This is a genomic window from Streptomyces sp. HNM0645 (assembly GCF_030056615.1).
GTDB classification, from domain to species: Bacteria; Actinomycetota; Actinomycetes; order Streptomycetales; family Streptomycetaceae; genus Streptomyces; species Streptomyces marianii.
This window is the reverse complement of the sequence record NZ_JASHLT010000062.1, coordinates 57,672-98,231: the sequence shown is the minus strand read 5'-3', so window position 1 is coordinate 98,231 and position 40,560 is coordinate 57,672. Positions and strand designations below refer to the sequence as shown.

Here is a 40,560-nt window from a genome sequence, read left to right as displayed (position 1 = left end):
CCCACCCCGTTTCCCCCACCTCCCACCCCGTTTCCCCCACCGGAAAGCCGTCCGTCTCCCTCGACCTCGGCGGCCGTACCGCACGGGTCACCGGCGCCGGGGGCGGTATCGGGCGCGCCTGCGCCCTGCGGCTCGCGGCGGCCGGAGCCAAGGTCGGGGCCGTCGACCGGGACGCGGCGGGCCTCGACGCGTTCGTCGGACGTGCCCAGGACCTCGGTCTCGCGGGCGTCGGGGAACCGATCGCCCTGGACCTGACCGACCTCGACGCCGCGGAGGACGCCGCCGCCGGCACCGACGTGCTCGTGAACAACGCGGGCCTGCAACTCGTCCGCCCCATCGAGGAGTTCCCGCCGGACGTCTTCCGGACCGTGCTCACCGTGATGCTGGAGGCGCCTTTCCGGCTGATCAGAGGAGCGCTCCCACAGATGTACGCCAAGGGATGGGGGCGCATCGTCAACCTGTCCAAGGACGAACTGCACGTCCATGTGAACACGGTCGCCCAGCGGCTGGAACGCGTCGGCAGGCTCCTCGGCGAGGACTGGCAGTCGCCGGCCCGTGCTCTGGAGATCCAGATGGCGCTGCGGCTGTTCCCCGGCACCGGGCCCTTCTGGCTCGTTGGTGTCACGCGAGCACTCGGGTAGATGTGATAGACGGGAGCAATGTGCATGATGACCGCAATCCGTACGGTGCAGTCGGCCGCCAGGCACGGTGGTAGGGGGTGTCAGGCACAGGCGCGTGGCGTCTCCTGCTGCAGATGGCTGTCGCCGTGGGAGACGGGTGGCTCACGGTGAGCGGGCCGGTGGTGGTCGGGGTGGACGGCTCGCCGTCGAGTCTGGACGCGGTCTCGGTGGCGGCCGGCGAAGCGCGGTTGCGTGGGTGCGGACTGAAGGTGGTGCACGCGTTCATCTGGCCGGCGATGCACGTGCCGCTCGGTCCGTCGCCGCTCGGGCCTGCTGAGGGCGGGTTGCGGAACATGGTGGGACGGCTGATCGCGGAGGCGGTGGAGCGTGCGCGTTCCGTGGCGCCTGAGGTGGAGGTCAGCAATGCGGTGGTGACGGGTGAGGCGCTGACGGTGATGGAGGCCCAGTCGCGCACGGCATCCCTGGTGGTGGTCGGAAGCCGGGGCATGGGCGGGTTCGTGGGTCTGCTGCTGGGCTCGACGGCGGTGCACCTGGCCGCACATGGCCGCTGCCCAGTCATGGTGGTGCGGGGCGACTCGGACCGGACCGGCCCCGTCCTGCTGGGGGCGGACGGTTCACCGGCGGGCGAGGGGGCGGTTGGGTACGCCTTCGAGGAAGCCGGCCTCCGGGGCACGGGGATCGTGGCCCTGCACGCGTGGACGCCGTGGAGCGTGGCCGTCACCCCGCCGCACGATCCGTCGATGCCCTATGCGCTGGAGAGGGGCATGCTCACGGCCGGGGAGGAGCGTCTGCTGGCCGAGGCTGTTGCCGGCCAGCGGGAGCGGTACCCGGATGTCGCGGTCGAGCACACCTTGGTACGGGGCGGTGCCCGGGAGGCGCTGATCGAGGCGAGCAGGAACGCGGGGCTGATCGTTGTCGGTGCCCGGGGCCGCGGCGGGTTCACCGGTCTGCTCCTCGGATCGGTCAGCCAGGCCCTTCTCCATCACGCGCGCTGCCCGGTCGTCGTCGTACGGGGATCCGATGCCTGGCGGTGAGGAGGCCAGAGCGCCCGGAGGAGACGGCGGTTCCACGGGCGACGCGCATCACGGGCTGAGTGCCCATGAGGTCGTACTGCTGCTGGAGAGCGATGCCGATCGCGGCCTCAGCGGGGAGGAGGCCGCACGACGGCTCGAGCTGTTCGGCCCCAACGTTCTCCCCGTGACGGTGGGCGGCGGTCTGCTGCGGCGGGTGGTGCGGCAGTTCCACCACCCGCTGATCTACGTCCTGCTGGTCGCGGGCGCCATCACCTCGGCGCTGGGTGAGTACGTCGACTCCGCGGTGATCTTCGGTGTGGTGCTGGTGAACGCGGTGGTCGGGTTCGTGCAGGAGTCGAAGGCCGAGGCCGCGCTGGAGGGACTGCGGGCGATGGTCCGTACGACTGCCACGGTCGTACGCGCTGGCCGCAGACGAGAAGTTCCCTCCTCCGAGCTGGTGCCCGGGGACCTGGTGCTGGTGGAGGCGGGCGAGAAGGTGCCGGCCGATGTCCGGCTGCTTCGGGAGACGGAGCTGCGCGTGGACGAGTCGGCGCTGACGGGGGAGTCCGTCCCGGTACCGAAGGACGAGGTGGTGCTGGATGCGCGGACCCCGGTCGCCGACCGGCGCAACATACTGCACTCCGGGACGCTGGTGACGGCCGGGCAGGGGGCGGGGATCGCTGTGGCGACCGGTGCGGAGACCGAACTCGGGGCGATCCACCGTCTGGTGGGGGCCGCCCAGACGCTGGCGACACCGCTGACCGCCAAGCTCGCCGCGTTCAGCAAGATCCTGACCGTGGTGATCCTGGCGCTGGCGGCGGTGACCTTCGCGATGGGCGTGGTCCGCGGGCAGGGGGCGGTGCAGACGTTCACCGCTGCGGTCGCCCTGGCGGTGGGAGCGATCCCCGAGGGCCTTCCGGCCGCCGTCACCATCACCCTGGCCATCGGCGTCGGCCGGATGGCGCGGCGCCAGGCGGTGATCCGCAGGATGCCCGCCGTGGAAGCGCTCGGCAGCACCACGGTCATCTGCTCGGACAAGACCGGCACGCTGACCGAGAACCAGATGACGGTGCGGACGGTGTGGACACCCGGTGGCACCTTCGACGTGACCGGCTCCGGTTACGACCCCGACGGTGTCCTGCACGACGCGGGCGGTGCGGTGGTCACCGCCGAAGCGGACCGCGCCCTGTGGTGGTGCCTGCTGGCGGGCGCCGCCTGCAACGACGCTGCCCTCGTCCGCAGGGACGGCCGATGGGACCTGCTGGGTGACCCGACAGAGGGGGCCATGCGGGTCGTGGCCGGCAAGGGGGGCCTGAACGTGGCGGACGTGGTCGAACGCTGTCCACGGGTCGAGGCGATCCCCTTCAGTTCCGAGCGGCAGTACATGGCCACCCTCCACCGCGACACCGCCACCGGCAGCCACCTGGTCTTGGCCAAGGGCGCCACCGAACGGATCCTCGCCCTGTGCGCTGGTCAGATGACCTCCGACGGCAGTATCCGGCCGCTGGACTCCGCCACCGTCCTGACAGCCGCCGAGCACCTGGCCGCCGGCGGACTGCGGGTCTTGGCCACCGCCGCGCTGCCGTCCGCAGACCCTGACATGCTCATCGAGCAGCACCTGCCCGGCACCCTGGTCCTCACCGGGCTGCAGGCCATGCTCGACCCGCCCCGTCCGGCCGCCACCGCAGCCGTCAGCGCCTGCCACACCGCTGGCATCACCGTCAAAATGATCACAGGCGACCACGCGGTCACCGCCTCCGCCATCGCCGGCCGCATCGGACTGCTGACCGCGCCCAGCCCTCGCGAGGGGGATGTCCTCACCGGAGCCGATCTGGCGGCGCTGCCCGACCGGGACTACCCCGATGCGGTCGACCGGGCCCGCGTCTTCGCCCGGGTCTCGCCCGAGCAGAAGCTCCGACTGGTCCAGGCCCTGCAGGAGCGCGGGCAGGTGGTGGCCATGACCGGCGACGGCGTCAACGACGCCCCGGCCCTGCGCCAGGCCAACATCGGCGTCGCCATGGGACGCGGCGGCACCGAGGTAGCCAAAGACGCCGCCGACATGGTCCTCACCGACGACGACTTCGCCACCATCGAAGCCGCCGTCGAAGAGGGCCGCGGCGTCTTCGACAACCTCACCAAGTTCATCGTCTGGACCCTGCCCACCAACATGGGCGAGGGCCTGGTCATCCTTGTGGCCATCCTGCTCGGTGCCACGCTGCCGATCCTGCCCACCCAGATCCTGTGGATCAACATGACCACCGCCGTCGCACTCGGGCTGATGCTCGCCTTCGAACCCAAAGAGGCCGGCATCATGACCCGGCCGCCCCGCGACCCGGCCCGCCCCCTGCTCACCGGCGCCCTCGCCGTCCGTATCCTGCTGGTCTCCGCCCTCCTCGTCGCCGGCTCCTGGTGGCTGTTCACCTGGGAACGCGACACCGGCGCCACCCTGGCCGAGGCACGCACCGCAGCCGTGAACCTTTTCGTCACCGTCGAAGCGTTCTACCTCTTCAGCTGCCGCTCCCTGAACCGCTCCGCCTGGCACCTCGGCCTGCTCAGCAACCGGTGGATCATCGGCGGCCTCCTCGCCCAGACCGCCGGACAGCTCGCCCTCACCTACCTCCCGGCCATGAACCACCTCTTCCACACCGCCCCCATCAGCGGCCCCGCATGGCTGAGGATCCTCGCGCTTGCCGCACTCGCCTCCCTCGTCGTCGCCATCGACAAGCGCTTACGACACCACCTCATGTGACCTCGGACCTCCCCGTCGCCCGGGGCCCGCCGTCCACCACCCGGGGAACACCCCCAGCCGCCCCCGTACACAGGGTTCCAAACCCCGGCCACTCCGACTCCGAACCACCGCGGCAGCCGTCACGTCCCGCGCGACCTGCCGCCCTCCCGCCCCCCCAAACCACGTGGACCTGCCATGAGTAATCTCGCACTCGCCCTCACCGCTCTGGGCGCCTGGATCGCCATCGGCCTCGCCACCGCCTGGTGGATGGCCCGCAAGGGCTACCGCCACTGGGGATGGCCGCTCATGGGCATCGTCTTCGGGCCGATCCTGGCCCTCGCCGCCGGCGAGCGTACCCAGCTGCACCGCCTCGGACCGCTCGCCCGGACAGAAGTGGGTCCGCCCGGCCCAGGCAGCCTGCGCGTACTGGTGGGTGTGGACGGCTCCCCGCAATCCCTAGCCGCGCTGGACCGGGCCGCCGAACTCCTGGGGCCGTACGTGCAAACCCTCGTCGCCGTCGAGGTGGTCGCGTACGACGCGGCCGACAACGAGACGGACCCAAGCATCACCGCGGCGAGAAACCATCTGAGAACCATCACCGAGCACGCCGCCGGGCGGGTGACGGAATGCGACATCATCTCCGGGCCACCGGCGCAGGCACTGATGAGCTACGCCAGGGAACAGGACATCGACCTCATCGTCATCGGCACACACGGACGCGGCCTGTCTCGCCGACTACTCGGCAACGTCGCCCAGCAACTGATGCGTCAGCACACCGTGCCCGTTCTCGTCGTCGGTGACCACCGACACGCACCCCGATGAAGCCCAGGAGGGAAGCGCACTCCCGCCCCCTCCACACAGCAGACACGCACAAGCGCGCACCTCGCCATCACCACACTCACCGCAGCGCGCCTCCACCGACAAACACCTGCGCCGCCGGCTGGTCTGACCGCGCCCGTCATCGCCCCGCCATGTCACCGCCGGTGCGCGCCCCCTCCCCGTCCCCGCGCTGACCGCCGGGCGAGTCCCAGCGAAACGGGTGAGCACCGGACCGGCTACGGCGAGCAGCAGGACGCAGGCGGCGACCAAAGCGCCGAGCCGGTCCTGCCGGACCCCGGCCAGCCCAATCATGACGAGGGAGACCTCGCCGCGTGCGATGAGCGCGGTACCGGCCCGCAGCCGGCCCCGGGACTCCGCGCCCTCCGTCGTGCGGCGTGCCAGTCGGCCGCCATTTTCGTCAGCGCCGTGACCACCCCCAGGTCTTCGGGGTCGTGGGCGGTGACGTCAACGCCGAGGTCACCGGCGCCGCCGACCCGGCGGGGACCCAGAAACCCGTCACGGGCCAGGAGATCGGTGCATGCCTGCTCAAACCCCGTGGCGCTCATCGAGGAGAGCTGCTTCATCTTGAAAGTCAACACGTCCGGGCCGGGATCACCGTCTGATGGTGCGACGAACGCGTCGTCCGGGCCGACGTAGTTGTGGGTGCCGAAGACGAACGACAGGAGCTTGCCGACCAGTATGAGCACGGCCAGTGCGCCGACCGCGATCAGCCCGGTCCACCATGGGTGATCTGCGATCAGGTTCCACAGGTCTACCGTGATCCACCGGCTGACGTCTTCAGCGAGCCGCTGCCACAACATCTTGCCGATGGCCAGCGCGAGGACCGCGTACAGCAGGAATTTCAGCGTTGGGTCGAGTGACCCGTCTTCGTCGAACACCACACCCCCAGACGTATCGGACGGCGGTCGGCGAGCCGGTTGGTCAGGCCGCGCGCTTGAATCGGCTCGCGCGGGAGCGCGCGGACAACCCGAGGAGTTCATGCAGGGCGGCGCCGCTTTCAGCCCAGCGCCGGAGCCTTTCCCGGTCGACCCAATGGACACCGTGCCGGTCGCCCCACGCCTTGGCGTCGCGGGTGAAGGACCCGTTGGTGACGACGACTGCGTGATCGGCTTTATGGGCCGGGCCGGCTGTCCCTTTCACCGCGTACATCACCGACGACCCCACCTTCCCGCCGACGCGAGTGTGCTTCGCCTGTACGACGACCCGACCTCGCTGGCGATGGTCGCCCATGACGTCGGCGGCCTGGTCACCGCCACCGCCCACGCGGCGGGCCGGCCAGCCGTCGCGGACCAGGAGGTCTCGTAACGCGTGCTCGAACTGCCGGTCGTCCATGGAGTCAAGTTCCGCCAGGGTGATCCGCAACGTGGCCAGCCGTTCGGCATCGCGTCGGTGCCGACGCACGCGCCGCACGATCCGGCAGGCCCCAAGAGCGGACGCCAGCAGGGTGACGGCCACTACGAACGGCCACGCGTCCTCGAGCGTTCCGGCGGTCGCAGCGGCCATCCGGATGGCCAGTACCACGACGGCCAGGGCCACGACCAGCGCCGAGAGGACCTCCGCGGCGCCGCGCGGGCGGCGCACCTGCCACCGCTTGCGTGTCATCAGCGGCTGGCCGGAGTGGAGGTGGCGGGCCGCGGCTGTGCGGGCGGCGTTGTGGAGGCCGCCTCGCCGAACCCGAACACCTGCCCCCATAACCAGACGCCGGCCAGCAGCCCGGCGATCATCCAGCCGCTCATCCGCTTCGCGCTGCGCGGCTTCGGGTTACGGCGGATGTGTCCGCGCACGTAATGGAACCCGTCCGGAGTGTTCGGCATGCTGTTCCCTCCCGTCGGTGAGCCACTGGCGCGGCCCTCAGTTGGTGTAGCAGCGGCCACTGACAGGAGTTGATGGATCATCACGGTGCTGACCTTGGCCAGACTGCCTTCAAGCCACGTGTGTCACTCGGTCTCGCGGCCCGCGGGTCTCGGAGCCTGAGCTGCTGACCTCGACGGACAGGCTCCTCAGATGCTGTGCCGTCCGCGCCGCAGCGCCTAGACCTGACGAGCTACAGCAATCTAGGCAGCTCTCACCTGCGGAAATACTGCCGGACTCACCAGACGGGAGTCCTGGGAACGAATGGCGAAAAGCCGCGGGAGCGCAAGCTTGCCGCAAATGCGCCGGAGCCGCCCCTGAGCCACTTCTCCTCGGTGCCCAAGTACGGATTCGGAGGGTGTGTGGTCGCGGCGGTCGTGGCGCACCGGGCGGCGAGGGCCGCCGCGTGAGCTGGGCAACGCGCCGACGGCGCGCGATCGTCTCGGTCATTCTGCGGTGGGCCGGGCTCACGCTGACGCTGTGGTTGCTGAGCCGGGCTGCAGGCAGCCCACGGCCCTTGCGCGGTGCGCAGCATCGGCGGTGCTGCTGGTTGCGGTGGGAGAGGCCGGCGACTGGCTGCGCCGCCGGTGGAGTGCGCACCGCCGGAGTCGGTCGACGCGCCTGCCACCCGCATGACGGTCCGGCAGCCGGAGCCGAGACGGGAGGAGCCGGACCGGTCAAAGGCGCGCATGGCGGCGTTCTTGTCCAGGCCCGCGACGCCGACGACGTTCGCCTTGCCCTGCTGGTCGGCGGCGACCTTGGCGGTTGCGGCGGCCTGGCCCTTGCACGTGGGGCACCAGGGAGCCCAGAACCACAGCATGGTGGGCTTTCCCGCGAGCGTCTTCGCGTCGAACGGCTTGCCGTCCACCGTGGTCGCGGAGAAGTTCAGCGCCTCGGGGACCTTTGCACCCCGTGACCCGCTGCCGATGTCGTGCGAGCTAGCGGGCGACTGCGCGGGGGAAGACGCCTTCGAGGGGGAGGCACCCGCGTCGCCGGCGGACGCGGAGCCGTCGCCCGAGCCGCATGCGGTCAAAGCGACAAGGGCGGCCGGGAGGAGGATACGGGCACGCAAGGAGAACTCCTGAAGGGGTCGGGACCGGTGGCGAGCGGAGTTCGTGGCGGCTCGAGCGGGCAGTGGCCGGAGCCTTACGGATCGGTGACGTCAGCCGGCGGCGTCCTTGAGCCGTTCGGAGTCGAGGACGGTGATGCGCCCGCGGGCCAGGCGGAGCAGGCCGTGGTCGGCGTAGCCGCGCAAGACCTTGGTGCAGGTTTCGCGGGAGGTGCCGGCGAGGGCGGCGAGCTGTTCGTGGGTGAGGGCGATCTGCGGGTGGCGTCCGACCGGCCGCAGGGGGCCTGCCGGGGGCTGGGCGCTGGTCAGGGTGGTCAGCGTGGTGGCGATGCGCTGGGCGACGGTTTTGAACACGCTGTCGGACAGACGCTGTTCGAGGTCGGCCAGGCGGCGGCCGAGGATCGCGGTGATCCGTGCGGCGATCCGCGCGTCGGCCAGCAGTAGCCGATGGACGTCCGTACGGCTCATCACGCACACGACGGTGTCGTCGAGGGCTTCGGCATAGTTGTCGTACATGTGCTGCCCGAGCAGGACCATCTCGCCGAAGATGGTGCCCGGGGAGATGATCGCGGTGGTCAGCGCCCGGCCGTCGGCGGAGACCCTAAAGACGCGGACCCGGCCCTGCTTGAGGATGAACAGCACCTCCGAAGGCTGGGTGGGCGAGTACAGGATCTCGCCGGTGTGGTAGGTCTTCATCGGCGCCGCGGCGGCGATGGCTTCCATCTCCTGCTCGGACAGGTCGCAGAAGATGTCGACTTCGGCCAGGCACCAGGTCCGCTCCGCTTCCTCGTGGCCTGCTGCGGCGTCGGTCATGGTGTGTGTCTCCTCGCGTCGTCCAGGGGCCCACGGTGGTGGTGCGGCGCCCCACGCCGGGCTGGCCAGCGCCTCGGCGCTGCTGGCCAGACAGTAGGGCACCGCGCCGTCTACCGGGCCCATGCGGTGCGGCGCCGCGCCCTGCGGAGGGACCGTGGAGCCGGGACTTGACGCGGGAGCCTCGCTGCTCATCGAGCCGGGCCGGTGCGCTTGCCCATCGCCTGGGCGATGCCCGCGAACGTGGCGCCGGCAAGCAGGCCGAACACGAGGTGGGCGCCGAGGCTGGAGGAGGTCACGTCGTTCCACTCGAAGACCGGCATGCCCATGTTGGCGGGCATGATCCACAGCGCGCCGATGGTCCACCACACGGCGCCGTAGGCCAGACCGAGGGCGACGGCGGGTGCGAGGCGCTGTGCGAGGGGGCCGAGCACAATACCGAAGGTGGCGCCGGCGAACAGCGCGATGGCGAGATGGATCAGCCAGCCGGCGAAGGCGTTGGTGGTGCCCAGCAGCCCGGCCACCATCGTGATCATCGCGGTGTCCATGACGGGACGGGAGACCGACATCCAGAAGCCCATGCCGACGCCGCCGACGAGGCCAGCCGCGGCGCCCCGGACGGCGTACAGCGGGATCGAGGCGATCTTGGGGGAGACGTGCGCTGCCGTGGTCATGGTGATCGTCCCATCGGTTGTTCTCTCGCTTTCGCCGCCGACGCTAGATCGGGTGGCGGGGCAGGTCTGTGACCGCGCTTACCTACGCACCGGTAGACAGTCGTGGCGTCCGGTTGCCGCCGACCGTCGGGGGGTGGGTCTATGGAACTCTCACCGGGAAGCGGGGCATCGGATGGGTATCGACGAGAGCGTGGATCGGATGATTCCGCTGCCGTGTGAGCAGGTGGCGGCGTACGCGATGGACTGGCGCCACGATGCCGAGTGGACCCAGGGCATCCGGACGGCGCAGCTGACCCGCGAGGCCGCTGCGGGCGGTTTCGGGGTCGGGGCGGAGGTGACGCGGACCGCGTACTTCCTGGGCAAGCGGATCGACTACGTACTGCGGGTCGCTGCCTACGAGCCGCCGTGGCTGCTGGACATGGTCTCGGTCGCCGGCCCGCTGCCGATGCACGTGACGTACACCTTCGGCCCGGTCCCAGACGGCGGCACGCTCGCCCGGATCCGCGTGCGCGGCGACGCCTCTGGCCTGTACCGGCTGGCCGGACCGATGATGGGGCGCAAGGTGCGCTCGTCGCTGGTCAAGGACCTCCAGGATCTGGAGCGGCAGGTGAGCCGGCGAGCGGGAGGGTGAGGGCGGTCATGGCGTTCGACGAAGGACTGGCGGAGCGCATCCGGGCCCGGCTGGGTCCGGATCCGGGCATTACGGAGAAGCGGATGTTCGGCGGGCTGGCGTTCCTGTACGAGGGCAACATGGCGGTCGGGGTGATCGGGGACGAGCTGATGGTCCGCGTCGGCCCGGACGCCACCGAGGCCGCCCTGGCACGGCCCGGGACTCGGCCCTTCGACTTCACCGGACGCCCGATGCGCGGCTGGGTCGTCGTGGCCGCGTCCGCGCTGTCCGAGGACGAGGCCCTGGCCGACTGGATCGGCCAGGGGCACGACTTCGCGGCGAGCCTGCCGCCCAAATGACGTGGTGGCAGGAGTCGCAGCTGCCCTCGGCCGGATTTAGCGTGGAAGGAGGGGTGTCGGTTTCGCGAGGCTGAGAGGAGTGGTGGCCATGGCGGGCCGCACGCGGAGCGAGGTCGAGGCAGAGATCGAGGAGACCCTTGGCCTCGTGCCTCACTTCTTCTCCCGCATCCCCGATGACCTGCTGGATCACGAGTGGGAGATCTTCAAGAAGATCGAGCTCGGCGAGACGCTGATCCCTAACAAGTACAAGGAACTGATCGGGATCGCGTTGCACTCGGAGACGAAGTGCCGTTACTGCACGCTCTTCCACACCGAGGCGGCGAAGCTGTTCGGGGCCACGGACGAGGAGATCCAGGAAGCCGTCCACTACGCGAAGAACAGCCTTGGCTGGAGCGGCTACCTCAACGGCATCCGTGAGGACTACGACGACTTCGAGAAGGAACTCGGGCAGATCAAGGACTACCTGGGATCGAAGGGCTGACCATGCACCTTGAGTGGGCCCGGCCCGGCATCCTGCGCGCGACCGCTCACCCCTTCGAGTTCGCGGCGCTCGTGGCCGCCGCCCGCTTCGTGGCCGAGTCCGCTCCCTCCGACATCCCGGGGGAGTCGCTGGAACAGCTAAGACACATCCTGCGCGACTACGACGCCCAGGCACGCCGTCTGCATGACACGCCTGCCCCAGACGGGCCCTGAAGGCCCCGCCCGCCCAGGGCGGGCGAGGAGCCGTTCGATCAGACGCCCCGAGGGTCCTTTTCAACAAGCAGCAAGGCGTACCCCAACACTTCGCCCCCCACCGCCGCGCGGGCCGCCTCCAGGACGGCGGGAGCCGCCGTGAGATCCACGCCGGCATCGGTGAGGTGGGCCGCGGCGGTGATGCGCAGCAGGTTCAGCCGGGCCTCGATCTGGTCGATCATCCGCAGCATCGCCTGGTCGTGGCGCTCGGTACGGAGCGTGCGCAGTCCCGCGCCGGCCAGGATCCCGGTGTACTCCTCAAGCGGGCGGCCGTCGGCGATGCAGGCGATCCGGGCGCCGAGGCCGGTGAGCCCGGGCGGAAGCCGGGTGGTGTCGACCGTGACGTCGGTGATGCCGAGGCGGCCGCCGGGCCGCAGGGCAGATGCGGGCCGCACCGGGGTCTGGGGCGTCGGTGACGTCACCGGACAGGGCCCGTGCACGCATGTCGCGATGTACCAGGCCGAGATCGCCGTACGCGACATCCTCGGCCGGCCCGGACCGGACGCGGACTACCGGGCGATGCCCCGGGTCACCTTCACCGACCCCGAGGTCGGCTCCGTCGGGCTGACCGAACACGCCGCCCACGAGCGGGGCCTGCGAGCACGCACCGGCACCGCGCGAGTGCCCTCGTCCGCACGGGGCTGGATCCACAAGGCCGGCAACGACGGCCTGATCAAACTTGTCGAGGACGCCGACCGCGGCGTCCTGATCGGGGCAACCTCCGTCGGCCCGGCAGGCGGTGAGGTCCTCTACGGCCTGGCTGTGGCCATCCAGACGGAGATCCCGGTCGACCGGCTGCGGCACATGATGTTCGCCTACCCCACCTTCCACCGCGCCGTGGAAGACGCCCTCGCCGACCTCGGCCGTGCCGACTGACCCCCAGGGGCACAAGTTTCGCAACAGCGGGGCGGCCGACTCCGCGCCCGGCCGGTCAACGGTGAGGAGGAGGCAGCCAGCAGAACACCGCCCGCGTGAGCGCCCTGGTCAGCCAGTCGCCCACTCGATCACGCACCCGCACCGGACCCCGGGCACCGCGGGAGGCGGCCAGCCCCTCAGGCGCAGGCGCGCCGCCCGGCGCCGGCCTCAACTCACGCTGCGTCCCGGCCCGCCGGGCCAGCCCGCTCGGACGCGCCACCATGTCCCATCGCCGCCTTCCCTCTCGGTGCGAACAGACACGCCGCCCGCACTCCACCGCGTCCGTCGGCCCGCCCTGCGGTACCGGCGAGCCGCTCACCGCAGACCCGAGCGCCGCTCCGCCTCTTGTCGGACCGCGGCCAGGGAGGCGGCGACGGTCGCTTCCCACCGTGGGGCGACCATGCTGCCCCACCACTGGCCGGCCTGCCACAGGTCCGTGGCGAGCTCTCCCTCGTAGGCCAGCCGCGTACCGGACCCGTGCTCGGTGAGGGTGAACGATTCGGTGACCGCCGGGACGGGCCCGCGCACCAGGCGGAAGCCGACGTTATCCGGACGGGTGAACCGCACCGTCTCCACCGTCGTCGCCGTCAGCCGCCCGCCCGCGACCGGGGTGCGATGGGCGGCGAGCACCATGTCGCTGCCCTGCTCCAGCACCGTGACCTTCTCGCGCATCGCTCGGGTGGCCCGCCCCNGTCTCCACCGTCGTCGCCGTCAGCCGCCCGCCCGCGACCGGGGTGCGATGGGCGGCGAGCACCATGTCGCTGCCCTGCTCCAGCACCGTGACCTTCTCGCGCATCGCTCGGGTGGCCCGCCCCAGATACGGCTGGGCGATGACGTCGAACACCACCTCACGCGGCGCCGCGATGTCGACGGTCTGCGGCCCCAGCGGCCGTGTGCGCCGCCCGATCCCCACATCCAGCGGCAGTGCCCCCGTCACCAGCCCCACATACCCACCCGCCACACCCACGCCCGCTACGGTCACCGCACCCAGAGCACCGATCCACGCCATTGCCCGACCTCTCCACGCGTCCGTCCCCGTCTCACCTACGACGCTAGGCCGGGCATGTACGCCGATCAGTGAGCGCGCTCACCTTCCTCCCGGCGCGTCGGCCCCTACCCTGAGCGCCACCCCCGAGTGGTGGAGGATCCAGAAGCATGGAGCCCGTATCCGCTGTGGCCGACAGCCGCGCCGCGACGAATGCGCTGCTGGCCGAGCTGCGAGAAGACCGCCTCGCCCCGGAAGCCGTCGTGCGCTTCGTCGGCCAGGCCGCACACCGGTCGCTGCGCCAGGCCGCCCGCCGCCCCCNATCCGCTGTGGCCGACAGCCGCGCCGCGACGAATGCGCTGCTGGCCGAGCTGCGAGAAGACCGCCTCGCCCCGGAAGCCGTCGTGCGCTTCGTCGGCCAGGCCGCACACCGGTCGCTGCGCCAGGCCGCCCGCCGCCCCCGTGCCCTGGCCGAGCTCACCGCCCTGCACGCCGTCCTGTACACGCTGGCGGCCGGCAGGCGGCCCGGACCGGGCTGGGTGGCCGCCAGCTGGGTCCTCGCCGCCTCGCACCTGGGGCTGCTGGAACACCGCACCCGCCTGACCGCCGCAGACATCCTGACGCTGCTGCGCGGCAACCTCCCCGCCCTGCCCGGCGGAACCGGCCGCGCCTCCGGGGTGCTGGCGGTCGGCCTCGATCTCGCCGACGGGCGCCTTGCCCGCCACCAGGGCACGACCTCTCCCTTCGGTGACTACGCCGATACCTTCGCCGACGCCGCGTTCTGGATGTGGCTCACCCTGCGTCACGATCCCAACCCCGCCGTACGGGCGGCGGCCATCGCCGCCTGGGCACTGCCCGTCGTCACCGTCACCGGCCTCGCCCTGCGCCGAGGCGCCATGCCCGAGCGGCCCCGACCCGTCCTGCTGCGCCCGGCCGCCGCCCTTCAGGCCGTCGTCGCCCTCCGGCACCTGACCCGCCGCTGACCCGCATCGGTCACTGCCCGCCGTCTGCCGACGCCTCCGGCGTGCCCTCCACCCGTACGCCCTGCCAGAACGCCACATGGTCCTTGATCTTCCGGGCCAGGGGGCTGGGCTTGGGGTAGTACCAGGCGGCATCCGGATTCGTCAGCCCGTCGACCTCGAGACTGTAGTAGCGGGCTACTCCCTTCCAGAAGCACAGCGACCTGGTCCTGCTCGGCGTGAGGTACTGCCGGTGCAGAGACTCGGGCGGAAAATAGTGGTTGCCCTCGACGATCACCGTGCGCGGGGTCTCCGCGATCACCGTTCCGTTCCACACCGCACGCAGCATGGGCTTGCTCCTCACCGTGAACCAGGACGGTATGTCCTGGGAGCCTTCACGCTAGGCGGGCCCGGCCGGCCAGTTCAGTGAGGACGCTCACCATCCGCGCTGCCCGCCCCGGTGAGGATGCGGCACACCTCAGCGTCGGTGCAGTCGGCGGGATCGGTCGCGGCGGCCCGCTCCGCAAGCCCCCGCAGCACCCCCCTGGTGGCACGCAGCTCGGCCAGATGCCGGTCGATGTCCTGAAGATGCGCCTCGACGAGTGCCGTGACGTGGGTGCAGGGAGAGGCGCCGGCATCGCGCAGAGCGAGCACGGAGCGGATCTCGGCCAGGCTCAGCCCCGCGCCCTGAGCGTCACGGATGAACGACAGCCGCTGCACCGTCTGCTGCGGATAGTCGCGATAGCCGCCCGCGGTACGGGGCGGGGCGGGCAGCAGCCCGGCCTGCTCGTAGAACCGGAGGGTCTTCGCCGTCACCCCGCTGACGGCGGCGAGGTCACCGATGCGCATGGCTCCAGGCTAGCCCTTGACCTTCCAGCGCACTGGAAGGTCTACCGTCCACACGCAGAGCAGGAAGAACCACGCCAGGAAGGGGTCCGCCATGAACCACTCCGAGACTGAGACGGCGCGCGTCACGGTGCTGACCATGCCCGACTGCCCGAACGCCCCGCTCATCCGCGAGCGCCTCACCGAAGCTCTCCAAGACCGGGCCGTGCCGGTGGAATGGATCGAGGTCCATGACGCGGACGAGGCTTGCAGGCTGGGGATGTCGGGCTCGCCCACCCTCCTGCTGGACGGAGCCGACCCGTTCGCAGCGGAGGGCCTCCAAGCGGGCCTGTCCTGCCGGCTCTACCGCCATGCCGACGGCACGACCGAGGGGGCACCGGCCACTGCGGACCTGCACCGAGTCCTGACTGAGAGCGGTGTGCTGCGCTGACCGCAGTCCCGGCACACCGGGGCATATGGCCCATCGCGATGACCGGGATCCGTGCATACGGCCCGGAGTTCAGCTACATGACCCGAAGGGGGCGGATCCTCGTTGAGCCCGGGGAAGTGCCCGGAGATTCGACGGTGCGGTCAGGGCCTCCCGAAGCCGTTGAATCTCCATCTGCTGCGCGGCGATTTGGGACAGCGCTCGCTGCTTGAACTCACCGAGCTCGGCGAGTTGCTCATGCCGCTCGGCGAGCCGGTCCCTCAACCCGGCACCTGACTCTTGAGGCGTTCGACCTGGGCGGCTCGTGGGTCGCTCGTGGCGCCGGCCTCGCGCAGTGCGGGCCAGGCGGCGCTCGAACTCCTCGGCCAGGTGCTGGTACGGACCGGGCCGCGGTGAGCCGTCGCGGTTCTTCTTGGGATAGAAGCCGGTGCGGGTGACCCCGGCCTGGGTCGCGAGGGTCTTGATGTCGCACTTGCCGCCCGGGGGAACGCCACCGGCCAGGAGTTGTTCCATGACCTGCCGAATGGCCCTCTCGTTGTTCCGCCGGGTCTCGTCGCTGATGCGGACCATGTCAGGCCCCCGTTCCGCAGCGGGCGTCGATCTCGGCCAGCACCCGTTCATCGCGGGCGAGTTCCCCACTCAGCCGCATCTTCTCCGTCCGCTGTGCGCGTCCGATGGTGGCGATGAAGACCTTCTTACGCTCGGCGCTGGCCGCCCATACCGGGCGGTGCCCGGCACGGTGGGTGGCCTGGGGGCACCGCGCGGAATCGCACATGCCGATCAAAGGCTCTGTCGCCCCACGGGCGTGGGCCCCTGCGAGCTTGAGGCACAGCGCCTTGGACGGATCGAGGAACCAGCAGTGGTTCGCCGGCCCCAGATGCAGGGACTTGGTCCGCTTGGCGAGGAGATTCGTCAGTGGGCGGCGCAGTGCTGCTGGGTTACCTCCCCGAGAGGGTCGACGCACCCCCGTTCGGTGAGCCAGTTGAGCCAGGCGGTCTGGCCGGTCAGGTAACGCCGGAAGTCGCGGTGCTGCCACAACGGACGTGACCACGACGTGCGCGTGCCGGGCGCGGAGGAGGACTCAGTACAAGGAGGTCACGGAGCACCTCCTCGGCGTCCTCTAGGCCCGCCCACAGCACGTCCGCGGCCTCGTGACGAGCCCGCCCATACGCTTCCAGCGTCGGGGTGACCGCGGCCGGGTCGTCCAGCGGCTCGGACAGGAGGCCGGGGGAGGCCTCTCGAAGGAGCGGGTGGTCCTGTCCCCCGTGCCGGCAGCTCGGCCGGAGCCTCGCCGAGTGAGTTGCCCGCCGGGCCGGCGGAATCGCGCGACAGCGTCGGCCGACCGCCCGACGCCTACGCCGCCGAGCCGCCGTCGATGTCCCGACACCGACACCGACACCTATGAACCGGCGCCGATGCCGAGTCGGCCCTCGGTCACGGTCACGCCGGTACCGGCAGACTCGGGTCCGTGAGCGGGACGTTCGGGAAGCTGAGCGTCCGGTAGACGGCCACGCCGCCCGCCAGTTCCGTGCAGGCATGCGCCGCGGCGTTGGCGCGGTGCGGGCATGCGGGGTCCGCGGCGTCGAGCAGCACTCCCAGTGTCGTCCCGCTGTGGCCCACGGCGACGCCCAGTCCGCCGACCTCCCGGCAGATCTCACACATACGCTCCAGGGACCACTTGTGCTTGAGCGTCTGGTTCATCAACGCGCTGCGCGTCGCGACCCTGCCCACCTCCGCGAGGTCGCGGGAGCGTACGGCGCCTGCCAGCCGGTCCAGCAGTCGCGCGTACTCGTGCCGCTCGGTCGCGGTGAACGGCTTGGGGATGCGGTTGAAGTCGACCGTGTCGACCGCCCCGCCCTCGTCGATCCCCACCACGGTCATGGCGGGCAGTGGTCCCAGGACCGCGCGCAGGCGGACCGTGCGATGGTGGAAGGCGACGATGCCCGGGTAGAGCACACCGTCGGTGGGCTCGATGCGTGCCAGCAGGCGCTCGATCCGGGAGGCGGGCATCGCGAGGCCGAGCGCCTGCCCCACCGCGCGCGCGGTCGCGACCAGATCGGCCGAGGAACTGGCCAGCCCCTTGCCCTCCGGGATGACGCTGTTGACGGTCAGCACTCCGCCGGTCGGCCGCGGCGCCTCCTCGACGATCATGCGGGCCAGACGCCGGGCCTTCTGCTTCCGGTGCGGCAGGACCACCACCTCGCCCATGTCCGGGTCCGGTCGGAAGGCCGCCCTCGTCCACCGGGCGACGGGAAGGGTGACCAGGAAGTCCCCGTTCTCCTCCGGCAGTACGCCTTGGAGCAGCTCGCCGAAGGTCCCGAAGGCGGTGCCCACTCCGGTTCCCGCCGGGGTCCCCGGCAGCAGACAGCGCCGAGGCGCGGTCTCCTGGGGCTGTGTCACGGATCTCCTCCCGTTGGAGCGTCAGATGAAACTGATAATCATTCTTATATGGATCGAGAGTTCGAGGTCAAGCCGCCGTCCTCGCGTTATCGAAGTTGACAATCATTTTCATTTAATGTGATGCTCTCGGCTCGATCCCGTCGGCATCAGCACGAGGAGGGCGCATGGGTGAGCGGAATCGGGGCCGCACGGCGGCCGGTTCAGGCATCCAGGACGAGAGGGGCGGCACGGCGCCGGGGCGACGCGGCCGGACTGCGGGTACCGAGCGGACCTGCCGGGCCGGACCGGCAGGGGACTCGGGTGCCCGGCGGGGGGACGGCATTTACGCGCACGTGGCGGAAGCGGTCAAGAGGCCCGATCTCATATCCCTGCAGCCGGACGTGGTCTGCCTGCGGTTCGAGACGATGAAGATCTACTCGGCCCTGGGCGCGGTCCGCCATCTCCTCGAGTCCGGTGCCGTCAAGCCCGGTGACACGCTCGTCGACAGCTCCAGCGGCATCTACGCGCAGGCACTGGCACTCGCCTGCCACCGCTACGGGATGAAGTGCCACATCGTGGGGTCCACCACGGTGGACCGCACCCTCCGCGTCCAACTGGAGATCCTCGGCGTCACGTTGGAGCAGGTCCGGCCGTCGAGGAACCTGCGTCTGGACCAGGAGCTCCGGGTGAGGCGCATCGCCGAGATCCTGGAGGAGAACCCCTCGTACCACTGGATGCGGCAGTACCACGACGGGATCCACTACCACGGCTACCGGGACGTGGCCGACACGATCGCCCGTGAGGTGCCCGACGGGCCCTTGGCGCTGGTGGGCGGAGTGGGCTCGGGCGCCTCGACAGGTGCCCTCGCCACCTATCTGCGCGAGACGGGCCGCGAGGTGTCGCTCGTCGGGGTGCAGCCCTTCGGCAGCGTCACCTTCGGTTCGGAGCACGTGCCGGACCCGGACATGATCATCGCCGGGATAGGCAGTGCCATCGAGTTCCGGAACGTCCGGCACGAGCTCTACGACAGGATCCACTGGGTCGACTTCGAATGCGCGCTCTCCGGCTCGGTCGAACTCCTGCGCCGCAGCGGCATCTTCGCCGGTCTGTCGACCGGCGCCGCCTACCTGGCCACCGGCTGGGAACGCCGACGGGACGCTTCCCGCACGTACGTCTTCATCGCGGCGGACACGGGCCACCGCTATGTCGAGACCGCCTACGCCAGACACGCGGAGGCCGAGCCCGTCCACGCGCTCGAGCCCCACGAGATCACGTCCCTCGACGAGCTGAGACTCCCCTGGTCGACCGCCTCCTGGGCGGGTCTCCGCGCGCCGGGACCGGGGGATGCGCACAACTCCACCACCCACGCGGACGGTTGACCGACCCTCGGCGGCAGCAGCCACCGCTCACCTGAGAGAACCCGAAATGCCATATCCCAAGCCGCAGACGGTCGCTGAACTGACCGACGCCGTGATGTCGGGCGCCTACGGACCCGACCCGGAGCAACTGGCCGTCACCAGTGCCTTCTGGCTGTACCACACCACCCGGCTCGCCGGCAGCGACGTCACGTACCACAACCACTACCTCGTGCTGCGGGTCGGGCGGTCCTTCGGCGCCTGCTCCTTCGAGGCCGGCGAACTGGCCCCCGGCTTCCTTGAGAACGCCTCCGGCCACACCCTCGACACGCTGCTGCGCGACGAGTCGACGCCGGTGCGCATAGCCGCCCTCGACGCGTACCTCTCGCAGGTGCAGCCGCACCGGGAGGCGGTCGACGCCGAACCGGTCGCGCTGCCGGCCGGAACGCCGGAGACCCGTGCGCGTGCCCGTGACGCGTCCATCGCCGGCCTCCTCGACATCGAGCCCGGGACGAAGGTCGCGCTCATCGGGGTGGTCAACCCACTGGTGGCGGCGATACGCGACCGCGGCGGCGTCTGCCTTCCCTGCGACCTGAACCTGCGCACCACACAGTGGGGCGAGCAGATCGCCGACGACATGACCGAGGTGCTCAAGGAAGCCGACGCCGTGGTGGCCACCGGCATGACCCTGAGCAACGGCACGTTCGACCTCGTCCTCGAGCACTGCCGGGAACAGGGCGTTCCCCTGGTCGTCTACGCGCAGACCGGCAGCGCGGTCGCCCGTGCGTTCCTGTCCACCGGAGTCACCGCGCTGAACGCGGAACCGTTCCCCTTCTCGCAGTTCAGCGCCGATCCCACGGTCATGTACCGCTACCGTGCCGGGGCGCCGGTGGCCGCGTCCGGGGCTGTCTCGTGAGCGCCGGCGCCGGGAACTCCCCGAGGGAGCAGGGAGCGGTCCACGCGGAGGCGTCGGACCTCGGGACGCTCGTCCGGGAGACGGCGGACGGTCGGCCGGGGGAGCCGGTACCGGGCGACCTGAGGATGGCCCGTGCCCTGTGGCCGGTCCTGCTCGCCTCGGCGGTCGGCCTGCTGCCGTTCACCGTCTTCAGCACCTACCTGGTGCCGATCGCCGACGACGCGGGGAGCAGCGTCGCCGCCATGGGCGGTCTGCGCGGACTCGGAGGTCTCGCCGCGCTGTTGGTGGGCACCGCGCTCGCACCGTTCATCGACCGGGTGCGCAAGGAGTGGGCCGCCGCGGGCGGACTCGCCGCACTGGGTGTCTCGGCGGCGCTCGGTGCGAGCGGGGACTTCGTACTGCTCGCGGTGTTCTGCCTGCTGGTCGGCGCGAGCACGTCCGTGCTGAACCCGGCTCTGACCGCGGCGGCCGCCGACCGCTACGGCAGGGGCAAGGCGGCCGGCCGGGCGGCGACCCTGGTCACGGCCACGCAGTCGATGACGGCGATGCTCGCGGCACCGATCGTGGCTCTGCCCGCACTCCTGTGGGGGTGGGAGGGGGATCTCGTCGCGGTGACCGTCGCCTCGCTCCTCCTCGCCGCGGTGTTCCTCGCGCGGGGCAGGCGGACGAGGGCCGCGGGCACCGGCAGGGAGCAACGCCTCGGCTACGTCGCGTCGTTCAAGGCTCTCGCAGCCGTGCGGGGCGCCGTGCCACTGCTCCTGGTCTCCCTCCTCCGCACCGCGGTGTTCATGGGCTACCTCGCCTACCTGGCCGCCTACTACGACGACCGCTTCCAGCTCGATCCCGGTCTCTTCGCGTTCGTCTGGACACTGAGCGGTGCGTCGTACTTCGTGAGCAACCTGCTCACCGGCCGGGCCACCAACGCCGTCGAGCCCCGTATCAGCACCGAGCGCCTGCTGGTCGCCGGCCTGGTCGTGACCCTGGCCTCGGTCGTCGGCTTCTACTCCACCGACTGGCTGCCGCTCGCCCTCACACTGACGTCGCTCCACGCCGCAGCGCACGCGGCCGTGGCCGCGTGCGCCGTCAGCCTCCTGGTGCGGCGCTGCGGCCCACTGCGCGGCTCGGCTCTGGGTGTCAACGCCGCCGGTCAGAGTCTCGGGGTCTTCGTCGGCGCGGCTCTGGGCGCTGCCGGCCTCGGGCTGGCCGGCTACCCGGGCATCGCCGCCGTCTTCGGGGCCCTCGTGCTCATGGCGCTCGGCGCCGCCTTCCTGGTGCCCCGTCAGGGCGAGGGGGAGCGGGGGCGAGAGGCGAACGGCGCCGAGCAGCCGACGGGAGAACGAGCCGTCCCGCCGCCGCCGTGACCGGACGGCACGCGAGGGCACACCGAACCCACGCGCCCAGGGTTACCACGACCGAAGCGAAAGGCCCGTTCCATGTCCCCGCCCACGATTCCTCCACCCACGGTCACCACCGGTGTCGCCGGGCCGGCCGGCACCCCTACCGCCGGCGCGAAGCGCCGGCTCGCCACCCGCAAGGGCCTGCTGACGACCTGTGCCGTACTGGCCGCGGTTCTCCTCTCCTCCGTCGTCGTCGCGATCGGTCTGGGGCCGGCCGTGATCACGCCCGGGGAGACCGCCCGGTACCTGTGGGCGGCCCTCAGCGGCGGGAGCATCGCGGCCGACGAGGTGACCACGTATCAGATCGTCTGGCAGATCCGTACACCGAGGGTGCTGCTCGCGGCACTGGTGGGGGCCGGGTTGAGCGCCGTCGGTGTCGCCGTCCAGGCCATGGTGCGCAACGCCCTCGCCGATCCGTTCGTCCTCGGCGTCTCTTCGGGGGCGTCCGTCGGCGCCGTCGGCGTCACGGTCACCGGGGGCCTCGCGGCGCTCGGTATCCACGCGGTCTCCGCCGGGGCCTTCCTCGGTGCGCTGACGGCGTCGCTCCTGGTGTACGCGGCCTCGGCGGGCCGGGGCACGCTCTCGCCGCTGCGCCTGGTGCTGACGGGCGTCGCCATGTCGCTCGGGTTCCAGGCGGTCATGAGCGTGATCGTGTACCTCGCCCCGGACAACGAGGCGACCAGCATGGTCCTGTACTGGACGATGGGCAGCTTCGGGGCGGCTGCCTGGGGCGCGCTCCCGGTCGTGGCGGTCGCCGTACTGCTCGGGTCGGCCGTGCTGTACCGGTACGGACGGACGCTGGACGTCCTGGCTCTCGGGGACGAGACCGCCGCGAGCCTGGGCATCGGTCCCGACCGGCACCGCAGGGGCCTGCTGGTGCTCGTCTCGCTCATGACGGGCGTGATGGTCGCCGTCAGCGGTGCCATCGCCTTCGTCGGCCTGGTAATGCCGCATGTGGTGCGCATGGCCGTCGGGGCCTCGCACGCCCGGGTGCTTGCCGTGGCGCCCCTGGCCGGGGCGGTGTTCATGGTGTGGGTCGACCTGGCGTCCCGGACGCTGGTCGCGCCGCGCGAGCTGCCGCTCGGTGCCGTCACCGCACTTGTCGGCGTACCGGTGTTCATCACCCTGATGCGCCGCAGGGCCTACATGTTCGGGGGCCGTTGAGATGGATCTGACGCTTGACGGGCTCACGGTGGTGACCGACGGCAGGAGCCTGGTGCGCGAGCTGTCCCTGGAAGTGGACAGCGGCCGGATCGTGGGGCTGGTCGGCCCCAACGGGAGCGGGAAGTCCACCGCCCTGAGGTGTGTGTACCGGGCACTCCGGCCGACGTCCGGCACCGTGCGGGTGGGTGCGGACGACCTCTCCCGCATGACGATGCGCCGCGGTGCGCAGCTCGTCGCCGCCGTGACCCAGGACGGCGCCTTCGACCTCGACTTCACGGCCGAAGAGGTCATCGCGCTCGGGCGCACTCCGCACCTCCAGGGCGTCCGGGCACTCGGCAGTCGGGAACTGGCCCTGTGCGAGCGGGTGATGGAGCGGCTGCACATCCGCCACCTCGCCCGGCGCGGTGTGCTGACCCTGTCGGGCGGGGAGCGCCAGCGCGTCCTGCTGGCCCGGGCGCTCGTCCAGGAGCCCGAGATCCTGGTGCTGGACGAGCCGACCAACCACCTCGACCTCCGCCACCAGGTCGAACTGCTCGGCCTGCTGCGCGGCTCCGGACTCACCGTCCTGGTAGTGCTGCACGACCTCAACCTCGCCGCCGCCGCCTGCGACCGCATCGGCGTGCTGTCCCGGGGGCGCCTGGTGACGGCCGGTGCGCCGGCGGAAGTCCTCACCACCGAACTGGTCGAGGAGGTCTTCGGTGTCAGGGCCAGTGTCGTGTCCCACCCGCTGACGGGCGATCCCCAACTGCTCTATTCGCTCAACCCCACTCTCTGAAAGGGATGTCCACGACATGCGACGCACCACCCGTACCCGCGGCTCGGCGGGGCGCCACCGTACCGCCCTCGCGTCCGCGCTCGCCGCCGCCCTGCTGCTCGGTGGCTGCGGCGCCGAGGCCGCATCCGACGCCGGGGCGTCCGGCACGGTCACCGTCAAGCGCTGCGGCGAACCGGTCGCCTACACGACCCCGAAGCGCGCCGTGGCGTACGAGGGCGGCAGTGCCGACAAGCTGTTCAGCCTCGGCCTCACCGATCATGTGCACGGCTATGTGATGCCACCGGCGAACCCGCCTGTGAGCGATTCCCCTTGGGCGTCCGAGTACGCCGAGGTGAAGATGCTCGGCGACGACCTCCTCAACAAGGAACTCGTCGTGGAGGCCAGGGCCGACCTCGTCGTGGCCGGCTGGAACTCCGGCTTCAAGGACGAGCGGGGCATCACTCCGGAGATCCTGGACAAGCTCGGTATCCAGAGCTTCATGCACACGGAGAGCTGCTTCAACTACCCCGGGCACCCGGAGCGGGTCACCCCGTTCGAAGCCCTGTACACCGACCTCCGCCGGCTCGGCGCGATCTTCAGGGTCGAGGATCGGGCGGAGAAGGTGGTGGACGGTCTGCGGAAGCGTGTCGAGGCGGTCAGGGCACGGGCGCCGAAGGGCGATCCGGCGCCGGTCTTCCTCTACGACTCCGGTACGGACCAGCCCTTCACCGCGGGCAGCCAGGTGCCGCCCAACGACATCATCGCGGCAGCGGGCGGCAGGAACGTGTTCGACGGCCTCGACCAACGGTGGACCCAGGTGAACTGGGAGGCAGTGGCCACGTCCGAGCCTGAAGTGATCATGATCCTGGACTACGGCGACCTGCCCGCCGAGAAGAAGATCGACTTTCTGAGGAAGTCCCCCCATACGAGGGCGCTTCCCGCGGTGAGGAAGAACAACTTCTTCGTCCTCGACTACAACGAGGGCATCAGCGGGCCGCGGAACGTCGACGGCCTGGAGAAGTTCGCGAAGTACCTGCGCGACCTCGAGAGCTGAACCCGGCCCGCGGGGGCCGTGTCCGGACGGAGACGGCCCCCGCGCAGAGCTCCTGCCGGTGAGCGGTCGCCCACCGGCAGGAGCTGTGCGCGGCCGGGGCGGCCGCGGGCGGGAGCGCGCCGCTCAGCCCGACGGCGCGGCCGCCCCGGCCGGTGGTGTCGCCGCCGGCTCCGCCGGCGCCTGCTGTTTCCCGCGCTGAAGGCGACTGACGACCGGGGCGGTGACCGCCGTGGTGATCAGGGCCACCAGGACCAGCATGGTGAAGAGGTCCGGCCCGATGACGCCGAGTTCGAGGCCGATGGTCAGTACCACCAGCTCCGTCAGGCCCCGGCAGTTCATCAGAGCCCCGATCGCCGTGGCCTCCCGCCAGGACCGCCCGCACAGGCGCGCGGCGGCCGCCGATCCTCCCCACTTGCCGAGCACCGCCACCGCGAGCAGCGCGCCGGTCCAGAGCCACTGCGCGGGGTCCACCGCCAGGGCCCCGATCTCCGTGCTCAGCCCGGTGTGCACGAAGAACAGCGGCAGCAGGACGGGCACCACCACGGCGCGCAGCCGGGCTGCCGACGCCTCGACCCGCCGGTGGCCGCGCGGCGTGGCCACGCCGAAGAGAAACGCGCCGAACAGCGTGTGCACCCCGATCAGGTCCGTGGCCAGCGCGCACAGGCACAGACCGCTGAACAGCAGGACCAGGACCACCCCGTCGTTGGCCCGGTCCGCACGGCCCCGTGCCGCCCACCGGGCGAGCAGGGGCCGGACCACCAGCAGCATCGCGGCACCGAAGGCGACCGTGAGCCCGGCCGCCGACACGGCGTCGAACGGCGATCCGGCCGCGGCGAGCGCCACCACGAGCGCCAGCAGGCACCACGCGGCGACGTCGTCGACCGCCGCGCACGCCAACGCGAGTGCGCCGAGCGGAGTTCCGTACAGCCCCCGGTCGACCAGGATCCGGGCCAGCACCGGGAACGCCGTGACGCTCATGGCCACCGCCACGAACAGGGCGAAGGGCAGGAACTGGACCCCGTCCGGCGCCAGTCGGCCGTACAGCGGGAAGGCCAGCAGCGCGCCCAGGCCCAGCGGCACCAGGATGCCCGCCTGGCTGACCGCGACCGCCGTCCGCGAACTGCCGCGCAGCGTGCCGAGGTCAAGCTCCAGCCCGACGAGGAACATGAAGCCCAGCAGGCCGAGCTGGCCGAGCACCGAGGTGTACGGCAGAACGGACTCAGGGAAAAGCCAGGCCTGCGCCTCGGGCCACAGCCAGCCGAGCAGCGACGGGCCGAGGACGATGCCCATGGCGATCTCGCCGATCACGGGGGGTTGGCCGACCCTCCGCAGGAGCACGGCGCCGGCCTGGCACGCGAGGATCGCAGCCGGTACGGCGACGAGTACCGCGGGCATGGTCTCAGCCGCGGACACGGGCGGCTCCTTCGGGCGGTACGACGTGCGGAGGGCGGGGGGAAGCGGCCGGCGGGGGCGCCGCCGCGGCTGCGGACCACTCGGCGTAGCGGCGCAGCCCGTACAGCAACGGCTGCGCCGACGGGCGCACGGTGACCCGGCGGGCCTCGGCGAAGACCGCCGTGTGGTCGCCGAAGGCCGCGGTCTTCACGACCGTGCAGTCGGCGACGGCGTGGGCGGACGCGGTCAGGTGCGGACCGCTCGCCCCCAGCGGCAGCCGCCACTCGGTGCGCTCGAAGCGGGCCGGGTCGCCGGAAGCGAACAGGTCCGACGTGCCCCGGGCCCGCTCGTGCAGCAGGTTGAGCGCGAACTGCCCCTGTGCGAGGAGCGCTTCCAGGGTCGGGCTCGCCGTCCGGATGCACACCACCAAGGTGGGCGGGGCGAGCGCGACGCTCGCCAGCGAGCTGCAGGTCAGGCCGCGGGGCAGGCCGTCGGCATCGAGGGTGGTGACGACGGAGACGCCAGAGGGGAAGGCGGCCATGAAGGGCCGGAGGTCCGCCTCGTGGAGGACGACGGGATCCTCTGCCGCCGGTGTCCCCTCGGCTGGTTCTCCGTCCGGTACGTCAGGACGAGATGGGAAGGTGGGCATGTCTGACTCCCTGTGGATGACGAAGCAGTACGGCCCGGCGTCCGGCGGACTGCGCCGGGCGCCGGGCCGTGGGAACGGCGGTGGACCGGGTCCTGGACCGGCCCGGATCCGAGCCGGAGTGCTTGCGGAGCCTGGGAGGTGTCGAGGGCGGGGACCGGGTGGAGCCCCCGCCCCCGATCGGCCTATGAGTGGAGTCGCTTCAGGTACTCGTAGGCGCTCGGCAGCGTCTCCAGCAGGTTCTGCTGCTGGCGCTTGACCGTCTCGAACAGCGGCTCCGCCCCGGCCACGGACTCGGGCTTGTAGGCCAGGGCGGGGAGCGGCGCGTCCGGCTCCAGGCCCAGGCCGGCGAAGATGCAGTAGTAGCTGCCGTTCGTCCAGAAGTTGCGGAACTCGGCCTCGAAGTTGCCGTAGTACGTCGACTCGTCGGTGATGGGGGAGTTGATGGGCAGTCCGGCGCGGTACGCCGCTATCTTCTGCTGGATGTTGTCGGGGAGCGTCAGCTTCTTGTTGGCCTGCCAGAACGGCGTGTCGTTGCGCGGGGCGTAGAAGAAGTGCGCCTGGATGAAGTCACGGGTGTCGTCGAACATCACCTCGATCTCGCGGTTGAAGGCGTCGACCAGACCCTCGTTGAAGGTCGTGTCGGGGAAGTGCTTGGCAAGCTGGTAGATGGCGGCGGTGATGAAGTAGATGCCCGTCGACTCCAGGGGCTCCAGGAAGCACGACGACAGCCCGATGCTGACGACGTTCTTCACCCAGGCCCGGCGGTTGCGCCCCACCCGGAACCTGATGTGGTTGAAGGCCGTCTTGTCCGGGTCCAGGCCCCACATCGCGGCGAACTCGGCCGTCGCCTCGTCCTGGTCGGCGAACTTGCCGGAGTACACGTATCCGGTGCCGAAGCGGCCCAGCATCGGGATCTTCCAGGCCCAGCCCGACGACATCGCGATCGCGGAGGTGTAGGGCTCCACGCCGCCGGCCTCGTCGTCGTGCGGCACGGCGGTGGCGACCGCGCTGTCGCACAGCAGGTGGTCGCTCATGTCGATGAACGGCTCGGCCATCGCCCGGTTGATGAGCAGCCCGCGGAAACCGGAGCAGTCCACGAAGAGGTCGGCGCCCAGGTCCTTGCCGCTCTTCGTCCGCAGCGAGGTGACGAAGCCCCGCTCGTCCTGGACCACCTCGGTCATCTCGTCCTCGACGTGCCGGACGCTCTGCTTCTCGACGGCGAAGCGGCGCAGGAAGTCGGCCACGAGCTGGGCGTCGAAGTGCCAGGCGTAGCGGGTGGCCGAGCGCCCGTCGAGCCAGCGCGGCGCCTTCATCGCGTCCATGATCGGAGGCTCGCGGAAGCACGCGTAGTCGAACGGCTCCGTGGTGCTGCCCTCGTACTTGCGCTTGAACCAGTAGTGCGACAGCGGCGTCTGGTCGTAGTCGGGCAGCAGCCCGAAGGGGTGGTAGAAGTGGTCGGGCCGGCCGTCCGGCAGCGTCCTGGCCGTCGACTCGCCCCGGCCCTCGGTCCGCCAGTTCACGAATCGCACGGCCATCTTGAAGCTGGCGTTGCACTCCCGCATCCACTCGTCCTCGGGGATGCCGAGGTAGTCGAAGAACGCGCGCTGCAGGTTGGGCACGGTCGCCTCGCCGACCCCGATCCGCGGAATCGTCGGCGCCTCCAGCACCGTGATGTCGACCGTTCCCTGGAGAGCCTTGCCCAGATATGCGGCCGTCATCCAGCCGGCCGTGCCGCCGCCCAGGATGACGACCTTCTTCAGTCGGGTGTCGGTGCTGGTCATGGAGCAGCCCTCATTTCTGAGTCGGGAATCGCGGTCGGGCGCCGGGAGCCGGCGGAGAGGCGGGCCGGACGCGGCACGACCGGCCGGGCAGGACCTGAACCTCCGGCGCCGGCCGGGGCCGTCGGAGCCTCAGCGTGCGCGGCCGCTCTATGACGGAACTACAGAGGCGCTATCCGGCCGGTATAGGCCGGATGTAGACCCCGGGAACAGAATCGCCGCAGGCAGAACGGCATGCGGCGGACCTCAGGAGGAAGCGATGACCACCGCGGTGACCGGAATTGCACGGCATGCGGTACGCATCCGCTTCCTGGGTGACTTCGAGTTGACCGTGAACGGCGTCCCGGTGCGGCGCTGGCGGGCCGGAAAGTCCCGGGGACTCTTCCAGTACCTCGTGATCCACCGAGGTCAGACCCTCACCCGCGACCGGCTGTACGAGGCACTGTGGCCCGGTTCCGACGGGGCTGCCGGCGACAGTTCGCTGAAGGTCGCCGCGCACGCACTGCGGCGGGTCCTCGACGCCCACCCCGACGGCTCCGGCGAGTCCGGAATCCGGCTGCACTACCGCGACTTCGGCTACGCCCTCGACATCGCCGACCTCTGGTCGGACGTGGACCGCTTCCAGGAGCTCGCCCACGCCGGGCTCCGAGCCGCCGCGTCCGGCGACCGGGCCCTCGCCCGCGAGCCGCTGCGGTCCGCCGTCGCGCTCTACGCGGGGGAGTTCCTCCGCGGCGAGCGCGCCGACTGGGTCGCCGAACACCGCGAGTACCTGCGGTCGCTGGCCCTGCGAGCCCTGGACGTGCTGCGCGCGGACGCCGCCGAGCGCGAGGACTTCCCGGACCTCATCGAGGTCTGCCGCCGCACCCTCGGCATCGACCGGCACCACGAGGAGACCTACCGGGCGCTGATGACGGCGCACGGGGAGCGCGGCGAACACGCCTGCGTGCGCCGCTGGTACGAACTGTGCGCGCGCCGGCTGCGGGACGACCTCGCGGTGGCACCGTCCCGGGAGACCGACCGGCTGCTCCACGCGATGCTGCCCGCCCGGGCCGCCGTCACCCCGCCGCGCACCGCACCGGTGACCGCCGCGGCACTCTCCGGACTCCGCCCGCGTGCCGTACGGCGAACCCGGCCCGACGCCCGGACATCCGCCCTGGGCCTCGCCGCCCCCACGGCCGGCCTCCGGGCCGGGCCGCGGCCGCCCACAGCTGCTCCGGGACTCGTCCCGCCCGCACGAACCCAGTGACCGAGCGACCCAGTGAGGAATCCACCGTGACCGTGCTGACCGTGCCGCAGGACTCCGCCGCACCGACGGCCGAACCGTCCGCATCCGCCCTGCCACCCCGCTACGACGACCAGTGGATCGGCGGTCGCTGGACGGCCTCCGACGCCGACGGCCGTCTCGTCGTCACCGACCCAGGCACCGAGCAGCCGCTCGCCACCGTGCCCTCCGGTAGCCCTCGCGACGCCGACCTCGCCGTGCGTGCCGCCGCCGGCGCCTTCCCCGGCTGGGCCGCCACGCCCGTGCGCGAACGGGCCGCACTGCTGCGCCGCGTGGTGGAGGGACTGGAGCGCCGCGCCGAGGACTTCGCCCGCGTCATCACCGCCGAGGTGGGCGCTCCCACCCGCATGGCGCTGCAGACCCAGGTCGGGCTGGCCGTGGGAATGGCCGCGCACTGCGTCGAGACCGCCGCCGCCTACGGCTTCGAGGAGCGGGTGGGCCACTCGCTGGTGGTGCGCGAGGCCGCCGGTGTCGCCGCCTGCATCACCCCGTGGAACGTGCCGCTGCTGCTCACGGTGCAGAAGCTGCTGCCCGCCCTCGCGGCCGGCTGCACCGTCGTCCACAAGCCCAGCGAACTCACTCCGCTGCACGCCCGGCTCCTCGCCGAGGTGTTCGCCGAGGCCGATCTGCCGCCCGGTGTGGTGAACATGACGGTGGGCACCGGCGACACCCTCGGTACCGCGCTCGTCGCCCATCCGCTCGTCGACGTCGTGTCGCTGACCGGTTCCACCCGTGCCGGGCGCCGGGTGTCGGCCCTGGGCGCCGACGGTGTCAAGCGGATCCACCTGGAGCTCGGCGGCAAGAACGCGAGCCTCGTCCTGGACGACGCCGATCTGGGGACCGCCGTCGGCGCCACGGTCGACCAGGTGCTCTTCAACACCGGCCAGACGTGCCTGCAGTGGAGCCGGCTGCTGGTGCCCCGGGAGCGCCAGGACGAAGCGGTGGAACTCGCCGGCCGGATCATGGACGGCTATGTGACCGGTGATCCCCGCGACCCCGCGACGGACCTGGGCCCGCTGGTGTCCGCCGCCGCGCACGCCCGCGTGGGCGAGTACATACGCCGCGGCGAGACGGAGGGCGGCGCCCGGCTGGTCCACGGCGGCGCCGGCCGGCCCGACGGGCTGCACACCGGCTACTACGTCCGCCCCACGATCTTCGCCGACGTCGACCCGCGGACCAGCATCGGGCAGGAGGAGATCTTCGGGCCGGTGCTGTGCGTCATCCCCTACGACGACGAGGACCAGGCCGTACGGATCGTCAACGGGACGCGCTACGGACTGCACGGTGCGGTCTGGTCGGGCGACGACGCCCGGGCCGAGCGCGTGGCACGCCGGTTCCGTACGGGCCTCGTCGACGTCAACGGCGGTGCGTTCAACCCCGCTGCCCCGTTCGGCGGGTTCAAGCAGTCCGGCATCGGCCGCGAGTGCGGCGCCGCCGGACTGGAGGCCTTCCTCGAGACCAAGTCGATGCAGCTGCCCCAGGCGTCCGGCGGCGAGGTCGTCGGTCCGCGTCTGCGCGCCGCCGTGCCGGCCGGCGACCCCGGCCAGGAGAGGAACGACGGATGACCGCCCACCCCGCCGCCGCGCCGGAGGTGCGGCCCGCCCACGAGGGGCCGGACGCCGCTCTCCCGCCCCTGTTCGCGGCACTGGAGCGCTGGACCCGCGAACGGCCCGACGACCCGGCGGTCAGCGCCGAGGACGGTGCGCTGAGCCATGCCGGGCTCATCGCGCGCACCGCGGCGATGGCCGCCGGACTGTCCGCCGCCGGTGCCGGTCCCGAGACCGCCGTGGGCCTGCTCCTCGGGCGGTCCCGGGACAGCGTGCCCGCGCTGCTCGCCGTGTGGAGCCTGGGCGCCACGGCCGTGCCGCTCGACCCCGGTCACCCCGTGGAGCGGTTGGCGTCCGTGCTGGACGACGCCGGGGTCTCCGTCCTGGTCACCCCGGAGGTGCCCGCCGGACTGGACGTCACCGGCGTCCGTATCCTGGACCCGGCCGGCCCGGCCTGCCGGGCGAGCGCCGCGACCGGCCCGCTCGACGTGGTCGATCCGGGACCGGACGGCTGCGCCTACGTCATCTACACCTCGGGAACCACCGGCCGTCCCAAGGGCGTCGAGGTCACCTACCGCGGCCTCGACACCTTCGTGCGTGCCCTCGCCGGGCTGGGTCCCCAGCCCGGTGGTCTGGGCCTGAACGCCGTCTCGCCCGCCTTCGACGGCTGGCTGTGGTGCACCCTGCTCTACCTCGTGCACGGCCAGGGCGTCGCCCTGGTGGACCTGTCCCTGGACGGGCTGCGCCGGGCCGCAGACGCCGGCCGCGAACCGATCCCCGCAGGACTGCGCACCGCCTCCCTCACCCCGTCGCTGCTCGCGGCCCACGGCGGCGCGCTGAGCGGGGCCGAGGTCGTCGTGGTCGCCGGCGAGCAGTGCCCGGCCGCACTGGCCGAGCGCTTCTCGCGCGGTCGGCGGCTGCTCAACGTGTACGGGCCGACGGAGGTGACCATCGCGGCCACCTGGGCCGACAGCGAGCGGGGTGACGATGTGAGCACCATCGGACGGCCGCTGCCCGACTACCGCGCCTATGTGCTCGACGACGACCTGATCCCGGTCGCCGAGGGCATCGAGGGCGAGCTCTACCTCGGCGGACCCGCCGTGGCCCGCGGCTACCGCAACCGGCCGGGGCTCACCGCCGCCCGGTTCCTGCCCGACCCGTTCCAGGGCGGCGGCGCGCGGATGTACCGCACCGGGGACCTCGTGGTCCGGCGACCCGGCGGCGAACTGGAGTACCGCGGCCGGCGCGACGACCAGGTGAAGGTCCGCGGCCACCGCATCGAACTGGGCGAGGTCGAGCGGGTCGCCGCCGAACTCCCCGAGGTCGTCGCCGCCGCCGCCTGCGTCCTGGGCTCGGGTCAGACGCTGGGACTCGCGGTTGTCGCGGCCCCCGGCGCGGAAGGCGCACTGGCGGACTCCGTCACCGGGCACTGCGCCAAGCTGCTACCGGAGGCGGCGGTGCCCGCGACGGTCCGGGTCGTCGACCGCATCCCCACCCTGACCACGGGCAAGGCCGACCGCGACGAACTCGCCCGCCGGCTCGCGGAGCCGGCACGGGAGGAGGAGGCGGGCAACGCCGGCGCGCGTGAGCGCGACGTCATGGCGGTCTGGGCCGAGGCTCTGGAGCGCGAGGTCCCGGGACCGGACGCCGACTTCTTCGAACTGGGCGGACACTCGCTCGCCGCGGCCCGCGTCGTCGCTGAACTGCGGCGGACCACCGGGCTGCGCCTCACGCTCGGAACGCTGCTCTCCCGACCGACCGTCGCGGACGTCGCCGCCGAACTCGACCGCCTGGCGGCCGAGTCAGGGGCATCTGAGACCGCCCTGCGCACCGCCGAGGGGGCCTGAGCCATGGGAAGCTGGATCTCCACCTGGCCCACCGGCCCGGACGACGCGGCCCTGCCCGCGCTGCTCTGCCTGCCGCAGGCAGGGGCCGGCTGCCAGCAGTTCCGCGCCTGGGCCAAGGCCCTTGCCGGTGTCGCCCAGGTCCACGGTGTGCAACTGCCCGGACGTGAGAACCGCTGGCGCGACCCGATGCCGGAGACCTTCGGCGAGGCCGTCGAGGCGATCAGCGCAGAGCTGCGCCCGGTCGTCGCGGGAGGCCGCCGGCTGGTCGTCTTCGGCCACAGTTTCGGTGGACTCATCGGATACGAGGTCGCCCGCCGGGTGACGCCCGACGTTCTGGTGGTCAGCGCCTGCCGTGCGCCCGGGCACTGGGACGGCGCCGGTCGGGGCATCGTCGAGGACGACGAGGAACTGGACAAGCTCTTCGACACGGCCGGGCTCGATCCGGCGTTCCTCGACGAGGACACCCGGGCCCTGATGGTCGCCATGCTCCGCAAGGACGCCGTGCTGTCCCTGAGTTACACCCACACGCCCGGCGACCCGCTGCGCGTGCCGGTGCACGCCTGGAGCGCGGCCGGCGACGAGACCGTCACCGTCGGGGACCTGGCCGGCTGGGCCTCCGTCACCACGGCCGGCTTCCGGGTGCACCGCGTCGAGGGCGGCCACCACGCCGTGCTGCGCCGCCCGGCGCCGGTCCTGGAACACCTCGCCTCACTGCTGCGGGACGACACGACCGCGGCCGGCACCCCCGCCTGACCGGTGGGTGATCCGCCCGACAGGGCGGTCCCCCCTTCCCGCAGCACCGCCCCGAGCCCGGAGGACGCCGTGCCCACGACCCATCAGGTCCTCGTCAACGACGAGGAGCAGTACGCCCTCTACCCCGCGGCGCGCGAGGTGCCCGACGGCTGGACACCGGACGGCTTCAGCGGCAGCGAGGACGAGTGCGTGGCCCATGTGGACGCGCACTGGACCGACACCCGACCGCGCAGTGTGCGCGAAGCGACCGCGGCCCCCCGCGCCGCCGCCGGCGCGGGCGAAGGAGCCTGAGATGCACATCGACCTGCTCGACCCGGAGCCCTTCGGACGCAACGAGTTCTGGCCCGTTTTCACCTGGCTGCGCGCCAACGACCCCGTCCACCGGCATCCCGGCCCCGGCGGCGGGGACGAGGGCTTCTGGGTGCTCAGCAAACACCGCGACATCATGCGGGTGTACGCCGACAGCGACACGTTCAGCTCCGCCCAGGGCATGCGGCTCGGCAGCGACCCCGCCGCCGTCACCGCCGTCGCCCAACGCATGCTGATCGTGTCCGACGCGCCCCACCACACCCGGCTCAAGCGGGCCCTCTACCAGGCGTTCGGGCCCCAGCAGATGCCTCGGCTGGAGACCCTCGTCACCCGTGTCGTCGCCGAACTCGTCGCCGAGAGCGCCGAACTGGGCGAACTGGACTTCATCGACCTGGCCAAGCAACTCCCCAACAGGGTGGTCTGCGCCATGATGGGCATCCCCCGCGCCGACTGGGCCTGGATCGGGGCGCTCACCACCGACGCGTTCGACTCCCCGGACGAGTCCGTGCGCAGCAACGCCCACTCGGAGATATTCCTCTACTTCATGGAACTGCTGGCCGAGCGGCGGGCCCGCCCCGGTGACGATCTGGTCAGCCAGATCGCCCACGACACCCTCGTCGACGAGGGCGACGGAACCGAACGGCCCCTCAGCGACGAGGAGATCGTCTTCAACTGCAACGGCGTGCTCTCCGGTGCCAACGAGACCACGCGCTACTCGGCCGCCGGCGCGGTGCACATGTTCGCGCAGTTGCCCGAACAGTGGGACCTGCTGCGGAGCCTCGGGCCCGCCGGGATCGCGCCCGCCGTCGAGGAGATCCTGCGCTGGACCACACCGGGTGTGCACGCCCTGCGCACCGCCCTGCACGACACCGAGGTCAACGGGACGCCCATCGCCGCCGGCGACCGGGTCACGCTGTGGAACGTCTCCGCCAACCGCGACGAGGACGTCTTCACCGACCCGCACGACTTCCGCGTCGACCGGCGGCCGAACCGGCACGTCGCCTTCGGCCACGGTCGCCACCTCTGCCTCGGGGCCCGGCTCGCCCGCTTCGAACTCGGCGCCCTGCTCAACGAGATGCTCGGCAGGCTCGACGGGTTCGAACTGACCGGACCCGCGCTCTTCAACTCGTCCAACTTCACCTGGGGCATCAGGAGCCTCCCGGTGCGGCTGCTGCGCAGCCGAGTCCCCGCACCCCGAGAAAGGGCCGCGCTGTGACCACCGCACTGACCGACTTCAACCGCACCGACACGGACTTCCCCCGCACCGGCTATCCGGAGCTCCTGGCCGCGCAGGCCGCCCGTACCCCCGCGGCCCCCGCGCTGGTGCACGGCGGCCGGGTCTGGACGTTCGAGGAGCTGGAGACCGCCACCAACCGGCTGGCGCACGCCCTGATCGCGCGGGGCGCCGGTCCCGGTGAGCGGATCGGCCTGTGCTATCCGCGCGGGGCCGACTACGTCATCGGATCCCTCGGGATCCTGAAGACGGGCTCCGCGATCGTGGCGCTCGACCCGGTCAACCCCGACGAGCGGCTCACCGCGATGATCGCCGACGCAGAGCCCCTGCTGGTGCTCACGCCCCCCGAGACCGCCGCGCGCCTGCCCGGGGACGTGGCCCGCGCCGAGGTGGCCACCGCCGGTCTCGACCGGCCCGGCACCCCGGTCGGCGTGGCCACCGGCCCCGACACCATCAGCCACCTCATCTACACCTCCGGCTCCACCGGCACCCCCAAGGCCGTCCTGGAGCGGCACGGCGCACTCACCAACCTGGTGCACTGGACCGCCCGCGCCTACGGGGTGCGCCCCGGTGACCGGGCCTCCTGGATGTCGACGCCGGGCTTCGCCGTACAGATCATGGAGTGGCTTCCCTATCTGCCGCTCGGCGCCGCCGTCCACATCCCCGAGGCGGGCCGGGCGCAGACGCCGGAGCAGATCCGCGACTGGCTCGCCGCCGAGCGCATCACCCACACCATGCTGGTCGCCGCCCTCGCCGAGCCCGTCTGGGCGCTCGACTGGCCGGCGGACACCGTGCTGCGCGTCCTGGTGACGACGGCGGAGCGGGTGCACTCCTGGCCGCCCACCGACACACCGTTCCGGGTCGTGATGACGTACGGAACCACCGAGACCACCAACGTCCTCACCTGCCTCGACCTCGGCGCGGGCGTCGACTTCACCAGCCAGGCCACCCCCGAGGCCGTCCGCACGACCCGCCAGGTCCCCGTCGGCGTGCCCATCGCCAACATGCGGGTGCACCTGCTGGACGAGCACGACCGGCCGGTCGCCGACGGCGAGGTGGGGCGGCTCCACGTCTCGGGCGCCGGAGTGGCCGCCGGCTACCACGGCCGCCCCGACCTCACCGCGGCGAAGTTCCGCACGGGCGTCGCCGTCGACGGCGATCCGCATCCGGTGCTGTACGACACCGGGGACCTGGCACGCCGCCGCGAGGACGGCGCAGTCGAACTCCTCGGCCGCTCCGACGCCCAGGTCAAGATCCGCGGCTTCCGGGTGGAACTCGGCGAGGTCGAGACCCATGTGGCCGGCGTCGACGGTGTCGCCGGGGCCGTCGTGGTGGTCCACGAACGCGCCGCCGACGACCGGCGGCTGGTGGCGTACGTCGCCGCGGATCCCGGCACGGACCCGGGCCCCGCCGGTGTCCGGGCCGCCGTGGCCCGCACCCTGCCCTACTACATGGTGCCGTCCGCGGTCGTCGTCCTGCCCGCACTGCCCCGCCTGGCCAACGGAAAGGTCGACCGGCGCGCCCTCCCCGAACCGCCGGAGCCCCACGACGGCGTCGGAACCGGATACGAGCCCCCGCGCAACGAGATCGAGGACGGGCTGGTCCGGCTGTGGGCCGGGGCGTTCCGCACCGAGGTCGTCGGCATCCACGACAACTTCTTCGACCTCGGCGGCCACTCGCTCCTCGCCTTCCAGCTGATCGACGAGATCCGCCGGCGCTACGGCGTCGAACTGAGCCTGTCCGACCTGTCCTCCCGCCCGACCGTCGCCGAACTGGGCGAGATCGTGGTGACCCGGCGCGAGGGCGGGCGGGACGGCTTCGGCGGACTGCCCGCCATCGTGCCCGACCCGGCCGGTCGCTTCGCGCCCTTCCCGCTGACCGAGAGCCAGCAGGCGCTGTGGATCGGCCGCGGCGGACTCGTCGACCTCGGCAACGTCGGCTGCCACGGCTACTTCGAATGGGAGAGCGAGAGCCTCGACGTACCCCGCTTCGAGACCGCCTGGCGCCTCCTCGTGGAGCGCCACGACGCCCTGCGCACCCGCATCCTCCCCGACGGCACCCAGCAGGTGTACGAGGAGGTTCCGGACTACGACATCCCCGTCACCGATCTCGGCGCGCTGGCCCCCGACGCCCGCGATGCGGAGCTCGCCGTCCTGCGGGACCGGCTGTCCCACCAGGTCCTCGACGCCGACAGCTGGCCCCTGTTCGACGTGCGGATCAGCCTGCTCGGCGGCGGCCGCGCCCGGATCCACCTCTGCCTCGACTTCCTCGTCGCCGACGCCTGGAGCTACTTCCAGGTCCTCGTGCCGGACCTCGTCGCGTACTACGCCGACCCGGCGGCCCAACTCCCACCGCTGGAGCTGACGTTCCGCGACTACGTGCTGGCCGTCGGGAACTCCCTGCGGGACAGCGAGCTCTACCGCCGCTCCGAGTGGTACTGGCGGGACCGCCTGGCGGGACTGCCGCCCGCGCCGGAGCTCCCCGAGCGCCCGGCGGACGCCCCGGAACTGCCGGTCCGCTTCGAACGGCTCAGCCACATCGTCCCCGCCGACCTGTGGAACCGCATCCAGGAACGGGCCGGCGACCGCAAGATCACCGCGTCCGGAGTGCTCGCCGCCGCCTACGCGGAGATCCTCGGCAGGGCCTCCCGGCAGGCGAGGTTCACCGTCAACTTCCCCCTCTTCAACCGGCTTCCGCTGCACCCGCAGGTCAACTCGCTGCTCGCGGACACCACGACGACCCTGCTGCTCGCCGTCGAGCAGGAGGCCACCACCTTCGCCGGCCGCGCGCAGGCCCTCCAGCGGCGCCTGTGGGCCGATCTGGAGCACCGCTACTTCAGCGGCGTGCAGGTGCTGCGGGAACTGACCCGGCTCCGCGGCACCCTCGCCCCGGCCATGCCCGTGGTGATGACCAGCCTCGCCGGCCACCCGCCGAACTACGAGCAGAACGAGCTCGGCGTGCCCGTCTACGGCATCTCCCAGACCCCTCAGGTCTCGCTGGACTTCCAGGTCTTCGAGAAGGCGGGCGGCCTCACGTTCAACTGGGACCACCTTCCCGCGGTGTACCCGGACGGTCTGGTCGAGGGCATGTTCGAGGAGTTCGTCGCCCTCGTCGAGTCGCTGGGCGAGGAGGACACCTGGGAGCGCCACTCGCCGCCGCCCGGCGAGGACACGACCGCCGCCGAGGCCGTCGGGGAACGGGACACCGGGGACGCCTGGGAACGCTACTGGGCGGGCATCGAGCGCACCGGTCGCGGCGGCGACGTCATCTGGGACGCCGACAGCGGCGAGGAGTTCACCTGGCTGCTCGACCAGGCCAAGCGCCACTTCCGGGACGACATGCCGGTCGTCGACCTCGGCTGCGGCAACGGCCGCTACAGCCGTGAACTCGCCGCGCACTACCCGCGCGTCGTCGGCGTGGACGTGTCCTCCAGCGCGATCGAGCACGCCGTCCGGGAGGCGCGCGAGGCGGGGGTGGCCAACGTCGACCACCTCGCCGTCGACATGACCGACGCGACCCAGGCTGCCGCCCTCGGCGAAGGCCCCTACAACATCTTCGTCCGTGGCGTCTTCCACGTCCTCGACGACGCGGCGCGGGCCCGGCTCGCGTCCGTCGCGGGCAGGCTGCTCGGGCGAGACGGAGTGCTGATCGTCCACGAGCCCGACTACTCCAGCAACTCCTTCGGCTACCTCGGCTTCGTCGGCGGAAAGCGCGGCCGGGCCGAGGACCTGGTGGGCCCGCTGGAGGCGGCCGGCGTCCGGCACTCCCACCGCTTCACCCGCCCCGAACTGGCCGCCGCCTTCCCTGCGGACGACTGGGAGGTCGTGCACGACCAGGCGGTACGGCTGCACGCCGTCGACCCCGAGTCGGACTCCGAGGCGCTGCTGCTCCCCGGTTACTACGCGGTGCTCCGCCGCAGGCACTGAAGGGCGCCGGGGCGGCGGCCCCCGCCGCCGGTCCTCCCACGCGCGCCACTCGGGAGCGCGGGCGGGGAGGCGGGCAGACCGCGGCGAACGGGACCGGGCTGCCGCCGACCACCACCACGACGTCTCCGCACACGCTCTCGTCAGGCTCCGCGCCGCCGAAACCCTCGGGCTTCCGGCGCGGAGCCCGACGCTCGTGCGGGGGACGACCGCGGTGCGAACGCCCGCACGACCGGCCGGAGCTCGGCGGAAGGCCGGCCCCAGGGACGGGCCGCCCGTGCGGCGGCCCGTGAGACAGATGCGGCCGCGGAGGGCGTCCGGCAGCCGCAGGGACCATTCCGGTGAAAGACTGAGGAACTGTGGAACGACGAACCGCCGACCGGCTGCTGAGAGCACACGCACAGGCGATCGGGGGCCGGGCCCGTGAGAAGACGGTCGCCGGCGCCCTGGAGCGGGTCGTGGCCATCCAGGCGCAGGACCTCGGCGCCGCCGCTCTCGGCCTGCGCGCCCGCGTCGAGGGGCTGACCGCCGACGACGTACGGCATGCCACCGACTCCGAACGGACCGCCGTACGGGGCTGGTTCATGCGCGGGACGCTCCAGCTCGTCCCGGCCGCCGACGCCCGCTGGCTGCTCGGACTGCTCGGGCCCGTCCAACTGGCCCTCGGCGCCCGCCGACTGCGGGAACTCGGCCTGGACGAGTCCCTGTGCGACCGTGCGTCCCGGCTGATCGTGAAGGCCGTCGACGGCGAGGGACCGCTCACCCGGGCCGAACTCACCGCACGCCTCGCCACCCTGGGCGTCGAGTCCAAGGGCCAGTCCGCGTTCCACCTCATCCGGCGCGCCGCGCTTTCCGGGCTCGTCTGCCACGGGCCCCAGCGCGACGGTGAGGCGACGTTCGTCCTCCTCGACGACTGGCTGCCGTCGGACGGCCCGCCGTCGTTCTCCGGGGAGGCCGCGGAGAGGGAACTGGCCCGCCGCTACCGGCGGGCACACGGTCCCTCGGACGCGGCCGATCTCGCGCACTGGTCGGGGCTGCGCGCCACCGTCTGCAAAAGGGCCTGGGCGGCCGCGGGAGAACCCTCCCGGGAAAACGCGGAAGCAATTCCCCGAGGCGATGTACGGCTGCTTCCGGCCTACGACAACTACCTTGTCGGATACCGGCGCAGGGAACTGTCGGTGCCCGCCGCCCACGAGCGCCGCGTCTGGCCGGGCGGCGGGATCATCCGGGCGACCGTCATGGTCGACGGCTGGGCGGTGGGCACCTGGTCGGGAGGCAGGCGCGGCAGCGGCCCCGTCGTCGAGCCCTTCGCCGGCGGAGAACCGCCGGAGGCGGTGGCGGCGGACGAGGCCGCGACCGAGGAGATCG

Annotated in this window: 41 protein-coding genes and 1 pseudogene (1 of these 42 cut by a window edge); 26 read left to right on the top strand and 16 right to left on the bottom strand. The window is 72.0% G+C overall.

Annotation, left to right across the window (positions count from 1 at the left end):
- Positions 1-107 precede the first annotated feature (107 nt).
- From QMZ92_RS36155 to QMZ92_RS31945, 5 genes and pseudogenes are all read left to right on the top strand, one after another.
- A pseudogene (locus tag QMZ92_RS36155) lies at positions 108-464 on the top strand (SDR family NAD(P)-dependent oxidoreductase); the annotation flags it as partial.
- 21 nt (positions 465-485) lie between these two features.
- Entirely contained in the window at positions 486-641 is a 156-nt protein-coding gene (locus QMZ92_RS36150) for a helix-turn-helix domain-containing protein (RefSeq protein WP_349307784.1), read from the top strand.
- Positions 642-754: 113 nt separating this feature from the next.
- Positions 755-1,675 (top strand): universal stress protein, encoded by a 921-nt coding sequence (locus QMZ92_RS31955; RefSeq protein WP_283301064.1) that lies wholly within the window; start codon positions 755-757, stop codon positions 1,673-1,675.
- A complete protein-coding gene (locus tag QMZ92_RS31950; RefSeq protein ID WP_283301063.1) occupies positions 1,662-4,403 on the top strand; it encodes a cation-transporting P-type ATPase in 2,742 nt (913 codons plus the stop codon). The genes QMZ92_RS31955 and QMZ92_RS31950 overlap by 14 nt, the downstream gene beginning before the upstream one ends.
- A 174-nt stretch (positions 4,404-4,577) precedes the next feature.
- A complete protein-coding gene (locus QMZ92_RS31945; RefSeq protein WP_283301062.1) occupies positions 4,578-5,204 on the top strand; it encodes a universal stress protein in 627 nt (208 codons plus the stop codon).
- A gap of 305 nt (positions 5,205-5,509) precedes the next feature.
- Here QMZ92_RS31945 and QMZ92_RS31940 read toward each other — a convergent pair whose 3' ends face one another.
- The 6 genes from QMZ92_RS31940 to QMZ92_RS31915 all read right to left on the bottom strand — a co-directional run bounded on the left by QMZ92_RS31940 (position 5,510) and on the right by QMZ92_RS31915 (position 9,626).
- Positions 5,510-6,103, bottom strand: a complete 594-nt coding sequence (locus QMZ92_RS31940; protein WP_283301061.1) for a restriction endonuclease — start codon at positions 6,101-6,103, stop codon at positions 5,510-5,512.
- Between the two features lie 40 nt (positions 6,104-6,143).
- Positions 6,144-6,824 (bottom strand): restriction endonuclease, encoded by a 681-nt coding sequence (locus QMZ92_RS31935; protein ID WP_283301060.1) that lies wholly within the window; start codon positions 6,822-6,824, stop codon positions 6,144-6,146.
- Positions 6,824-7,036, bottom strand: a complete 213-nt coding sequence (locus QMZ92_RS31930) for a hypothetical protein (RefSeq protein ID WP_283301059.1) — start codon at positions 7,034-7,036, stop codon at positions 6,824-6,826. Before QMZ92_RS31930 ends, QMZ92_RS31935 begins: the two co-directional genes overlap by 1 nt.
- A gap of 275 nt (positions 7,037-7,311) precedes the next feature.
- On the bottom strand, positions 7,312-8,145 hold the full coding sequence (locus QMZ92_RS31925) for a redoxin domain-containing protein (protein WP_283301058.1): 834 nt from the start codon (positions 8,143-8,145) through the stop codon (positions 7,312-7,314).
- A 90-nt stretch (positions 8,146-8,235) separates the two neighbouring features.
- A complete protein-coding gene (locus tag QMZ92_RS31920) occupies positions 8,236-8,955 on the bottom strand; it encodes a Crp/Fnr family transcriptional regulator (RefSeq protein WP_283301057.1) in 720 nt (239 codons plus the stop codon).
- Positions 8,956-9,143: 188 nt separating this feature from the next.
- Complete coding sequence (locus QMZ92_RS31915) at positions 9,144-9,626, bottom strand: hypothetical protein (RefSeq protein ID WP_283301056.1); 483 nt, start codon at positions 9,624-9,626, stop codon at positions 9,144-9,146.
- Positions 9,627-9,798: 172 nt separating this feature from the next.
- Between QMZ92_RS31915 and QMZ92_RS31910 the strand changes: the two genes are divergently transcribed.
- The 4 genes from QMZ92_RS31910 to QMZ92_RS31895 all read left to right on the top strand — a co-directional run bounded on the left by QMZ92_RS31910 (position 9,799) and on the right by QMZ92_RS31895 (position 11,288).
- A complete protein-coding gene (locus tag QMZ92_RS31910) occupies positions 9,799-10,257 on the top strand; it encodes an SRPBCC family protein (protein WP_283301055.1) in 459 nt (152 codons plus the stop codon).
- Between the two features lie 8 nt (positions 10,258-10,265).
- Positions 10,266-10,595 (top strand): TfoX/Sxy family protein, encoded by a 330-nt coding sequence (locus QMZ92_RS31905; protein ID WP_283301054.1) that lies wholly within the window; start codon positions 10,266-10,268, stop codon positions 10,593-10,595.
- Between the two features lie 88 nt (positions 10,596-10,683).
- Positions 10,684-11,076 carry a carboxymuconolactone decarboxylase family protein gene (locus QMZ92_RS31900; protein ID WP_283301053.1) on the top strand — a complete coding sequence of 131 codons (393 nt, stop codon included), beginning with the start codon at positions 10,684-10,686 and terminating at the stop codon, positions 11,074-11,076.
- A gap of 2 nt (positions 11,077-11,078) precedes the next feature.
- Positions 11,079-11,288 (top strand): hypothetical protein, encoded by a 210-nt coding sequence (locus tag QMZ92_RS31895; protein ID WP_030842215.1) that lies wholly within the window; start codon positions 11,079-11,081, stop codon positions 11,286-11,288.
- Positions 11,289-11,326: 38 nt separating this feature from the next.
- Here the strand turns inward: QMZ92_RS31895 and QMZ92_RS31890 are convergent, their stop codons facing one another.
- A complete protein-coding gene (locus tag QMZ92_RS31890) occupies positions 11,327-11,722 on the bottom strand; it encodes a hypothetical protein (RefSeq protein WP_283301052.1) in 396 nt (131 codons plus the stop codon).
- 55 nt (positions 11,723-11,777) lie between these two features.
- Between QMZ92_RS31890 and QMZ92_RS31885 the strand changes: the two genes are divergently transcribed.
- A complete protein-coding gene (locus tag QMZ92_RS31885) occupies positions 11,778-12,203 on the top strand; it encodes an oxidoreductase dimerization domain-containing protein (protein ID WP_283301051.1) in 426 nt (141 codons plus the stop codon).
- Between the two features lie 354 nt (positions 12,204-12,557).
- On the opposite strand, the gene QMZ92_RS31880 is transcribed toward QMZ92_RS31885, so the two are convergent.
- The gene (locus QMZ92_RS31880) at positions 12,558-12,914 is read right to left on the bottom strand and encodes a hypothetical protein (protein WP_283301050.1); all 357 of its coding nucleotides are present in this window, start codon (positions 12,912-12,914) and stop codon (positions 12,558-12,560) included.
- Between the two features lie 483 nt (positions 12,915-13,397).
- On the opposite strand from QMZ92_RS31880, the gene QMZ92_RS31875 reads away from it, so the two are divergent.
- On the top strand, positions 13,398-14,210 hold the full coding sequence (locus tag QMZ92_RS31875; protein WP_283301049.1) for a CDP-alcohol phosphatidyltransferase family protein: 813 nt from the start codon (positions 13,398-13,400) through the stop codon (positions 14,208-14,210).
- A gap of 10 nt (positions 14,211-14,220) precedes the next feature.
- Here the strand turns inward: QMZ92_RS31875 and QMZ92_RS31870 are convergent, their stop codons facing one another.
- Both QMZ92_RS31870 and QMZ92_RS31865 read right to left on the bottom strand, forming a co-directional pair.
- Entirely contained in the window at positions 14,221-14,535 is a 315-nt protein-coding gene (locus tag QMZ92_RS31870; protein ID WP_283301048.1) for a DUF427 domain-containing protein, read from the bottom strand.
- A gap of 74 nt (positions 14,536-14,609) precedes the next feature.
- Positions 14,610-15,035: a heavy metal-responsive transcriptional regulator gene (locus tag QMZ92_RS31865; RefSeq protein WP_283301047.1), complete on the bottom strand. Its 426-nt coding sequence runs from the start codon at positions 15,033-15,035 to the stop codon at positions 14,610-14,612.
- Between the two features lie 91 nt (positions 15,036-15,126).
- Between QMZ92_RS31865 and QMZ92_RS31860 the strand changes: the two genes are divergently transcribed.
- Entirely contained in the window at positions 15,127-15,462 is a 336-nt protein-coding gene (locus tag QMZ92_RS31860) for a thioredoxin family protein (protein ID WP_283301046.1), read from the top strand.
- Between the two features lie 69 nt (positions 15,463-15,531).
- Here QMZ92_RS31860 and QMZ92_RS31855 read toward each other — a convergent pair whose 3' ends face one another.
- The 3 genes from QMZ92_RS31855 to QMZ92_RS31845 form a co-directional block, all read right to left on the bottom strand.
- Complete coding sequence (locus QMZ92_RS31855) at positions 15,532-16,029, bottom strand: hypothetical protein (RefSeq protein WP_283301045.1); 498 nt, start codon at positions 16,027-16,029, stop codon at positions 15,532-15,534.
- A 1-nt stretch (position 16,030) separates the two neighbouring features.
- Positions 16,031-16,423 carry a hypothetical protein gene (locus tag QMZ92_RS31850; protein WP_283301044.1) on the bottom strand — a complete coding sequence of 131 codons (393 nt, stop codon included), beginning with the start codon at positions 16,421-16,423 and terminating at the stop codon, positions 16,031-16,033.
- 476 nt (positions 16,424-16,899) lie between these two features.
- A complete protein-coding gene (locus QMZ92_RS31845; protein WP_283301043.1) occupies positions 16,900-17,859 on the bottom strand; it encodes a GHMP family kinase ATP-binding protein in 960 nt (319 codons plus the stop codon).
- A 320-nt stretch (positions 17,860-18,179) separates the two neighbouring features.
- Here QMZ92_RS31845 and QMZ92_RS31840 point away from each other — a divergent pair, with 320 nt between their 5' ends.
- The 6 genes from QMZ92_RS31840 to QMZ92_RS31815 all read left to right on the top strand — a co-directional run bounded on the left by QMZ92_RS31840 (position 18,180) and on the right by QMZ92_RS31815 (position 24,478).
- A complete protein-coding gene (locus tag QMZ92_RS31840) occupies positions 18,180-19,217 on the top strand; it encodes a pyridoxal-phosphate dependent enzyme (protein ID WP_283301069.1) in 1,038 nt (345 codons plus the stop codon).
- A 46-nt stretch (positions 19,218-19,263) separates the two neighbouring features.
- Positions 19,264-20,109 (top strand): Rossmann-like domain-containing protein, encoded by an 846-nt coding sequence (locus QMZ92_RS31835; protein ID WP_283301042.1) that lies wholly within the window; start codon positions 19,264-19,266, stop codon positions 20,107-20,109.
- Complete coding sequence (locus QMZ92_RS31830; protein WP_283301041.1) at positions 20,106-21,470, top strand: MFS transporter; 1,365 nt, start codon at positions 20,106-20,108, stop codon at positions 21,468-21,470. Before QMZ92_RS31835 ends, QMZ92_RS31830 begins: the two co-directional genes overlap by 4 nt.
- 180 nt (positions 21,471-21,650) lie before the next feature.
- Positions 21,651-22,670, top strand: coding sequence for a FecCD family ABC transporter permease (locus QMZ92_RS31825; RefSeq protein WP_502962182.1), 1,020 nt, complete (start codon positions 21,651-21,653; stop codon positions 22,668-22,670).
- 1 nt (position 22,671) lies between these two features.
- Positions 22,672-23,445, top strand: coding sequence for an ABC transporter ATP-binding protein (locus QMZ92_RS31820; protein ID WP_283301039.1), 774 nt, complete (start codon positions 22,672-22,674; stop codon positions 23,443-23,445).
- Positions 23,446-23,461: 16 nt separating this feature from the next.
- Entirely contained in the window at positions 23,462-24,478 is a 1,017-nt protein-coding gene (locus tag QMZ92_RS31815; protein ID WP_283301038.1) for an ABC transporter substrate-binding protein, read from the top strand.
- Between the two features lie 123 nt (positions 24,479-24,601).
- Here QMZ92_RS31815 and QMZ92_RS31810 read toward each other — a convergent pair whose 3' ends face one another.
- The 3 genes from QMZ92_RS31810 to QMZ92_RS31800 all read right to left on the bottom strand — a co-directional run bounded on the left by QMZ92_RS31810 (position 24,602) and on the right by QMZ92_RS31800 (position 28,300).
- Positions 24,602-25,891 (bottom strand): cation:proton antiporter, encoded by a 1,290-nt coding sequence (locus QMZ92_RS31810; RefSeq protein ID WP_283301037.1) that lies wholly within the window; start codon positions 25,889-25,891, stop codon positions 24,602-24,604.
- Positions 25,878-26,519, bottom strand: a complete 642-nt coding sequence (locus QMZ92_RS31805; RefSeq protein ID WP_283301036.1) for a flavin reductase family protein — start codon at positions 26,517-26,519, stop codon at positions 25,878-25,880. Before QMZ92_RS31805 ends, QMZ92_RS31810 begins: the two co-directional genes overlap by 14 nt.
- Before the next feature lie 182 nt (positions 26,520-26,701).
- Positions 26,702-28,300: a tryptophan halogenase family protein gene (locus QMZ92_RS31800; protein ID WP_283301035.1), complete on the bottom strand. Its 1,599-nt coding sequence runs from the start codon at positions 28,298-28,300 to the stop codon at positions 26,702-26,704.
- Between the two features lie 256 nt (positions 28,301-28,556).
- Here QMZ92_RS31800 and QMZ92_RS31795 point away from each other — a divergent pair, with 256 nt between their 5' ends.
- The 8 genes from QMZ92_RS31795 to QMZ92_RS31760 form a co-directional block, all read left to right on the top strand.
- Positions 28,557-29,543, top strand: coding sequence for an AfsR/SARP family transcriptional regulator (locus tag QMZ92_RS31795; protein WP_283301034.1), 987 nt, complete (start codon positions 28,557-28,559; stop codon positions 29,541-29,543).
- An 89-nt stretch (positions 29,544-29,632) separates the two neighbouring features.
- The gene (locus QMZ92_RS31790) at positions 29,633-31,144 is read left to right on the top strand and encodes an aldehyde dehydrogenase family protein (protein WP_502962181.1); all 1,512 of its coding nucleotides are present in this window, start codon (positions 29,633-29,635) and stop codon (positions 31,142-31,144) included.
- The gene (locus QMZ92_RS31785) at positions 31,141-32,973 is read left to right on the top strand and encodes a non-ribosomal peptide synthetase (RefSeq protein ID WP_283301032.1); all 1,833 of its coding nucleotides are present in this window, start codon (positions 31,141-31,143) and stop codon (positions 32,971-32,973) included. Before QMZ92_RS31790 ends, QMZ92_RS31785 begins: the two co-directional genes overlap by 4 nt.
- Before the next feature lie 3 nt (positions 32,974-32,976).
- Positions 32,977-33,726 carry a thioesterase II family protein gene (locus QMZ92_RS31780; RefSeq protein ID WP_283301031.1) on the top strand — a complete coding sequence of 250 codons (750 nt, stop codon included), beginning with the start codon at positions 32,977-32,979 and terminating at the stop codon, positions 33,724-33,726.
- 3 nt (positions 33,727-33,729) lie between these two features.
- Positions 33,730-34,017, top strand: coding sequence for an MbtH family protein (locus QMZ92_RS31775; protein ID WP_283301030.1), 288 nt, complete (start codon positions 33,730-33,732; stop codon positions 34,015-34,017).
- A gap of 1 nt (position 34,018) precedes the next feature.
- Complete coding sequence (locus QMZ92_RS31770; RefSeq protein ID WP_283301029.1) at positions 34,019-35,251, top strand: cytochrome P450; 1,233 nt, start codon at positions 34,019-34,021, stop codon at positions 35,249-35,251.
- Positions 35,248-39,195 carry a non-ribosomal peptide synthetase gene (locus QMZ92_RS31765; protein WP_283301028.1) on the top strand — a complete coding sequence of 1,316 codons (3,948 nt, stop codon included), beginning with the start codon at positions 35,248-35,250 and terminating at the stop codon, positions 39,193-39,195. The genes QMZ92_RS31770 and QMZ92_RS31765 overlap by 4 nt, the downstream gene beginning before the upstream one ends.
- A gap of 356 nt (positions 39,196-39,551) precedes the next feature.
- A protein-coding gene (locus QMZ92_RS31760) for a winged helix DNA-binding domain-containing protein (protein WP_283301027.1) crosses the window boundary here: on the top strand, positions 39,552-40,560 show its 5' portion. Its footprint extends 107 nt past the window's final position; 1,009 of the gene's 1,116 nt are visible here — the first part of the coding sequence; its start codon is at positions 39,552-39,554; its stop codon lies beyond the right edge, outside the window.

Coding starts and splice junctions, on each gene's coding strand:
- QMZ92_RS31955 (WP_283301064.1), top strand. CDS start 755: ATGGCTGTCGCCGTGGGAGACGGGTGGCTCACGGTGAGCGGGCCGGTG.
- QMZ92_RS31950 (WP_283301063.1), top strand. CDS start 1,662: ATGCCTGGCGGTGAGGAGGCCAGAGCGCCCGGAGGAGACGGCGGTTCC.
- QMZ92_RS31945 (WP_283301062.1), top strand. CDS start 4,578: ATGAGTAATCTCGCACTCGCCCTCACCGCTCTGGGCGCCTGGATCGCC.
- QMZ92_RS31935 (WP_283301060.1), bottom strand. CDS start 6,824: ATGACACGCAAGCGGTGGCAGGTGCGCCGCCCGCGCGGCGCCGCGGAG.
- QMZ92_RS31930 (WP_283301059.1), bottom strand. CDS start 7,036: ATGCCGAACACTCCGGACGGGTTCCATTACGTGCGCGGACACATCCGC.
- QMZ92_RS31920 (WP_283301057.1), bottom strand. CDS start 8,955: ATGACCGACGCCGCAGCAGGCCACGAGGAAGCGGAGCGGACCTGGTGC.
- QMZ92_RS31915 (WP_283301056.1), bottom strand. CDS start 9,626: ATGACCACGGCAGCGCACGTCTCCCCCAAGATCGCCTCGATCCCGCTG.
- QMZ92_RS31910 (WP_283301055.1), top strand. CDS start 9,799: ATGGGTATCGACGAGAGCGTGGATCGGATGATTCCGCTGCCGTGTGAG.
- QMZ92_RS31905 (WP_283301054.1), top strand. CDS start 10,266: ATGGCGTTCGACGAAGGACTGGCGGAGCGCATCCGGGCCCGGCTGGGT.
- QMZ92_RS31900 (WP_283301053.1), top strand. CDS start 10,684: ATGGCGGGCCGCACGCGGAGCGAGGTCGAGGCAGAGATCGAGGAGACC.
- QMZ92_RS31895 (WP_030842215.1), top strand. CDS start 11,079: ATGCACCTTGAGTGGGCCCGGCCCGGCATCCTGCGCGCGACCGCTCAC.
- QMZ92_RS31885 (WP_283301051.1), top strand. CDS start 11,778: ATGTACCAGGCCGAGATCGCCGTACGCGACATCCTCGGCCGGCCCGGA.
- QMZ92_RS31880 (WP_283301050.1), bottom strand. CDS start 12,914: ATGCGCGAGAAGGTCACGGTGCTGGAGCAGGGCAGCGACATGGTGCTC.
- QMZ92_RS31870 (WP_283301048.1), bottom strand. CDS start 14,535: ATGCTGCGTGCGGTGTGGAACGGAACGGTGATCGCGGAGACCCCGCGC.
- QMZ92_RS31865 (WP_283301047.1), bottom strand. CDS start 15,035: ATGCGCATCGGTGACCTCGCCGCCGTCAGCGGGGTGACGGCGAAGACC.
- QMZ92_RS31860 (WP_283301046.1), top strand. CDS start 15,127: ATGAACCACTCCGAGACTGAGACGGCGCGCGTCACGGTGCTGACCATG.
- QMZ92_RS31855 (WP_283301045.1), bottom strand. CDS start 16,029: ATGGTCCGCATCAGCGACGAGACCCGGCGGAACAACGAGAGGGCCATT.
- QMZ92_RS31835 (WP_283301042.1), top strand. CDS start 19,264: ATGCCATATCCCAAGCCGCAGACGGTCGCTGAACTGACCGACGCCGTG.
- QMZ92_RS31820 (WP_283301039.1), top strand. CDS start 22,672: ATGGATCTGACGCTTGACGGGCTCACGGTGGTGACCGACGGCAGGAGC.
- QMZ92_RS31815 (WP_283301038.1), top strand. CDS start 23,462: ATGCGACGCACCACCCGTACCCGCGGCTCGGCGGGGCGCCACCGTACC.
- QMZ92_RS31805 (WP_283301036.1), bottom strand. CDS start 26,519: ATGCCCACCTTCCCATCTCGTCCTGACGTACCGGACGGAGAACCAGCC.
- QMZ92_RS31800 (WP_283301035.1), bottom strand. CDS start 28,300: ATGACCAGCACCGACACCCGACTGAAGAAGGTCGTCATCCTGGGCGGC.
- QMZ92_RS31795 (WP_283301034.1), top strand. CDS start 28,557: ATGACCACCGCGGTGACCGGAATTGCACGGCATGCGGTACGCATCCGC.
- QMZ92_RS31785 (WP_283301032.1), top strand. CDS start 31,141: ATGACCGCCCACCCCGCCGCCGCGCCGGAGGTGCGGCCCGCCCACGAG.
- QMZ92_RS31780 (WP_283301031.1), top strand. CDS start 32,977: ATGGGAAGCTGGATCTCCACCTGGCCCACCGGCCCGGACGACGCGGCC.
- QMZ92_RS31770 (WP_283301029.1), top strand. CDS start 34,019: ATGCACATCGACCTGCTCGACCCGGAGCCCTTCGGACGCAACGAGTTC.